Source organism: Aeromicrobium sp. PE09-221 (genome assembly GCF_002174305.1).
In the GTDB taxonomy this organism is placed as follows: domain Bacteria; phylum Actinomycetota; class Actinomycetes; order Propionibacteriales; family Nocardioidaceae; genus Aeromicrobium.
Genome location: NZ_MIJB01000035.1, coordinates 1 through 49918, shown reverse-complemented (window position 1 = coordinate 49918; position 49918 = coordinate 1). Strand labels below are relative to the sequence as shown.

Here is a 49918-nt window from a genome sequence, read left to right as displayed (position 1 = left end):
CGACTCCTTCCCGACGTTCTCCCGCCGGGCGACGGCCTCGGCTGCGGCGGTCAGCGATGGATACTCCGGCAAGTGCTCCAGCACCATCCGGACACAGCGCTCGCGCACCTTCGGATCGATCTTCTTCGGCATGACATGCATCCTTCCAACTCAAAAGGACGCGGCATCAAACCTGGGGCACTTCAGTGAAGCTGCTGTGGCTCGCGATCTGCAACATCGAAGACAAACGAGCTCGAGAACGAGCGAAGGAACGTGGCAAACCCGCCAGCGAGCGCAAAGCCTCACCCCGACTCGTCGAAGGACAAATCACCACGAACTGGAAGAAGGCTCTGGCCCAACTCGCCATCGCCTACCCCGACCGGATCAACCCCTACCTCTGAAACCGAGACGACACCCACTTACACAAACATCTTGACAGGCTCCCGTCTACCCCGTCGGTGGCTGGTGGAAGAACAACAAGAACCGCGAACGCGTCGACCGGAAGATCCGCTACGCCCTCGTCGTATCACTCCAGACTGACGCCACCGACGTCGACCTGTACACACCAGTGGCGAACCTCCTCCACACCCCGATCGAGATTCCGATCGAGTGATGTCCGATTCGCTCCGAATCCCACGGATAACGGATGACACCGCCGGAGTCGCAGCTCAGACGTTCGATGCGACGGCTTTTGCGCGCCGACCACCCGGTCGAATCGTGACGCCCTCTGCGGCCAGCGCGCGTCGGACAGCTTGCTGGCTGACCCCGTACCGCAGCCCGACTTCCATTAGCGTAAGGCCCTCGTCGTACAGCTCGACCGCTTCGGCGAGATGGCACTCATCGAGCCCCCGCTGGCGTATCGGTACCGAGCGGCGGACAAGGTGCGCCGCCGCGGTGCGGCGATGAATGCTGAACCGCTCGCCCAACTCCACGAGTGTCGCGCCCGGCTCATACGAGGCCACCAGCTCATCCACCTGCCCCGGGCTCAGAAAGGTTTGAGTCATCCCAACTGCACGCACCATCCGCCCCCGCTCGTCCACCACAGACGGCTCCAGCGGCCTCCGGTCCCGCCGGTAGACGCCCCGCGACCTGCGAGAAACCACGGTTTTCAAGGCCGGGCAGGGGTTCTCGAACTCTCTACGGAGGTCCACCCCGCGCACAAGGCTCGAACCCTTGCCAATGGAATCGTTGGCTGGGGTTCGGGCCTTGTTGCCGTTCTGGGTCCAGTTGAGGGCGTTGGCGTTGACCTCGGGGTCGAGGAGCATCTCGAAGGGTCGGTTGTTCTCGACGCGGAGTTTGTCGTCTTCGTCGATGTAGACCTTGGTGAAGAAGGCTTGGTTGCACAGGCGCCGGTTGGCGTCGTCGCACCGTTGGTAGATGTCGGCGCAGTTTGCCAGGAGTCCGAGGGCGTCGTCGAGGTGGGCTCGGGCGTCGGCGTAGTCGCCGTGGTGGGCGTCGATACGCCTGTTGATGCGGTCGAGTTCGCCCAGGATGCGGTCTTGTTCTCGTTTGAGGACGGGCAGCGGGATGGCGTCGGCGTAGTGGGCTTGCATGAGCCGGTCTTGTTCGTGTTCGAGCCGGTCTCGGTGAGTGGTGAGGCGTTCGAGTTCGTCGGTCTCGGCGGCCATGAGTCGGTCGAACTCGTGGTGGAGCATCCCGGAGAGGGCGTCGCGCTGGGCGGGGCTGATCTGTACGCGGGTGTAGTAGTCCTCGATCAGCTTCTCGACGTCTTCGATCAGGATCGCGCCGCGGGTGCAGTCGGTGCGTTTGGAGTGCCGGCCGGAGCACACGAAGTAGCAGTAGACGTTGCCGTGTCGGTTCTTGGCGTTGGAGACGATCAGCCGGGACCCGCATTGTCCGCAGTGGATGGTGCCTTTGAGGTAGTGGTCGTGGACCTGGGTGGCTTCGGCGGCGGTCTTGTGAGCGGTGAGCACGGACTGGACCTGGTACCAGACCTCGGGTGGGACGAGGGCACGGTGGGTCCCCTTGTAGCGCGTGCCGCGGTAGACGACATCGCCCTTGTAGTAGGGATTGGTCAGCAGGCGATGTACCGAGGAGACCGCCAGCGGCTTCGACGGCCGCTTCGGGGTGGGCAGACTGGCCAGTCCGCGGGAGGTGAGTTCGTCGTGGAGCTGGCTGACGGTCCAGTTCCCCGAGGCGTAGGCCTTGAACGCCCACTCGATCAGGGGCGCTCGCTCGGGGTCGAGTTCGACGGTGCGGACCTCGCGGCCTTGGTCGTCGCGGGTGCGGACGTTGAGGTAGCCGATGGGGGCCTTGCCGAGGGTACCGCCGCTGATGGCCTTCTGGGTCATGCCCTTGGTGACCTCGGTGGCGAGGTTGCGGGAGTAGAACTCGGCGATGGTGGACATGATCCCGTGTAGCAGCATCCCCGAGGGGGTCTCGTCGATGTTCTCCGTCGCCGAGACGAGCATGACTCCGGCCTGTTGGAGGGCGAGGTGGATGGTCACGTCGTCGGCGCGGTTGCGGGCGAGCCGGTCGACCTTGTGGACGATGCAGTAGGCGACCTTGTTGGTCTTGACGTACTGGATCATCCGCATCAGGTCGGGCCGGTCGGCGGACTTGGCCGAGGCTCCGGCGTCGACGAATTCCTCCACGATCGCCGCGCCGAGCTGGTCGGCTTTGCGGCGCACCGCGTCGCGTTGAGCGGGGATAGAGAAGCCTTCGTCGGTGCCGCCCTTGGAAGCCTGTTCACGGGTGGAGACCCGCAGGTAGGAGATCGCGACCGCGGCGCTGGTGGGCGGGTCGATCAGGCTGCCGGCTGGATCGGTAGCAGTCGTTGTGGTGGTCATCGGGTCCTTGCCTCTCACGCGATTCGACCCTCGCGCTCCCAGACGCCTGGGAGGAGTGTTGATCGTGAGAGCAGCCATCGGTGTGGCTGTAGGACGAGACCCGACCGGGTCACGGTGCGTGTTGCCCACCCGTGCGGGTGAGGTTTGGGACCACAACACCCCGCGTACGCGAGGCTTGCTGGTGTCATTCTACCAACGGGCCTGCGACACTCGCCGCTGAGCGGAGGGCTGCGGCTGGGTCGCGGTAGGTCTCAGGTGGTTCGGCGGCGCGGCGGTCGGCGCGGCTGCGGCCAGTCTCCTGCAAGGTCAACCGGATCAGCACCTCGGCGAGCTTGTGCAGATCGGCCGGGTCTCGGTGCACGGCCCGGACGGAGAAGGAGCGGTCTTCGTAGCGGCGCCGGTCGGTCTTCTTCATGTAGCCGCCCATCACTCCCGCACCTCCCCGGTGACCGGGTCAACATCGAGGTCGTCGTCGAGGCTGGCGTAGAACTCGTCCTCGGCCTCCTGGCGTCTGCGGACCTGAGCGTGGACGAACTCCACGAACTCGGCGTCGCGGTCGGCGATCACCACATCCTCCACCGGCGGTCCGGGTTCTTCGCCCGGCCAGGTGGTCTGCCGGGTGGGCCGGTCACGATCGATCCGGGTGCCCGAGGCGGCCACCCAGTCCCGGAGGCGGGCGCGGGCGTCGGCGAAGTCGCGGTGCCAGCCGATCGCCGCGGAAGCATTCTGCTCGGGGTCGTAGGCACCCAGCCAGTGCAGGTGCAGCGCGGACAGTTCCCAGACCAGTTCGGAGTGGTGGTGCCAGAACGGCGGCAGCACGCTGGCGGGAAGTCCGTAGGTGTGGCGCAACCAGTCCACCCACCGGTTCAGCGCGAGCCATTCGGTTTCCAGGTCATGCGCGGACAGCAGGTTCCAGTTCACCGGGTGCGGCGTCTCGGGCACATCGGCGTCGCTGACGCGCGGCGGACCGTCGAACACATCCGGCTCATCCAACTCCGGCCCCTCACCGTTGGTCGGGTCGGCGCCGGGTGGATCGGCCTCGGGGGTGTCAGTCATGATGCTCGGCTCCCGGCGTTCACAGGCCGATGGCCGTGGATTGCGGTGCCTGGGCGGGCCGGGACGGTAGCTCGAACGCGGCCGCGTCCCGCTCCGCCGCTGCGCGGCGTGGGGTGCGGTCAACCTCATAACGGGTGCGGGCGGTGTCGTGACCGATCTTCTTGGCCACGAACTCCTCGCTCTCGACTGCCTGGCCGTCGCGTTCGTAGTTGACCTCGCGGGTGTAGCCCTCGGCGATGAAGTTGTCGCCCTTGGTGAACCGGTCATGCGCGTGTTCGGCCGACCGGCCGAACATCACCAGATGGTGATAGGTCGTCTCGGTCTGGGTGAACGATCCGTCGTCCTCGCGGCGGAAGTGCTCCTTGCCGACCCGGGCGTAGAACCGAGGATCACCCTTCGAGGTCTGGCTGAGTTGGGGGTCCGAGGCGATGAACCCGGAGAACGACTCCTGGGTGCGGATAGCCATCTGACTCTCCTCCTGACACTCACGCGACCCCGCCGATCGGAGCCGCTGATGTCAGGCAGGTGCACAGGCAACCCCAGGCCCCGACTACGAGCCGGGGCCGCGCAGCAGCGCCTCTACCTCGGCCCGATCGGCCGTCAACTGAGCCGCGTCAGGACGAGAGGGCCAAGGGCGCAGGTCGGTGACGATCGGGGGTGCTGAGCGCAGCAGGGTCACCCCGGTGCCGAACGGCAGTGTCCTGATCCGGTCTGGCGGCAGGATCGGCACCCGGCGCACCGAGCGTTGGTTCGATCGGGTGCCGTGATCGCCGAGGGTCACCGAGTCGGTGTACTCGTCGCGTTCGCCGATGAGGGTGGAGAGGTCTTGGAGGTCGCGGGAGTTGGACGCACCACCGAGAACCATCTTGACGATGGAGGCGTCCCAGATGGCTCCGGCGGCGTTGTCGGACCACTTCTCCCGCGCCTGCGCCAGCGACTGCAACACCGGCAGGCTCGTGATCCCAGTGCCGCCACCCTCCGCCATCAGCGTCGGCAGCGAGGGCAGCGGTGCGAGGTTGCCGATCTCATCGAGTGCCAGCAACAGGGGTGGGTCGAGGCGGGCGCCCGGTGAGCGGGCGGCGATGCGGCGTGCGGTTTCGATGAGGTCTTCGACGAACGCGGCCACGAGCGCGGCGGAGGCGCCTGCGCCGGCCCCGGTGGCGAGTAGATACAGGGTGCCGCGCTGACGGATGAAGGTCTCGGGGTCGAAGTCCTCACCAGCCCGCGGTGAGACCGCATCAAGCACCCGAGGGTCGGCCAGGGCTCCGAGGGCGAGTGCGACGCCTTGCCAGATGGAGTCCCTGGTCTTGGGGTCCGAATCGATCATCGCCCCGAGCGATTCCGCCCATCCCGTCGCCGCTGCCGGTGCGTTCGTGAGGATCGCGACGGCCTCGGCTGCAGCGGTGGGGTCGAGGGTCCAGCGGAACAGCTCAGCCGGTGGCCGGTGATCGAGGGCGGCGGCGTGCAGGAGGGCTTGCAGGGCGGTGCGGGTTTTGCCTTCCCAGAACCCGCCGGACTCCACCCCACCGGCGGAGAGCCCTGTGGCCGAGGCGAGTCCGGTGGCGCGGATCATCGCCGTGAGCGGGTCGTGGCAACCGCGGATCGGTGACCAGCGCATCCCTGCGGGGATGCCCTCGGCGAGATGTTGGGGGTCGAACACTGCCACCGGCCGTCCGTCGCGTTGGCGGGCGCGGAGGGTGGCGGTGAGGTTGTCCGGCCGCGTGGAGGTGGTGACGACGGCGCCGGGTGCGTCGAGGATGGCGTTGATGACCACATGGAGGCCTTTGCCCGATCGGGGCGGGCCGATGAGCAGGATCGAGTCCTCCACGCTCGCCCACACCTGCTTGCCTCGTGAGCGGCCCAGCAGGTAGCCCACATCGGAGGGCGTGGGCTTATCGAGGGAGGGGCGCAGTGTCGAAGCGCGCTTCAAGAGCGCCTTGGCCGAGGCGGTCTGGGTGACCTCGTGGGCGGTGGCGGTGCCGGCCAGGCGTCGCGGGTCGGTCTCGGCTTTCCTGGAATGGCGCTTGAGCCGCACCCATACCCACGCCCCGGCAGCGGTGAGGGCGCCAAGCATGATCCCGGTGACGATCCAGTAGGCGACCGGGCTCAGCCCGTCGGCATCGAGCGCCATCGCGGGGTCGGCGGGATTGAACAGCACACCGAGCCCCGAAGCTGGCCCGGCAGTGGGTTGGGGCGTGCCGGTCAGGAACGCCGCCACGCTTCCGGCGGCACGCAGGACGAGCGCAGCGCCGAACGCACCGATCAGGGCGACGATGGCGGCGTTGGTCAGCTCATCGCCCATGCCACCGGTCTGCCGCTGCCCGCTCATCATGACAGCCGCCGGACGTGCAGGGTTCCGGAGACCCGGCCCAACAGCACGACCTCACCGGTGCCGTTGTCGAGCAGATCAGCGAGGCGAGTGGTGTCGATCAGGGCGCGAGCGTGGCCGGTGCCGGTGGCATCGGTGTGCGCGACGATCAGCGCGACCGCGATGTCCTCCCCGGGCACGAACCCCTCGTCGATGACCTCGACCAGCCGGGAGGCAGACGGGTTCTGGGCGACCTGGTCTTGATCCTCAGCATCCTCGACTTCGGTCGGCTCGGAACGCGCGGGGCGCCGGGCGCGGACGATGTCGGTGAACACGGACCCATCGTTCTCGCGGACCTCGATCCGCACCGCGACGGTGCGGTCGGCGGTGACGGCATCCAACAGTTCACCGAAGGTGCTGCGCGTCCACGCGGACTCCTGTCGCGGCGGCGGGAACGGTGCACCGTCGACGGTGACGTCCAGCGCTCCGTTTTCGACGACCGTGACGACGACGTGTGGCAGCAGCACCGGGGCCTCGGCGGGGTCCTGCCAGGTGATCCGCCGTGGCTTCTTCGGGCCCATCACATGACCCCCTGCGTGAGCCGGGAGCTGGTGTCGAACAGTCCCAGTTCGGCGGGGTGGAGCTGATGCTGGGTCACGAAGGAGCGATCCTTGATCCGCCACAACCCCTGCCCGACACCCAGCGACGGGAGCAGGTTCTGTTCGGTGCCGGTGAGTCCGAGGGCGGTGGCGGTGGGTCCGAGCTGGTCGGACTCTTGGCGGTAGACGATCCTGGTCTCGGCGTTCGCGAGCAGGCTGTTGGCGAGGGAGCGCATGGCTGATCCGGCGTCGCCGACGTTGTCGAGGTCGGAGAGCTTGTGGAAGATCAGCATGTTCGCGATCCCGTAATGACGAGCGAGCCGCCAGTGCGCGTCCATCCGCTTGAGCAGGGCGGGGTGGGACATGAGCCGCCAGGCCTCGTCGTAGATCACCCACCGCTGCCCGCCGTTCGGGTCGAGCAGGGCGGACTCCATCCACGCGCTGGAGCAGGTCATCAACACCGAGATCAGCGTGGAGTTCTCGGTGACCCGCGAGAGGTCGAGGCTGATCATCGGCAGTGACGGGTCGAAAGTGACGGTGGAGGGTCCGTCGAAGAGCCCTTGGAGGTCTCCGGCCACGAGCCTGCGTAGGGCGTGGCCGACGAGCCGGCCGTCCTCAGCGAGACGCCCGTTGTCGTCGTCGTGGGTGGGGTTGAGGATGTGGTCGACGACGGTGGGCAGGATCGGCACGTCGTTCTCCCTCACGGTGGCAGTCAGGGCGAGGTCGATGGCGGTGTGCTCCAACGGCGTGAGCCCGCGCGCCAGCACGGTCTCAGCCAGCGCGCCAATCAAGTCGCGGCGGCGGGAGGCCACGGTCGTCTTCCATTGCTCATCGCTGAGGCCGCCCGGTCGGTGGCCTTCGTCGAGGGGGTTGAGGCGGGTGTTCAGGCCGTGGCCCAGCACGATCGCCCGGCCTCCGACTGCCTCGGCGACCGCGGTGTGTTCGCCTTTGGGGTCACCGGGGACGTAGACGCGGCGACCGAACGGCAGGCTGCGGGTGTACAGGGACTTGGCGAGTGAGGACTTGCCGGAGCCGACGATTCCGGCCAGGACGATGTTGGGTGCGGTGATGATGCCGCGGGCGTAGAGCACCCAGGGGTCATAGACGAAGCTGCCGCCGGAGTAGAGGTCTTGGCCGACGAACACCCCGTCGGAGCCCAGGCCGCCTTCGGCGACGAACGGATACGCCCCGGCGAGGGTCGCGGAGGTGTCCTGATGGCGCGGGAGCCGGAACCGCCCCGGCGATCTGAGAGCGGCGGGGCCGGGTTCACCGGCGGCGGGCAGGTAGCGGGTGGCGCGGCGTTCGGCGCGCTCAGCCTCGGCCTTCGCGCGTGCGGCGGCCTTGTCGGCGGCGTGCTGTTCGGCCTGGAGTCTTGCCGTGGCCTTCCGGCGCTGTTTGCGCAGCTGGCGGTGCTCCTTGGCGGGGGCGACGAGGACCGAGGTGTGCAGCCGCTCCCGCTCGTCTCCTTCGCCGGTCATAGTGACAGTCCTCGCCCGGACTGGCTGATGGTGCCGGCTGGGCTGGCGTACCAGTCGCGGTCCGCGCCGAGGGCGGCGCGCTGGGCAGCCGACGCCTCCCGAGCCGGTGCGGGCGCGTGGTGTGGCTGCTCGTTGACGACCGCCGAGGCTGGCTGCTGGGCCTCGTGCAGTGCGGGATCGGGTGGGGTGTCGAACTCGCGGTACAGGCCCACATGCCCGAGCGCGTGGTTGTAGGTCAGCGCATACCGGCCGTCCTGGACGGTTCGGTCGGTGCTGCCGGTAGGTGGCTGGTCGTCGTAGACGTAGCCGTTCTCCAGGGCCGCCTGAGTGGTCTCGTCGCCATAGTCGTACCCGCTCAGGTGCGCGATGGCGGCTTCGGCGCCGTCGCGGTCGATCAGATCGAGCACCGCATCGGCCTCCTCGCCCTGGAGGAAAGCCACGTTCAGCCAGCGCCGCCCCACCGCCTGTTCGGGCTCGGTGGGGTCGTGTTCGCTCAGCTCGGCCAGGGCATCGGTGTTGGTGCGGGCGGCCTCGGCCACCCACGCGGGGAACAGGCCCTCGTGCTCCGGGCTGCTCCCGGACTGGTCGAGGCCGTGCTGGCGGGCCTGACCGGCGGCGCTCAGGAAGGTCGCGAGGTCGCGGATGGCGCGGTGGGGGTCGACGAGGGTGCCGGCGCCGGTGAACAGGTCCCGGCCCTCCACCGTCTGGCCGGTGGTGGTGTCGGTGATCCGGTAGGCGTAGCGCTGATGCTCACCCACCGGCGCATCGGGCCACACCGTCAACGCGAGCGACCCGGCCTGCACCGTCGTGATCGGGGTGGCGGGGGCGCCGTCCAGGCGGGCCGCCAGCCGTTCCCGCTGGGCGTCTCTGTCGACGACCGGTTCGGGGTGCCAGGCGATCCTCCCCGAGTGCGAGAATGCCGCGTCGAGCCGGTCGTAGGCCTGATCGAGCAGCGTGCCGGCCTGGTGCAGCTCATCGGCGGCTGCCAGCGCGGACGCCGCGCCGGCGGCGGGATTGCCGTCATCGTCGAACGCCCGATCTCGCGCGTTGAAGTGGGTGTCGGCGAGCTGGTCGAGGACGTGGCGCAGCGATCGAACTCCCGCCACGAGGTCCCCGAACACCCGGTAGGTGTCGGCTGGGTCATCGAAGACGCGGGAGGCGTGGGCCAGGCCTCGCAGTGCTTCGGAGGCTTCGGCCGCATCGGCGAGCGGGTCGTGGAACGTGGGCATCACAGCCTCCAAGACGGTGAGCGAACAGAGAGGGCGAGCCCGGTGGTTCGGGCTCACCCCTCAGGTGCACGCCCTGCACCCAACCCCCGGCTGGTCAGCTCAGACGCGGCGGCACAGCGGCAGCGCGGCGGCGGTGAACGCCGCGGCCTGCTGGCCGACCAACAGCCGAGTTTCGCAGGAGGCTTGGATGGCGGCCTGTTCGATCGCCGCGACCCCGGCTTCCAGTTCCTCTACTGTCGGAGCGGAGACGGAGATGAGGCCGGTGTATCTGAGGACGCCGTGGCCTGCGGTGAGGTCGGCTTCCTGCTGGAGCACGTCCTGGTACTCGGCGGTCTGGGCGGCGTCTTCGATCTGCCCGATCTTTGCCCGCTGCGCTTGATCGGAGATGTGCTCGACCTTCTTCTTGCGGATGTCCCGTGCGGCTTGGTCGGAGCGCATCGGGGTGCAGATCAGCGAGAACGACCGCTGAATGCCCGTGGAGAGGAGAACCGGTGACAGGAAGCCGGGATAGACCAGCGACCTGGGCCACTCACTGATCCAGAGCACGGCGTGGTGGGCCGAATCGGTGCGCAGCCGGGTCCAGGACTCGTTGACCGCGACCGGCCCGGCGGTGGCGAGGGATTGTCCGAGTTCGCCGTGACGTTCCAGCGTGGCGGCGATCGCCGGGTCATACGCGCTGCGGAGGATGACGGCGATCTCCCCCGGGCTCAGCCACCCCGACGGGGTGAGGTCGGCCGACCGCAATGCGGCGACGAGGGTGGACATCTCTTGGCGCAGGACCGCGGCGGCACCTCGGATGCCGCCGCCGGCGGTCCTGACCTGGCGGGCGGCGTTCTTCATGTCCAGCGACAGCGACAGGGTGGTGGCGTGGCGTTCGCCGGCAGGCCCGGCGCGGTCGATCAGCTCGGCGTAGGTGGTCGCGGCCCAGGTGTCGTCGGCGGTGCCGTGAGCAGCCCACCATTCCGCCAGGCCGGTCCCCGAATCGGGCAGAGTGCGCTCCAAGACCTGCAAGGTGGCGATGCGTCCGGAGCGGCAGACGGTGGCCAGGACGCGGCCCCAGGAGGTGACCCGGCGTTCCTGCTCGCCGGGGTCGAGGAGCACGAACGCCGGATGGGTCACCTCGCAGACGACGGTGAGGGTCTGGGCGTGGGGGTCGTGGATCATCCCCGCGCCGGTGTCGGGGTCGGTGTATTCGCGCAGCCTGGCCATGTCGCCGGGCAGGGCGAGGGTGCCGACGGGGCGGGGTGTGACGCCCCGCCGCCGGTAGAGGAGTTGTCCGCCGGTGGAGCGCCAGAGCCACCAGAACGCGACCGGCAGCCATTCGACCGCGGGCCGCCCGGCGATGGGTGTCCACGTCAAGGCGGCGGCGATGACCCAGATGGGTGTGGTGTAGGCGAGCAGGATGCCGCCCCCTGCGTAGAGCGCCCCCACGATACTGAGGATGCCGACCGCGAGGGTGATGAGCTGCGACAACGACAGCCCCAACAACACCCCGCGGCGGGTGAGGCGGGAGAACTTCACCGGCACCAACTCCGAAGACGTACCGCGGTCGTTCTGCTTCATGGCCATGACCGGTTCACTCCTTCCCGGTCGGCTTCGGCGCAGGCGGCGGAGGCTGCTTCGGCGGACGCACCTCTGACGGCCCGCCGGTGGGTGTCCTCGGTGCCGGCGTCGATGGCGGGGGTGCCTGCGCGGCCGGCGGGGCGTTGCCGGCCTGTCCAGCGGAGTCGGCGGCGGCCTCGCCCTGCCCGCCGAGCGCCGTGCCGGCCTTGGGCCCGGCGGTCGCGGCGTCCTTGGCGACCTTCGCCGCCACCACGGCCGCAGTCGCGGGACCAGCCGCCGCGGCCCCGGCCCCGGGGCCCGCGCCTGCTCCGGCGGAACCACTTGCTGCGGTCTTGCCGCCAGCGGCGCCGGCCGTCCCGCTGCCTGCGGGCGCGGGGTTCTTCGGCTCCGGTGGCTTCTTCCCACCACCACCGCCGCCACCGCCGCCGGTGTTGTCGTCGAGGATCTTCTTGGGCTCGTTCCCGTTGCTTCCGGGCTTGGCGGGGGTGGGGACGGGCCGGTTGAGGGCGTTCTTGGCGTCCTGTTCGGACCCGATGGCGTGGTACATGTCGAACCCGACGAACGACAGGAACTTATAGGTCAGGTAGGGGGCGAAGGCGGCAATCGCCATGAGCACGATCCCGGCGATCGGGTCCGCCACGGAGGCCAGGTCGCCGTCGATGGGTGCGGAGACTTGGGTGATGGCGACGAGGAACATCACGACCAGGACGAGTTTGGAGACGATGAGGGCGATGACGAACATCGCCCACTTGCTGATCCACCCCTTGGTCGCATCCCACGACGCCCCGGAGAACGCCAGCGGCGCGAGCACGATCGCGACCAGCAACAGCGCCTTGCGCACCAGAAGACTGAGCCAGACGATCGCCGCGGCGCTGATCGCCAGCCCGGCGAGGAAGATCGTGATGATCGCCCCGACCCCGGGTGCGGCGATGTTGATCCCGACCAGCCCGGCGGCCAGCAGCGTGATCTTGTCGCCCATGGACTCGGTGGTCTCCCCGGCGGCTTGGATGATCCCGATGCAGAGCTGGTCGACGATCTCCAACAACAGCGCGGTCAGGGTGATGACCACGAACGACCCCAGCACCGACTTCGCCAACCCGAGGGCGGCGCGGGACAGGGCGGTGGGGTCGCGGCGGATGAGTCCGGTGATGAGTTGGAGGCAGAAGAAGATCAGCATCACGAAGACCGCGATGCCGAACAGGATGTTGTAGACCGCCACATACTCCGGCGACGTGACGTCGACCAGGGTGGTGGTGTCGAAAACCGTCCACACCGCCTCGAACAACCACCCGGCGGCGGCGCCCATCGCGCCGGCGATCCAGTCGAACGGCGCCGAGACCAGGCTGGCGGCGGCTTCGCCGGCGGTGTCGCAGACGGTCGAGACGAGGGGGATATCGCACACACCCACCGCAGACCACTTCCTTACGCAGAATCGAGAAGGTTTGGCGGGTGGGGGTCAGACCTGCTGGCCGACGCCCCAGAAGAAGTTGATCAACGTGACGGACGCACCGCAGATCACGGCGGCGCCGCAGGAGACGAGAACGCCGATCTTCCCCCGACCGGCCAGATGCGGGTTGGAGGAGTTGGCGCCGAAACCCCACACGATCGCCGAGACGATCAACGCCAAGACAGAGAGAATCAGGCCGATGGTCATGACGGCGCCGACGATGGTGCGCAGCTGGGCGATGCCGGGCAGGCCGGAGTCGTTGGGGTCGATGTCGACCTGCATCGGCAGCAGTGGGCCGAGGGCGGTGGCGGTTTCGGCGGCGAGGATCAGGGTGCTCATCGTGGGGGTGCTCCTTCATCGCGAGGCAGAGGGTTCTCGCCGATCAGGTGCACCACCCGCCCCACGCGGTCGGAGCCGATGAGAGGTCCGCTGGTGGGGTGTGGTTCAGAGTTGTTGGCCGAGGTCGATCAGCCAGTTCAGCCAGGCGACCCCGCCGCCGGCCAGGGCCGCGGCGCCCAGGGCGGTCCAGGCGCCGGTCCTTGATTTGGTGGCGGCACCGTGGTGGCCGTTCGCGGTCGACAGCGCCCAGGCGATCGCGCAGACGATCAGCATCAGCACCGCGATGATGAGCACTAAGGTCAGCAGCGCACCGATGACCTCGCGCAGATCACCGATGCCTTCCAGGCTGTCGAAGTCGGGGAACACATCCATGCCGGTCAGCTCAACCGGCGCTAGCGATCGTTCGAGGCGTTCGAGATGTTCATGCTGGCCAGGTGCGCTGGCGGTGTCACTGGTGGGGAGGTCAGCAGCTAGCGTCGATGTGTGGGGCGTGGACCGACGAGCCAGGTGCGGTGGAGCTGCGGCGCATTCGTGACAACGGCACCCGCTAGGCTGCGGGGACGTACCCGCTGCTGAGTTCGCGGTCTATCTCCTCGGCTGCCGCCGGGCACTGACACGGCTATCGCTCTGCTGGCCACATGAGCGAAGTCGCGTCGGCGGATGCGGTGACGTGGGTCCGTCCACTATCACCGGCGTGCTGTCGAGACTCATCGGCGGGTTCCGGGGTCACCCCTCGCCTGGAGCGATGGTCGAACGGATGTCGTGCCGCAAGAGTATGGCCCCGGCCGGTACAGGCCAGGGCCATCTCGGGTCGGACCGCAATGGTCAGGAACTACTGATGGCGATGCGGCGTGGTCTGGCGATTTCGGTCTTGGGGACGCGGATGCTGAGCACCCCCTCCTCCAGCTTGGCCTCCACGCTGTCGGCGTCCACGCTGTCGGGCAGCTGGACACGGTAGTGGAACTGGCCCACGCGGCGAGTGCGGTGCCGTAGCAGCCCTTGGCGTTCCTTCTCCTTGAGCTCTCCGGCGACGACCAGATCGGTGCCGATCAGATCGATGGTGATGTCGTCGCGTTTGACGCCGGGGAGCTCGACCTCGACCAGGTAGGCGTCGTCGGTCTCGGTCACATCGGCCAACGGCGACCAGCCACCAGTGCTCTGGTCCACGCGACCGAAGGCTGAGTCCATCAACCGTCCCATCTGGGTGTAGAGGTCCTCGAACTCACGAAATGGGTCCCACCGATCCGCAGTGCTGTTCGATCGCAGTACGGGCAGTGCCATGACTTCTTCACCTCCACTGTCGTGCCGTTGTGTCTGTGATGACGTCTCGACGGTGCGGTGGTCCGCGCCGTCACCCTCCACAACGCACGAAGGCGCCACACCATTCCGAAGTTGAGTCACATCGGCTCAACTTTCGGGAATGTGGGCTGAGCCGTACGTGTTGTCAGTGGTGAGCGTGGGGCGCGCCGCCCACTCGAACACATCGACAGGACATGAGGAAGAGGGGAACAGGGAGGTAATTCTGCGATGCGCCGCTACTACAACGGACTGAAGACAGCGGTGCTGCTCGGTCTGCTGACCGGTCTGATCCTGGCAGTCGGTTACGGCATCGGTGGCAGCACCGGACTACTCGTAGCGACGGTGCTGTCGCTGGTGATGAACGGCACGGCCTACTTCGCCTCGGACCGGATCGCCCTAGCCGCCATGGCTGCCGAGCCGGTCACCGAACGCCAAGCACCGCAGCTGTACGCAATGGTGCGCGAGTTGGCGGCTGCCGCCCGGCACCCTATGCCACGGCTGTACGTGAGCCGCGTGGCACAGCCGAATGCGTTCGCCACCGGCCGTAACCCCGAGAACGCCGCAGTGTGCGTCACCGAGGGCATTCTGCGGATGCTGAGCCCGCGGGAGCTGCGTGCGGTGCTGGCCCATGAGCTGTCCCACGTCGGCAACCGGGACATCCTGATCTCTAGTGTCGCCGCCGCGTTGGCCGGCATCCTTACCTCGCTGGCGAACCTTGCCCTGCTGCTGCCTTTCGGCTCCGATGAGGAGGAGGCGCCGAACCCGCTGGCCGCGCTGCTGATGCTGCTGCTGGCGCCTATCGCCGCGGGGCTGATCCAGCTCGCGATCAGCCGGAGTCGCGAGTACCAGGCCGACGCCGACGGCGCCCACCTGTCCGGTGACCCGCTCGCCCTGGCCAGCGCCCTGGAGAAGATCGAACACGGCACCCGGGCGATGCCCATGGCGCCGAATGGCTCATCCGCCGCTCAAGCCCACCTCATGATCGCCAACCCGCTGGCCGGTGACGGCATGACCGCGCTGTTCCGCACCCACCCGCCCACCAGCGACCGGGTCCGGCGGCTCCGCGAACTCGCCGGACATCACAGCCGCCGGACGGCGGCGGCGTCGCCGGCGCGGATCTCCCACCTCATGAGGTGACATCGGCAGACCCGCTTCTCAGACACCATGACCCGGCGCCCCCGGTCAGCTCCCAACCGGCGGAGGCAAGTATTCAATGCGTTCGAAATCCATGATGGTGAGGTGCGCAGCGATGCCCGGATGAACGCGGGCGCGTAGGGTTTCTGATGTGGGGAATGTCTTCACCGATGCACAAGTCCGTCCCGAGCAGGGCGCCATCAGCGTCGCCCTGGGTGATGCTTCAAGCGTTTGGGATGAGGCCACCGAGGTGTTCGCTTCTGCTGGCGCGGAGGTGACGTGGCGCCACTATCGCGACGGCGGGTGGCTCGCGAAGGCATCCCGAAACGGAAAGACGTTGGCCTGGCTCTGCGTCACACCTGGCGTGTTGCAGGTGTCGTTCCACTTCGCCGAGAGGCTCCGGGAGACACTCTCGAATGATCGTGCGATCAATGGGCACCTGCGTGAGCGGATCGCACAGATGCCAACGTCGGGGAATCTGTTCTCGATCCCACTGGAAGTTCGGACGCCCGACGAGGTTGGTGATGTGAAGCAACTCGTGGCGTTGAAGCTCTCCACGAAATGAACGCTAGTTGGCCCGGACGGTGACGTGGAGGTGGTCGTCGTGGCGGGTGGTGACGTCGGTGCCGCGTTGGTAGGGGCGCCAGCCCTCGTCGGCGCGTGCGGTGGACCAGATTTGGTTCTGCCAGATCAGGTACTCGATGCCGAGGGTCTGGGCGTGGTCTTTCATCCAGTTCGTGACGTTCCAGCCGAGGTCGAGCGCTGGTCCGGTTGCCGGCTCGCCGATGGTGTTGCCGAAGGTCAGGTCGCAGGCGCGTCCGAGGGGGTGTTCGGAGACGGTGCCGGGGCGGGGTGAGTAGCAGGCCCAGCTCGTGTCGGGGAACGCGGCGATGGTCTGGGTGTAGAGGTGGAGCAGGCGGGCAGTGATCTGCCCGGTGGTGGTCGGGTCCTCGACCATCCTGTCGGGGTCGCCGTCGAGGGGGTCCGGCTCACCACCGGTCGTCCCACCACCGGGGTTGCAGGCGCCGCCTGGTGTGCCGGTCTCGGGTTCGGGGAGGTCGGCGGCGTTGTGGGTGTTGAGCCAGGCGGCGGGGTCGGTGTGCTCACCGTTCGTGCCGCCGGATCGGACCTCGAAGTGCAGATGCGGTCCGGTGGAGTTGCCGGAGGAGCCGACATCGCCGATGTGCTGGCCCGCGGCCACGCGGTCACCGACTGTGGTGTGGATGCCGTGTTCCCACATGTGCGCATACGCCGTCGCCACCGTGGCGCCGTTGATGGTGTGTTCGATGACGATGAGGCCGCCGTAGCCGCCGGAGAACTCCGCCACCGTGACCGTGCCGTCGGCGGCGGCGAGGATCGGGGTCCCGTCGGGGGCGGCGAAGTCGGTGCCGGTGTGGAAGCTGTGCTCGCCGGTGATCGGATGCACGCGTGGGCCGTAGTCGCTGGTGAGCACCCAGGTGTCTGCGGGGAGCGGGAACACCACCCGAGCCGACTGCTGCGCCGGTCCTGCTGCCACGCCGCGGGTGGCGGGGCCGGCCGGGCCGATACCACCGGTGCCGGTGAGGGTGGTGAGGATGGTCTCGGCGACCGGCTGATAGTTGCGGTACCGGTCGGGGTAGGCGGAGACTTCGACGGCTTGGGCGGCCTCGCCCTTGTCCATCTGCTCCCACCCGGGGATGTCCAGCAGACCTCTGGGGCTCGGGTGGTGGGGTCCGGTGGGGCCGCCGAAGAACGCCCGCGCCTGGTAGACGGGGTCCATCAGCTCGGCGACCGTGCCCCACCCGGACTGCGGCCGCATCTGGAACAAGCCCAGGGAGTCGTGGTCGGAGCCGTCCCCGTCGTTCGGATGGTCCGCGGACTCTGGGTAGGCGCTGGTGTTGGCGAGCATCCGCAGCGTCGATTCGGTCAGCGCCGCCATGAGCGCGATCACCAGCCCGTCACGGGTGATCCCGTCGATCTGACTGCCGGTCTCGATGATCGTCGCGGCGTGGGTGAGCTGGGTCCGGTTCAGCGTGAATGTTTCACCATTGGCCGTCGTTACAGTCAGTTCGTCAGGGACGTCGCCGACGGTGACGTTGGAACCGCTGGGGATGGTGCAGGAGGCGGTCGCGGTCAGGGCGGGGTTCATCACCACGCCGATCCCGACCAGTACCAGCGATGGCGCAATGAACACGAGGATTCCGGCGGCGATGGCGAGCTTTCTCAACACGACGACGACCTCCGGTCCTATCGGAGGGGGTTGTCGAGCTGGGACAGCCGCAGCAGGTGACAGGTGTCGTAGGTCGGTGCGCAGACCACGAACACCGTGAACGCCACCGCATGCTCAGAAGTGACCGGTTCGTCGTTCCACAGGCCCTCGCGGTGGCGGGTGCCCTCGATCGTGACCGCGACCGTGCCCTCGGTGAGCTGCCCGGGCTGGGCCTGCTCTTCGGCCGTCTCCCAGGCGTCGGGGATGTAGGTGTTGTCGATGGTGAGGTGCTGGGCGGTGGCGTACTGCCGCAGCTCCAGCCAGGCCTCTCGGGGCGGGAGGTAGGCGGCGATGTCGGAGGCGAGTCCCGCCTGCTCCCTACCGGTGGGGTCGCCGACGTCGAGGATCACGCTGGTGTAGTCCAGGGGCATGAACCCCGAGGCGGTGTCCCACTCGAACAGGGCGGTGGCGACGTTGCGGGCGAAGGTCTGCGGATCGTCCGAGGCCCGCACTACCGGCAGCCGCGGCGTCGTGGTGGGGACTGGATCGGAGGGCGCGGTGACGCCCGGCTCGGGGCGCTCGCCGTCATCGTCCCGGCCCGGGCTGGGTGGTCCGGCCAGGAGGCCGTAGACGCCGACACCGGAGAGCACGAGGACGGAGACCGCCGCGCCGACGGCGGTGATGAGTCGGCGGCGGGTCCGGGGGGCGGAGAGGTTGGGAGTCTTCATGCCCACCAGGTGCACCCCCGCCACCAAGCACTCAGCGGGAAGGCTGCTGTCAGAGGGCGCGCAGGTGGCCTCGCGTCGGCACCAGCTCGTCGCCGGTGGTGTGGTGGTTACGGGCGGTGCGCAGTTCCTTGGCGAACCGGCTGGTGCCTTCGGCGGTGGCGAGGAAGGACTCGATCTGCTCATCGGTCAGCTCGGCGGCGAGCTGTTCGGCGTCGTAATGGGTCCACCACTGCTCCAGTTCGGTCCAGGTGAGCACGAACGCCCGCACCGGATACCGGGCCGGCTCGCCTCCGTCGTCGTCGGGAACCGGGCGGGGTCGAGGCGGGTGCTTACCGGTCTTTGTCTGTTTGGCGCGGGTGAGGGCGTCGGCGGCGAGCTGATGCAGATCGGCCTCCCGCTGCTCTCGGGCGGTCTCGACCGCGGCCCGGACCGTCTCATAGACCGGATGCACCGGAGCTCCGGCGTCGATGCGCGCCAACTCCGCGACTACTTGTGCCCGCAGGGAGGCGGGTTGGGCGGGGTCGTCGGCGATCTTCTGGAGCCAGCCGACCTGTTCGAGTCGCTTGTAGGAGGCGGTGCCGGTGACCATGCGGGCGGCCTGCTCACGCGCCTCACCGAGCGCGCCTGACGGTCCCGGCGATTCGCCGGGACCGTCGTTTCCTGGCTGTCGTTGGCGGCTGAACTGCGTCGCGGCCCTCCTGCGCTCAGCGTCTTCGGCCATCAGCGCCTTCAGCTCCCGATACAGGGCAGCGGCCTCGGTCTGGGTGAGCGGCTTGTGGAGCACGTTGTCGTCCTGCTCGGCCAGCAGGTGCCCGAGCCGGTCAGAGATGCCAGAGCGGACCCACACGTTGACCTTGCGCCAGCCGAGCTGTTTGATCGCCGCCAGCCTCCTGGCCCCGCACACCAGCACACCGTCGGGGGTGATGGTGATGGGCTGCAACAGCCCGTCCCGCTCGATCGAGGCAGCGAGTGCGTCGATGTCGCCCAGGTCGCCGCGATGCCGGCGCCCCACCGAGATTGAGTCCACGGTGCGCTCCAACTCGATGTAGCCGGCTGGTGCGGTCACGACCGATCACCACCAGGGTCGCCGTCGTGGCTACCGGGCGCGGCCAGCGAGATGGTCAGGATGAGGTCGTCGTCGCGTAGCAGCACGTCCAGGGTTTCGCCGATCAGCAGCCGCAGCAGCACACCCCGCCCGGTGCTGGTGGCGGCGTAGGCGGGGTGCGGGTTGCCCAGCAAGGCGCGCAGCAGCGCGGTCCACGAGGAGCGTGGGAGGTCCAGCAGGGCGCGGGCGTGCTTGTCTCGCCGCAACGTCTCGTAGGCGCTCTGGCGGGTGCCGGTCTTGGTCAGCGCGGCGCAGACGTGCTCGACCCCGGAGCGGGCGGTGGCCGGGTCCCAGCCCAGCAGCGTGAACAGCGCGATGGCGTCCTCGGCTGCGGACCCGGCCGTCATGCACGCCCGATCTGACCCGCGCCCGCCCCCATCGGAGCCCGCCCTGTTGGCATCCGTCTCGGCGTCGGCGTGATCGTGGGGGTCGGTGATGTGGAAGGCGGGGTGGTAGTCGGTCAGGGGGTTCTCGCGGTCGGAGAACCGTTCGGGGTCGTGGAACGCCGAGACATGAGGGCGGCGAGCCTGGTGCACCGAGCAGAGCAGTCCTTGGGCGCGTTCTTCGAAGATGCAGGTGATCCGCACCGCATGCGTGATCACCGCCCACGGATCACGCGCCTCACGGGCGGCGCGGGTGATCATCACCTTGAACGCCGCCGACGCGGCCTCCCACGGGTCCAAGCCGTGTTTCCTGGCCAGCGGCTCGTACTTAGCGGCGGTGTAGGCCATCAGCTCCGCGGCGACCGGGTCGTTGCTCCATGCTCCTGGCCCGGCGTCGTGGAGCCGGATTAGCAGCGTCCGCAGCCCGTCGCTGGTCGTGAAGTCCTCACCGCCCTCGCCATCGGTGGTGTGCGGGTGGGTGGGTGTTGTCGTGGTCATGGTCGGGCACCTCCTGGCAGGCAGGTGCACACACGTCCCCACAGCAGCCGGTCCGCCGACAGCGACGGTGACTTGATGATGGGGGCGCGCATGTCAGGTCACCCCAGCCCGATCCCCGAACGAGACACCCACGACTGGTGCCGACTGCCACGGCCGAACTCCGACACATCCGGCAGCCGCCGCGCCCGCTCACTAATCGCTTTGCCGACCTCGCCGGCACCGCGGCCGCCGGCCCGCGTCATCTGGCCGGTGAACTGACGGGCGCGACGAGCGAGTTCGACCTCGAAGTCGATACCCCGCCCCGCCACCGCCGCCGACTGCCGGGCGAGCAGATCGGTCGGCCGCACCCACTCCACACCCCGCATCCGCCGCGCGGCATCCGCCGCCGTCGCTTTGTCGGCACGATCGCGTTGGGCTACACGGGCCGCGCGTACCGCCTCCGGCACCGTCTCCTCAGCCGGGTCGGTGACCCTGCGACCGGTGTGCTGACCGGCCACCTGACGTTGACGCCCGCGAGGATCCTGGCGGTGGGCCTGGTCGGTGGTCATGCTCATGGTGTCCTCACCTCGCTGTCGCTGTCGCTGTCTGTGTGCTTGTCGGGGAGGTGCGCGGGCGTGAACCAGCGGCCTACCGTGGACGGGTGCACGCCGAGGTGGCGGGCGATGCGCTTGTTCGACCAGCCCTGCCCGCGCAGCCCGGCGGCGATTTCACGCCGATCCCGCACGCCCGGCCGGTCCGCGTCGGCCTGGGTCTGTTCCTCATCGCGGGGCGACTCGGCCGGCGTCTGGGGCTCGTCTTCCGCGACGACGAGTGCTGGTGGTCCGGTCGTTTCCGTGACGGGCAGGGTGAGGATCACGGTCAGGTGGGTGATCGCCAGCAGCACCAGCGGTGGGACCGCCGCCACCGACGCGGCCAGCACACCGGGCACGTCAGCGTCCGCGGCCACGACGGCGTGCAGGGCGTTCGCGGTCACCGACACGATCGCCCCGGCCGCCAGCAGCACCCACGGGTACCACGCGGACCGCTGCCCGGCGAGGACGACGACGGAGACGGTCGCGACGACGATGATGCCGTCCACGATCAGCGGCCACGCCCACGCCTGCCCCTCGTCGATACCCGAGCGGCGGGCCAGATCGGCCAACGCGGTGAAGGACAGCCAGAACGCACCCAAGGCGATCAGCACCGTCCCGGCCGCCGCGGTGATCACAGCGAGGCGCCGGCTACGACGCTGCACCACCAGCGTGTTCGTCGCCGTCATGACAGCAACCGTCCTGATGCCTGCTGCATGCTCCGACGTGGTTCCTCGGACGGTGAGCTGGCGGGTGTTCGCGGTGCCGGGCCGGTGGTGCGGTAGGCGGAGCGGATTGTCGCTGACACCTCGCGCATCGTGAGCCCGGCATGCTCAGCGGCCGGGGCGAGTGCGGCGTACGTATCGGCCGGTGGGATGCCGTTCTCGGCCAGCCGACACGCCGCCCAGAACAGACCACGATTCCGCTCACCCTCAGCTCGCCCGGCCACCCAGGCCGCCAGCCGCTCAGCACTCACCTCGCGCACGTGGTCGGTCGGTTGTGACGCTGGTGTGGGACGGGGGTCGAGGAAGTCCCGCAACCGCCGGTCATCCAGCGGCTTGACGCCGTCGGTGCTGACCCGATGCACCCGATAGGGGGCGCGACCTCGCTCACCGGCCACTACCGAGGGCGGGGTGACGATGTAGCCGCCCTCGCCACGGAAGTCGATCCCGGCACGAGGGGCCTGCCACGACCGCTGCCCGCCCCCGGGCGTCGCTGGGTAGTAGGCGTGCATCCCACCCGAGGGCGTGGAGACCAACAGCTGCCAGCCATCCACCAGCCCCGCCTCCCGCGCGCGACCGAACGCAGTGAACCCGTCGATGGGGCCGTGGACATCGACATCGACCACGACCACCCCCGACGCGACGCCGGTTGGGACACCGATGTTGGCCTGCGGATGCTGACGCCACCACGCCGACACCTGCCCGCCGTCGGTGGTGGCGTCGTGGAAGCCATGCCCGGTCAACGGGCGCTTGCCGCCCGGCGCGCAGGGGAAGACCGGCACCCCCGCGTCGGCGAACTCCCGCGCCGCCCCCGACAATGATGACGCCTCCGCAGCCCGTGCCCACACACCTGTCAGCACATCCGGGGCGACCATCACAGCCCCCGCCCCGCCGAAGCCACCGAGACAGTGGCAGGACGCACCCCCGGCTCAGGCACCAACGCCGCCGGACGCCTGGGCGTGTTGCGTTCGTGCGCCGGCTCACCGCGCTGCGGCTCGCTGCGCTGGGGTTTCTCGCGGTCCAGACCTGGTGGGGTGCCGTCACCGACCTGGGGCGTGTCGAGCTGATCCAGGATGGCCAGGGCGGTCTTGCGGACCCGCTCCCCGGTGGCCTTGACCACCTCGACCGGCTCCTTGTCATTCACCCGCGCCGCCCAGGTCGAGACGTACGGGATCGTGTAACCGGACGTGTCCATCCCGTGGGCGGCGCCGACCATCAGCGCCACCGACTCCGCCTCGACCTCACCGATGCCGCGATGCTGACGGGCCTCCTCGGCATCGGGGCCATGCAGGAGCACGTGGCCGAGTTCATGGGCGAGAGTCTTGACCTGCGCGGCCGGGTCCATGTTCTCCCGCACCGCCACGGTGTTCGCGGTGTAGTCGGTCATCCCGTTGGCGCCGCGGATCATGCCCTCGTGCGGCACCCGCACCACCGAGAACCCGGCCGCTTCGACCTGCCCCGCGAGTCCGTCCCACAGCCCGACGGGGGCTTCGCCTTCGAGTAGCTTCGGTGCCGGTGGTTCGGGGATCGGATCACCGGCAGTCTGCGATACGTCCCACACATAGGCGGGCCGGACACCGACCATCCGCGTGCGCACCACCTCACCGGCACGCGGCTTCTCGCCCTTCCCGAGGCGGCGCCAGGAGTCCGCATCCGCGGGGTTGGCCGAGGCGAATCGGCCGGTCACGGGCGCGAGAATCTGGTAGCCGGGCTGGCCCTTCTTCACCTGACGGCCGAGCTGCTGCCACTGCTTGTAGCCGGCCACATAGGACGGGAACGGCTCCGGCACTCGACCCTGCTCATAGGCACCCTGATGCTGCACCCAGATCAACAGGGTGTTGTTGAAGCTCCTCGAACGAAACCGCGCCGCGAACGCCAACGCCCGCGCCCAATCGGGGCCGGACACGAGCCGTTCGACCGCACCGGTGAGCTTTTCGTGCAGCTCGTCGAGCTTCGCCTCGCGTGCTTCGCGGGCTTCCTGCCTCGTTGCCATCTGCTCTGGCCTCCTCCCGGCGTAGGCCGCGCCCAGGAGAGGGCGGCGGTGCGCCAACGAGGTGCGCCAGGAGAACCAGCAGGTATGTCGAGACGGTCAGCGGACTACGAGGTCGGTAGGTTGGCCGTCAGGAGAACTCGTGGTGCGCCTGACGTAGACATACCGGCCTACCGGCAATCTCGTGCTCCGTGGGGGTCGGTGCCGGGATGCTCCCGATATCCCGCTCGTGATGCTCAGATCGGGAGCGGCGTTCAGCTCGCGCGAAGGGTCAGTTGCCGGTACCGGGTGGGGGTGAGTCCGACGTACTTGCGGAACTGCTGTGCGGCGTGGCCGCGGCTGCGCCAGCCGACTTCCCGCATCGCCGTTTCGATCGGCAGATCGGTCTCCCGCAACGACTTGGCAAGGTGCTCGGCGCGCAACATGGTCAGATACGCCAACGGGGTCTTGCCGTAGGCATCGGTGAACACCCGGCTGAGCTGAGAAGGTGACAGATGCACCCTCGCGGCCAGAGCGTCGAGGGTCCACTGCTCCGCCGGAGCGTTACGCAGTAGCTCGGCGGCCTGGCGAGCCTCGGCACGCAACGGCGCGAACTGGCGATGCCGTGGCAGCGTGGGACGGATGTGGGCACGCTGCGACGCCGATATCCGCACCGGGGAGACCTTGACGAACGGTGCGATCACGTGGGCGATACTGAACCACACCGCCTGCATCCGGTAGAAATTCCGGGGGTAGCGATCCTCGATGCTCCGCTCGACCAGCTCATCCAGCCACGGCGTCAGCATCCCCGCGCGCTCCTCACCGAGGCGGAGTATCTGTGCCGGTTCGGTGTAGACGGTCTCGGCCAGCCTCTGGGCTTCGAGCCGGTCCTGCACCAGCCCGGCGTATTGCCAGAACACCTGGTCGATCACGTAGTCGGTGTCCAGGTAGATCGTGGTGACGGTGATATGCCCCTCGGGCTCTGAGCCACACAGCACGTTCGCACCGAGAATCACAGTGTCGCCCACGTTGACGGGCTTCTGCCCGAACTCGCTGAACAGAATCGCGCTCCCGTCTCGCACCACAATGATTTTCACGCAGTCGTAGACGACCGGACCGAGCGGACGATGAACCGTTCGTGTCCGAGCCAGAATCGGCTGATAGTCCCCGACGAGCAGCGACATCCCTGAGACGCGATCAGATCGCTAAGCCCGGCCGGGGCGGCGAGAAATCACCTCGTGTGCTCGGTTCAATTCGGATTCGACTCGCCCGGAAGGTCTCCGGCAGCAGGTCGCCCCGTTTCGCGCGTATGACGACTTTCATGTTCACGACCGGACGGACTCGCTCGCAACGCACTGCGCCGCTGAGAGCAGGAAATCCTCACTGCGTGGCTCCCCGCGCGGAGCCTCAGCAACCACTCGACGCGATGTGGCCACGGGCACTGCGCTGCCTTGCCGCCGGCGCTCGGTGATCGAATGCCCCACCGTGTGGCCCATGCATGTCCGGTGGTGAATCTGTAGTCGTCGAACTCCGTGAGCCGCAGGCAGACAAAGTCGCTCCGCAGTCAATATCCCGAACAGGTCCGCTCGGAGAGGGCGCCAATCAGTTTCATACCCACGTCGAGGTTGCTCCGCGATGAGGCCGTCGTGCCGGCTAGGTTCAGCCGCGCCGGGTTCCATCGGATTAGACGTTGCAATTGCGTCCCATCGATCATCCACTGTCATAGTTGGCAATCGAACGCTACTCGCGGCGGAGAATCGAGCGTCCTAACGGTATTCATGCGATGCGCGGCAAGATCCTAACGCAGATCTGACACTTCATACCTGCACGGACGTTACGCATACGAGGTCCACACAGCGGTGGACTCACGGTGAGAATCCTGTCCTGACGGCGCCGAGCCTGGCAGTCGCAGGTAAGCACGGTTTGTCGGCGCGGGAGCTTCTATGTAGGTTGAGCCTGCCAGGCCTGCGGTGGGATCGGGGCCACGGAGATCGTCACATGGGATGAGGGCAGCGTGTAGCTGCGTCCGTCGAAGGCTGTGCTGCCATCTGCCTCTTGTTGAGGTCAAAGAAGGTCGCGGCCATCGTGAAGTGTGCGCCCGCTGACGATCACGCTGATACCGAGGCCATGAGGATGTACTTTGCTGCGGGTGCGTCCAGAAATCACGTGGTCACGCCTTCCAACCGGTATCCCATTCCAGGCTCCGTCAGTAGGTACATAGGATTTGCAGGATCTTCTTCTAGTTTTCGGCGCAGTTGGGAGATATAGAGGCGAAGGTAGCCGGTGTCCTCGGCGTGTTCGGTGCCCCATATGGTGGTGAGAATGGTTTGACGGGTGACGAGCTTCCCGGCGTTGCGGATGAGAATCTCGATGAATTGCCATTCGGTGGGGGTGAGCCGGATCTGCTTCTGGCCGCCGGGTGTCTCACGGGTGACGCTGTGGGCGGCGAGGTCGATGGTGACGGTGCCGAGGTGCACCACGGGGGCGGCCTCCTCTTGGGGAACTCGACGGGTAAGCGCGCGGATTCGCGCGAGGAGCTCGTCGACGGCGAACGGCTTGGTGATGTAGTCGTCTGCGCCGGCGTCGAGAGCCTCGACTTTGTCGGCGGCGCCGGCGCGCCCCGAGACGACGAGGATGGGCGCCTGCGACCAGCCGCGGATGCCGTGGATAACTTCAATGCCGTCGAGCTTCGGCATGCCGAGGTCGATGAGGAAGATGTCGGGGTGGTGGTCGACGGCTGCGGAGATCGCTTCGGTCCCGTTTGCGGCTGTAAAGATCTGGTAGCCCTTAGCGGTAAGGGTGATGCGTAGAGCGCGGAGGATCTGCGGGTCGTCATCGGCGATCAAGATCTTCATGACTACTCCTGGTTTGTGCTGCTGGTCGCAGCAAGGGAGATGACCATAGTGAGCCCGCCGCCCGGGGTGTCTTCGGGTGAGAGGATGCCGTGCATCGCTTCGATGAATCCGCGCGAGAGGGCGAGGCCGAGGCCCAGGCCGGTCGTGTTATCTGTGTCCCCGACCCGCTGGAACGGCAGGAAGATGTCGTCCTTCTTCTCAGGCGGGACGCCAGGGCCGTGGTCGATAATGCGAATCTCAAGCCGGTCGCCGAAGGTGCTAGTGCTGACATGGATCGGCGTGCTTGCGGGGGTGTAGCGCTGAGCGTTGGTGAGGAGGTTCACCAGGACGCGTTGCAAGAGCACTGGGTCGGCGTGCGCGAGTGCATCACCGTGGGCGAGATTGAGGGTGACATCGGTCGGACCGAGGCGGAGCTCGTCGAGGGCCGACGCGATGGTTTCCGCAGGGTCGGTGGGAATGTCGGCGATCGTGAGGACCCCGGCTTGCAACCGGCTGACGTCGAGCAGGTCGGTGACAAGCGCGGCGAGGGCGGCGAGACTCTCGTCGGCGGTCTCCAGGAGTTCCCTCTTGTCCTCCATAGGTAGAGAGGCACCCGCGGTCTTGAGCCCGCCGACGGCGGCGGCTGCCGCGGCCAGCGGTCGGCGCAGGTCGTGACTGAGCGCCGACAGCAGGGCACCCCGGACCCGGTCGGAGGCGGCGATCGGTTCGATCTGTTTCGCGGTCTGGGCGAGGTGCTGGTGCTCGAGAGCAGCGGCGAGCTGGGCGGTGACGACGGCGAGGAGACGCTGTTCGGCGGCGGCGAGGTCTGGTCCGTGCAGTTCCAGCGTGATGTTGTCAGAGATGCGGATGTTGGTGGGGCGGGTCTCGCCTACAGGTTCGCCCGACTGTGCAAGGACGTCCTCGCCGTGCATCAGGCGGACGCCGGGGAGTTGGAAGGCTTCGCGGGTGCGGTCGATGAGCGCCTGTATCGCGTTGTCGCCGCGCAGCACGCTGCCAGCGATGGTCTGGATGAGTTCGGATTCGGCGGCTGATCGGCGGGCGGCGCGGGTGCGGCGGGCGGCGCGGTCGACGATGAAGCTCACCAAGCTCGCGATCACGACGTACAGGACGAGGGCGAGGAGGTGGCGGGGTTCGTAGATGTGGATCGTGTACAGCGGTTCGATGAAGAGAAAGTTGAGGGTGATCCCGGAGAGCACGGCGGCGAACAAGGCCGGCCAGATGCCGCCGACGAGGGCGACGATGACGACGAGGAGCTGGTAGCTCAGGACGTCAGTGGTGATCGAGTCCTCGCTGCGGAGGAAGGTCAGCAAACCAGTGAGGGCAGGGCCTCCGAGGAGTGCGATGAAGAAACCGAGAATGCGGCGTTCACGGCTGAGCGCGCCGGTGAGAGGGGGGAGGGTGAATGGGCTACCGACGGCGGCATGATTGACCATGTGTACGTCGATGTCGCCGGATTCGCGGACGACTGTTGCCCCGATTCCGGGTCCGGTGAACGCGGCCGTGATACGTCCGCGGCGACTGGCGCCCAGGACGAGCTGGGTGGCGTTGACAGAACGGGCGAACTCCACCAGCGCGGTGGGAATGTCCTCGCCGAGGACCTGATGGTAGGTACCGTTAAGTTTCTCTACGAGCGCCCGCTGCTCCGCGAGGGTGGCAGGGTCTCCCGAGTGGAGCCCGTCCTGGTTTGTGACATGTACAGCGAGCAGCTCGCCGCCCGCGGACCGGGCTGCGATGCGCGCACCGCGTCTCAGTAACGTCTCTCCTTCCGGCCCACCGGTCAGGGCGACGACGACACGCTCGCGGGCCTCCCAGGTGCTGTCGATGCCGTGGTCTTTGCGATATCCCGTGAGCGCCTGGTCAACCTCATCGGCGAGCCAAATGAGGGCCAGTTCGCGCAGTGCGGTGAGATTCCCCAGCCGGAAGTAGTTTGATAGCGCTGCGTCGATGCGTTCGGCGGGATAGACGAACCCTCCGCTGAGACGGTCGCGGAGTGCTTGGGGGGCGAGGTCGACCACCTCAATTTGGTCGGCGCCGCGTAGGAAGCTGTCTGGCACGGTCTCGCGTTGGGGTACGCCGGTGATCTGCTCGACAACGTCGTTGAGGGATTCGATGTGCTGGATGTTGAGGGTGGAGATCACGTCGATCCCTGCTGCGAGGAGTTCTTCGACGTCTTGCCAACGCTTGTCGTTCTGCGAGCCTGGCGTGTTGGTATGCGCGAGCTCATCGACGAGAGCGATATCCGGGTGTCGCTTCAGCACTGCGGCGAGGTCCATCTCATCGAGTGCGACGCCGCGGTGTTCGACATGGGTGCGTGGGACGGCAGGAATCCCCTCGGTCATCGCGGCGGTTGCGGCGCGGCCGTGGGTCTCGACGACCGCCAGGACGACGTCCTTCCCCTCACCGAGCAGGCGTTGTCCTTCCTCCAGCATGCTGAAGGTCTTGCCGACGCCGGGGGCAGCGCCAAGCAGCACCCGAAGTTGCCCCCGTCTCGGCATGATCAGTCCTCCAGCTCGTCCAGGGCGAGGTTCAGTTCCAGAACGTTCACCCTTGGTTCTCCCAAGTATCCAGCGTCCGGGTCCTGGGTGTGCGCCGCGACCAGCTCCCTTACCTGCTCTGCAGCAATCTCGCGGGCCTCGGCGACACGGTCGATCTGAATCGCCGCATAGGCCGGGCTGATGTGCGGGTCGAGCCCTGAGGAGGATGAGGTGACCGCGTCGGCAGGCACCTCTGCCTCGGTGACGCCGTTGAACTCGGCGATCTGTGCCTTCCGCTCCCTGATCGCCGTGATGAGATCTTCGTTCTCGGGGCCTTGATTGGTGCCAGAGGACGAGGTGCCGTCGTAGCCGTCGCCGGCCGCAGAGGGCCTGCTCTGGAAGTACTCGGGCAGAGGGGTGCCGTCCTCATCGGTGAACGATTGCCCGATCAGTGACGAGCCGACGACGTCGCCGTTCTCGGCAGTCAATAGGGTGCCGTTCGCCTGCGCGGGGAATGCAAGTTGTCCGATAGCGGTAATCAGCATGGTGTAGCCGACGCCGAGGACGACGGTGAACAGCAGCAGTGCGCGGGTGGCGACCCATAAGGTGCGTCCGCCATTGCGGGTGGCAGCGTTCATGATGTGTCCTTTCGAAGCTGTCAGAAGCCGGGGATCAGGCGTACGAGCAGGTCGATGAGCCAGATACCGAGGAAGGGGGTGATGATGCCGCCCAGGCCGTAGACGGCGAGGTTGCGGCCCAGGATCTTGGATGCGTTCATCGGTCGGTACTTCACGCCGCGCAGAGCGAGGGGGACGAGGAAGACGATCACGATCGCGTTGAAGATCACCGCGGACAACACTGCGGATGCCGGTGAGTGCAGTCCCATGATGTTCAGCACCGCGAGTTGCGGGAAGACGCCCATGAAGATCGCGGGGATGATCGCGAAGTACTTCGCGATGTCGTTCGCGATCGAGAACGTCGTCAATGCTCCTCGGGTAATCAGCAACTGCTTGCCGATGGCCACGATGTCGATGAGCTTGGTCGGATCGGAGTCGAGGTCGACCATGTTGCCGGCTTCCTTCGCCGCCGACGTTCCCGTGTTCATCGCGACCCCGACGTCTGCCTGGGCGAGGGCGGGGGCGTCGTTCGTGCCGTCGCCGGTCATCGCGACGAGGTTGCCGCCGGCCTGCTCCTTCCGGATGTAGGCCAGTTTCTGCTCCGGGGTTGCTTCGGCGAGGAAATCGTCGACGCCCGCCTCCCTAGCGATCGCCGCGGCGGTGAGCGGGTTGTCACCGGTCACCATCACGGTACGGATGCCCATTGAGCGCAGTTCTGCGAACCTCTCCGTCAGACCCTCCTTCACGATGTCCTTGAGGTGGACGACGCCCAGGACTCGTCGCCCGCCGTTGGCGGATTTCACGGCGACGACGAGGGGGGTTCCGCCGGACTGGGAGATCCGCTCAACGTGCTCGTCGAGTTCGGCCAGTTCGCTGCTGGGCAGCCGCTTTCCCTCCTCTTCGAGCCAGTCGGTGATCGCGCTCCCGGCACCCTTGCGGATCTGTGTCCCATCGGGCAGGTCCAGTCCGGACATGCGGGTCTGGGCGGTGAAGGGCACGATCTCACCGCGAGGCTGTGCCACGACCTCGATCCCCTCGGAACGGGCAAGGTCGACGATCGACTTGCCTTCGGGGGTCGGATCGGCGAGCGAGGACAGGGCTGCGGCTTCGATGAGTTCCTGCTCACGAATGCCGTCGAGACGGACGAATGCGCTGGCGCGGCGGTTTCCGTAGGTGATGGTGCCGGTCTTGTCGAGCAGCAGGGTAGTCACGTCTCCGGCGGCTTCGACCGCCCGCCCGGACATGGCGAGCACATTGCGTTGCACCAGCCGGTCCATTCCTGCGATGCCGATAGCTGACAGCAATGCGCCGATCGTTGTCGGGATGAGACAGACCAGCAGTGCGACCAGAACGGTGATGCTCGCCGGGCTCGCCGGATACGACGCGATCGGGTTGAGAGTGAGCGCGACGACGACGAAGACGATCGACAACGACGCGAGCAGGATGTTCAGCGCGATCTCGTTCGGCGTGCGTTGGCGTGCGGCACCTTCGACGAGTGCGATCATCCGGTCCACGAATGTTTCGCCCGGCTTAGATGTGATGCGCACCACGATGCGGTCCGACAGGACGCGCGTGCCACCGGTGACCGCGGAGTGGTCGCCTCCGGACTCGCGGACGACGGGTGCGGACTCGCCGGTGATCGCGGACTCGTCCACGCTCGCGATGCCCCAGACGATGTCGCCGTCGCCGGGGATCAGCTCCCCGGCCGACACGACAACGATATCTCCCAGCCGCAGATCAGCGGATGACACGTCTTCGATGAGGGCTTCCTCTGCCGAGGCATCCGCGTCTGGGTGATAGCTGACGACACGATGCGCCGTGGTGCTCGTGCGAGTCTTGCGCAGCGTGTCCGCCTGCGCCTTGCCGCGGCCCTCCGCGATCGACTCGGCGAGATTCGCGAACACGACGGTCAGCCAGAGCCAGACCGCGATGATCCAGGTGAACGACCACGGGACGCTGGTGCCACCGGATGGGGCGGGCCCGCCGAGGAACGGCTCTGTGATGGCCAACAGTGTCGTCAGCGCGGCGCCGACCCACACGATGAACATCACCGGGTTGCGCCACTGAGCGCGTGGGTCGAGTTTCCGCAGGGCTCCGGGGAAGGCTGCGCGCACGTGCTCCCAGGCGAGCGTCTTGCGTGGAGCAGCCGCCGCGGGCTGCTTCGACGCTTCGGGGGACGACGGGGTGTGAGTACGAGTGGACATGGTTTACAGCAACCCTTCCGCCAGGGGACCTAGCGTGAGAACGGGGAAGAAGACGAGCGCGGTCACCAGGACCGCGGTGCCGACCGTGAGGCCGACGAACAGCGGGCGGTGCGTCGGCAGCGTGCCAGCCGTGGCAGGGACCTTGTCCTGCGCGGCCAGCGACCCGGCCAAAGCCAGGACCAGAACTATCGGCAAGAACCTGCCCAGCAGCATCGCCACGCCCAGCGCGGCAGTCAGCCACGGAGTGCTGGCCGTCAGGCCGGCGAATGCGGACCCGTTGTTGTTCGCCGCCGACGCGAAGGCGTAGATCACCTCAGACAGACCGTGGGACCCGGTGTTCGCAAGCGACTCGTCGACGACGCTGCCGCGCAGTGCCGGGATCGCGAAGCTGAGTGCCACGCCACCGAGCACGAGGATCGGCATCACGAGGATGTACATGCTCGCGAGCTTCATCTCACGAGGCCCGATCTTCTTCCCGAGGTACTCCGGGGTACGGCCCACGAGAAGACCAGCGACGAACACCGCGATCACCGCGATGATCAGCATTCCGTACAGGCCCGCACCTACACCACCGGGGGCGATCTCACCGAACAGCATGTTCACCATCGGCATCATTCCGCCGAGCGCCGTGTAGGAGTCATGCATCGAGTTCACTGATCCGGTCGAGGTCAGCGTCGTCGTCGATGCGTAGAGGACGGACTGCACCAGCCCGAAGCGCGTTTCCTTGCCCTCCATCGCCGCCCCGGCTAGTTCGGGCGCGGTACCGCGGCCAGCGAACTCAAACGCGGCGAGTGCGAACGTCGAGGCCAGATAGAGGGTGCCCATGACCGCGAGGATCGCGTACCCCTGACGATTGTCGCCGACGATCTTCCCGAACGCACGGGGAAGGGAGAACGGGATCAGGAGGATCAGGAAGATCTGGAAGAGGCTGGTCCACCCGGTCGGGTTTTCGAACGGGTGCGAGGCGTTCGCGTTGTAGAAGCCGCCTCCGTTCGTGCCGATCTCTTTGATCGCTTCCTGGGAAGCAACTGGGCCACCCGGGATTGTCTGGGTGCCTCCGGTGATCGTGTTGACATCGACGTATCCGTTGAAGTTCTGCACGACACCGCCGACGATCAGAACAACAGCCGCGAGGATCGACAGCGGCAGCAGGATGCGGAACGTTCCACGAACGAGGTCGACCCAGAAGTTCCCGATCGTTCCCGATCGTCGATGCGCGAAGCCACGCACCAACGCAATGGCGACAGCGATGCCCGTTGCCGCTGAGACGAAGTTCTGCACCGTCAGGCCGACGAACTGCACTGTGTAAGACAGCGTTTCGCCTGAGTACGCCTGCCAGTTCGTGTTCGTCACGAACGATATCGCCGTGTTGAACGCGACGCCGGGCTCGACATTGTCGTTGCCCAAGGAGTACGGCAACCACTGCTGGGTGCGCTGCAGTAAGAACAACAGCAGCACGCCAACGATGGAGAAATACAGGACCGATCGGAGATACGCTTGCCAGGACTGCTCGTGGTTCGAATCGACGCCGATCACCTTGTATATGCGGCGTTCGATCCTCCAGTCCTTACGTGTCGTGAAGGTCCAGGCGATGTAATCGCCGACGGGGCGATACGAGAGGGCAAGAGCGAGGGCGACGGTGCCGACGCTCGCGATGAGGAGTGCCCATTCCATCAGAAACGCTCCGGCTTCACGAGAGCGAACACGAGATACACGACCGCCGCGACCCCAAGGGCGACGGCGAGAAGCTCAAGCACGATCACAGCTTCTCGACCGCCTTCCCCAGCAGCCCGACGACGACGAACAAGGCGGTAGCGCCGAGAACGTAGACGATGTCAAGCACAACAAAGCTCCATTCGGAGAACAGCGACAGCAGGACCACTAGTCGCGCGACCCGAAATCCGGGCGCAACTCCCGATCAAACTCCCGCCGCGTCCTCGAAAGAAGCGTCCTAACGGAACCCATGCGGGGAAACGTCAGACCCTGACAACCCGCTAACGCGACGCGCTGTCAGAGAGCACTGCCCAGCTTCGAGGCCGGTCGGCCCCAGCTCGGTCCACGCCGTAGCGGGTCATCCATCTGGGTAGAGGAGTTCCGTGAGGGATCGCTCTGGCAGGGCACGCCAAGTAGGACGGAGGCGCGACTCTCAACGTTGTGACAGTTCAAGCGTTTGCTCCTGCTCCGAAGTATGTGAATTCGTGGCTCGAACAGCGAAGCGAAGGCGTCGCCTACCTCGTCTCGGTCGCCATGATGCCGAGGGCTTGAGCCGCTTGCAGCGGGAGGACGCCGTTCCCCAGTGCAGTGAGCTGGTCGTTGTCGCTCAAGCCCTGAACTGGGTCGGTCACCCAACCGTCGGGGAGGCCCATGAGCCATTCCACGAACTCCGGCGACGGTCTCAGTTCTGTGTCCTCGTTCAGCACTGTCGGAGCTGGCGCTGCTCGGCAGGTGATGTGTTCCCAGCGGGCGATGGCGTCGGCATAGCGTCCCCAGCGCCGAAGATGTCGTCGATTAGCGATCACAGCGTCTCCGACTCGTCCGGCTTGCTCGGTAAGCCATCGGGTCCGTGCAGAGCCAGGTCGATGATCTGGTGCGACAGTGCGATCGTGCCCCGTCTGGCCCTCACCTGGTCCAGGGTCTCCCCGCCGCGGGAGGAGTCTGAGGCCAGCGGGGTCCGGAACAGGGCCTTGGGGATGGGCGAGGATGAAGACGCGGAAGCGCTGGTGAGGAGCGCCGACAAGCGAAGCTGGTAGGCCGATCCACCGCGCGTCTCGCCGCAGGTCGACCAGATCGCCGAGAACGGCGCCATGAGCCCTGAGAGGTCGGGCTGCGTCGTTTCCCAAGTGCCACGAGTCGGATTCCAGATCGCAAACGGTTGCGGTCGCATCCTGCTCGCGGTTTGCATCGCCGGGGTTGCAGTGTTCATGGTCGGCTCCTTCCGGGGCGGTGCGCTGGGCAGGGGTGGAGAGCAGCCCGCGGACGTTCTCGATCACGACGAGCCTGGGTTGCAGTGCTTCGATCGCGGCGGCCATGGCGGACCAGAGACCGGACGCGGCACCCGGAGCGAAGCCGGCACGTTTGCCGACGGTCGAGACGGATTGGCAGGGAAACCCGCCGGTGAGGATGTCCACGGGCTCAACCTCGCGCCAGTCGATGGTGGTGATGTCCCCGAGGTTCGGCGCTTCGGGCCAGTGGTCGGTGAAGACGCGGGCAACGGGCTTGTTGGTCTCGGAGTACCAGATGGTCTCGGCGTTGAAGACGTGTTCTACGGCGAGGTCGAGTCCTCCGTATCCGCTGAACAGCGAACCGACCTTTGGTCGAGGGGCTTGGGTCGATGACACATGGGCGTGCATGAGGGCTCCGGCAGTTCGATGACCCCGGCCTCGAACCCCTCGGGGAGTCCACAGCCGGGCTGATCACCTGCCAGGTGCACGAACTCGATCAGCTGCCGCTGATGTCTTGCCTCGGCCACGACGAGTCGCGCCCACTCACGGCCATTAGCCCGGTACCGATCCGTTCTCGTTCAGCCCGCAATCGGAAGTGCCACGCGTCTTGCAGGTCGAGGTTTGTCAACCAGCGTTGACGGCGCGTTCGCGCGGTCAACGCCCGCTCACCTGACCGTCGAAAGGCGGTGGCGTGGTGACGGTCTCGATGCGCGTGATGTCGGCCGGGGACGGCTACAAGTACCTGCTGCGCACCGTCGCGGCCGCAGACGGCGACCGCGAGTTGTCCACGCCTTTGACGAGGTATTACGTGGAGGCGGGAGCACCACCGGGCCAATGGCTCGGCTCTGGCGTCGCCTCACTCGGCAGGGGGCGGCTCGCGGTCGGTGATCGGGTGTCGGAGGCCCAACTCCAACTCTTGATGGGCATGGGCCGCGACCCGATCACCGGCGACCCCGTCGGGCACGCGTTCCCCGCCTACAAGTCCGTGCCGGAGCGGATCGAGGCCCGGATCGCCGACCTCGACCCCGGCCTCAGCCCGGGCGCCAAGGGCGAGGCGGTCGCGCAGATCGAGGCCGAGGAGACCGAGCGCGGCAGACGCCGAGCGGTGGCCGGGTTCGACTTCACCTTCTCGGTCCCGAAGTCCGCCTCGGCGTTGTGGGCAGTCGCCGACGCCGGAACCCAAGCTCTGATTGGTGAGGCGCATCATGCGGCGGTTGCGGAGGTGGTTGCGTTCATGGAGCGCGAGGTTGCAGCCACCCGCACCGGTGCAACCGCCGGCGATGGAGCGGTTGCGCAGGTCGATGTGACCGGGTTGGTGGCGACAGCGTTCGATCACTTCGACTCCCGCGCCGGTGACCCCCATCTGCACACCCATGTGGTCATCTCAAACAAGGTCCAGACCGCGTTCGACGGCAAATGGCGGAGCCTGGATGGTCGGCCGATGCACGCCGCCGTGGTCGCCTTGTCGGAGTTGCACGAGGCGGTGTTCGCCGACCACATGACCCGCACCTTCGGCGTCGAGTGGGAGGCCCGCGACATGGGTCGGGACCGTAACCCGGCATGGGCGATCAGCGCCGTGCCGGAGGAACTGGTGGCCGAGTTCTCCACTCGTGCCCGGCACATCGACACCGAGAAGGACCGATTGATCGCCGAGTACGTCGCCCGGTACGGCCGCCAGCCCTCCACAGCGACGATCATAAAGCTGCGTGCCCAGGCCACCCTCGCCACACGTCCGGAGAAGCAGGTGCGGTCGCTGGCCGACCTGACTGCCGAGTGGCGCACCCGCGCCACCGGGGTACTCGGCCACGACTCCACCACCTGGGCAGGCGCCGTCACCGACAACGACAAGCCGCTGCTGCTGCGCGCCGACGACGTACCACTGGATGCGATCGCCGAACTCGGCCAGGCCGTGGTCGGGGTGGTGGGTGAGAAGCGGTCCACGTGGCGGCGGTGGAACCTGATGGCCGAGGCGTCGCGGCAGACGATGGGCTGGCGCTTCGCCACCATGCACGACCGCGAAGCGGTCGTCGCGATGATCGCCGACGCCGCCGAGCAAGCATCGCTGCGGCTGACGCCGCCCGACCTCGCCACCAGCCCGGCCGCGTTCCGGCGGGTGGATGGCACCAGCGTGTTCCGGCCCAAGCACTCGACGGTGTTCTCCTCCGAGTTGCTGCTGGCCGCCGAGGACCGTCTGCTCGACCGCTCCCGTACCACGACCGGGCCGACCGTGCCGCTGGCGACGGTCGAGAAGGTCACCCCGAAGCCTGACCAAGACGGCCGGATGCTCGGTGAGGACCAGGCCGATGCGCTCACGAAGATCGCGGTCTCTGGCCGGATGCTCGATGTGCTGGTGGGCCCGGCGGGCGCCGGGAAGACCACAGCCATGAACGCCCTACGCCGCGCGTGGGAGAAGGAACACGGCGCCGGGTCCGTGGTCGGACTGGCGCCCTCGGCGGTCGCCGCGCAGGTCCTCGCCGACGACCTGGGGATCGCGACGGAGAACACAGCGAAGTGGTGGACCAACCACCTCGTCCACGGCACCGACTTCGAGGCCGGTCAGCTCGTCATCATCGACGAAGCCTCCCTCGCCGGAACCCTCTCGCTAAACCGCATCACCCACCTGGCCGAACGAGCCGGGGCGAAGGTGCTGCTGGTGGGCGACTACGCCCAGCTCCAGTCCGTGGACGCGGGCGGAGCCTTCGGACTCCTCGTCAACGACCGCGACGATGCACCCGAGCTGCTCGACGTCCACCGGTTCACCAACGCCTGGGAGAAGACCGCCTCCCTCGCCCTCCGCCACGGCCGCACCGAGGTGATCGACACCTACCTCGACCACGACCGCATCCACGACGGCGACGCCGAGGCGATGACCGATACCGCCTACACCGCATGGCGCGCCGACCGGAACCAAGGCTTGGCGTCGGTGCTGGTCGCCGAGACCCGCGACGACGTGAGCGCCCTCAACCAGCGCGCTCGGGCCGATCTGATTCTCGACGGTACGTTGAAGCCTGGTCGGGAGGTCGAGCTGAACGGCGGCGTCACTGCTGGGGTCGGGGACACGATCATCACCCGCCGCAACGACCGCCGCCTGCGCAACGGCAAGGACTGGGTGCGCAACGGCGACACCTGGACCATCACCGGCGTCCGCGACGACGGGTCGGTCACGATCCGCAAGACCGGCCGCAGGTTCGGCGGCTCCATCGTCCTCCCCGCCTCCTATGTGGCCGACCATGTTGATCTGGGTTACGCGGTCACGGCGCACAGGGCGCAAGGTGTCACCGTCGACACCGCACATGTACTGGTGGAGCCGACCACGACAAGGGAGAATTTCTACGTCGCGATGACCCGCGGCAAGCACGCCAACAACGCCTACGTGATCCTCGACCGCGCCGACGAGCACGCCGAGCCACATACAGGCGACACCCCCGACGCCACAGGTCGGTCGGTGCTGTTCGGGGTGCTCCAGCACGTCGGTGCGGAACTGTCCGCGCACGAGACCATCACCGCCGAACACGAGCGCTGGGGGTCGATCGCCCAGCTCGCCGCCGAGTACGAGACCATCGCCGCCGCAGCCCAACGCGACCGCTGGGCCACCCTCATACGTTCCTCCGGCCTCACGACCGAGCAAGCCGAGGCCGCGATCGAGACCGAAGCGTTCGGGGCACTCACCGCAGAACTCCGCCGAGCCGAGGCCAACCACCACAACCTCGACACCCTCCTCCCTCGCCTGGTAGCCGCGCGAAGCTTCGAAGACGCCGACGACATCGCCTCCGTCCTGCGCCATAGGGTCGCCCGCGCCACCTCCAGGCCGGCTGGGTCGGGCCGCACCCGCAAGACGCCACGGCTGATCGCGGGACTGATCCCGTCCGCGGACGGCCCGATGACCGACGATATGCGGCAGGCTCTCGATGAACGGCGCGAGATGATCGAGACCCGCGCGAACGCACTGCTCGATAGGGCTCGGATCGAAGGTGAGGAGTGGATCGCCGCTTTGGGGGCAGAACCGAAACGTGCACGAGCCGCGCAGACCTGGCGGCGGGCAGCGCGCACCGTGGCGGCCTACCGAGGCCGCTACGGAATCACCGGACCGACTCCGCTCGGCGCTGAGGGTGAGAGCGACGCGCAGAAGATCGCGCGAGCGCGCGCCGCAGCAGCCATCCGAACGTACGTCCAGGGCGAGCACGTGCCAGGCGGTGAACGTCGATCCGCCAGCCGAACCTCGCCCGACCTCAGCCTCTGAAGCGGGTCGTGTCCGGCCGCCTTGCTCGCTGTCGAGGGTGAATGTTCATGAACTCGCGATCACGCGTAACTTCATTCCATGCGTTTCGCCGAGGAAGCGATCTGTCGCTCCGAGGAGTGCTCGCATGTCCTCACTTGCTCCCGACTTGGACATTCCAGGCTGGATGATGGCGACGGTGACCTGGAGAACGCGGTAGCGCGCTTCACGGACGATGGTTGCTAGCGTCTCGATATCCCCCACAATGAGGCCACTCCCTCCGGCTGCTTGGCGCTTCTGCTCTCGCCGGAAAAGTCGCTTGGTGAGCAACTCCGGCATCGACTTCGCCCGATTCGTCTTCATCGATTGGCCGCAGACGTCGTACAGGTCCTCGATCCTCGCGCCCGGCTTATCTTTGGACGAGTACTTGCAGTGTGCTAGCAGCACCTCTAGCCCGTCGTCGGTTCGACGTAGAAGAGCAATGTCGGCTAGTTCACCCGTGCCGTCGTCATCGAGTACGATTTCCCACTCTTCCTCGGCCGAGAGCGCTTGGATCGCGCGATGTTGGATGGTGGCCGGGTCACGTTCGGCGCCTTGGGATTCACGTTTGATATTGACACCAGACCAGTCGATCGTCTCGATAGCGTCGGTCGGGAAGAGTCGCCGTTCGCGGTCCGGTTTCAGCAGGAAGCCCTGCTCGACCAGGACGAGCTCGTTCTCGAATGTCACGAGGAGACCGTGGGCCGTGAGGAACGCCGCGAGGCTGCCCGTGCCAGACGGAGTGACTATCTGTCCGTCGTGGGTGACAGGGCGGATCGCCGGCGGATCGTCCTCGTAGAACTCGAACTCGAACTCAAGCGCCCAGGACGGTGTCTTGACCTCGAACCGCACTGGTTGGTCCGCCGTGTGATCGGTGAGGGAAAGCTCCGTGTCGAGAAGCGAGAACGACTGCTCGTTGTAACTCACTTTCCGTCGATCGCTGAACGTTGCAACGAGTTGATACGGCCACTCGATCGACAGGGGAACGTATGGCGGCCGCTCTCGCGCGGGCTCCGGCAGTAGGAATCCCGACATGACGGAGTCGAGCGAGATGGAGGTGTCGGTGATGGTTGGGCCAACCTGGCGCGCCCACCGGACCCAGTCGTGAATGTCGCGAGCTTGCTCGTGACTCCAGACGCGTCCCTTTCGAGATGCTCCGAAGCTGACAGCCCGTTGGTCAGAGAAGCCGTGCGCGAAGATGTTGGTCTTCATCTTCGTGCCGCCTTCGCCGCGCCATGCGTGGAGTACGTCCTGGCCTACATGCATGGAGAAGCGGCGATTGCGGCTGACCGAGTCGAGGAGGCCGACGTTGGTTGGGACTCGGCGCTTGACCTTGGACAGGATGCGGTACACCGTCTCGCCCTTGACCAGCGCCACACTGTCACCGCCGACAGCTTTCGCGATGTCCTCGTGCATTGAGTCGTTGTTCGTGCTGTTGATGTACAGGAATCCTGCCGCGTCATCGACATGAACAACGTGGAGGTGGTGGACCAGTTCGTTGAAGCTGGCGAAATCTCCCCATCTGACAGGTGTGGCCTCGCGCGAGACCCACCACACCACCTTGTCCTTGTTGTTGATGCCGAGCCGAGTGGTCAGCAACCGGTCCTCGAATAGGTCGTAGATGCTCTCCGGATTCCAGGTGAGCGACGTGGCCGCCTGATAGGTGACGGTACTCATCTTCGGATGAATGCTGCGCATGGCGACTTCGCGTGGAACTGACCCGAAAGCTAGCTCGAATTCCGTCCGATCCTTCTCCTGCCCCACTCCGTGTTCGGTGAGATCCCGAATGACCTCATTCCAGTCGGCGTCCTCGCCGTAGAGTTTGCGAAGACGTTCATCGACTCCCGCAACCTGTAGCGGGACGAACGCAGATGCTTCTCCAAGAGAGTCGTCACCAACCCGGGTAAATCGCCCAACAAACTGCAACGTGACCGCAAGACTCTTCTGCGGATCGTGGATCGCCGCGATCTTCAGCGCCGGCAGGTCGAATCCCTCGCCGAGCATGTTGACACACACAACGATGCGACTGTCGCGGTTGAAGAGCTTGTCACGGTGCTTCCGACGGGTCGACTCCGCCATCCCTGTGTCGATGCGAACGGGAGCGAACTCGGAGCCAATCTCCTCGTACAGCTTGATGATCTCCTTCGCCCGTTCGACCGATCGAACGCGTGCCATCAGAAGATGGTCGAGTCCAGATTCGAGGTCCGCCCGCAACTGCTCCACCGCCGCGGTAGCGACCGCCCGGTCGGGGTCAGTCAGGTCGATCACTGAGTGGTAGTTGATTCGGGCGAAGTAGCCATGAACTTGCGCCAGCCGGAGGGGGTAGGCGTATGCGATGCGGCCGCCCAGGTGCCGGCCATCCTCGCGGTAAGGCGTTGCCGTGAACTGCACGACCTCGCGGCCGCCGAAGAGGTCGACCACCTCTTTCCAAGTACGGGCGCCCAGGTGGTGGGCCTCATCGACAAACAAGCGGCGACACGACTGCGCGAGGCGTGTACGCGCCTCATCCGAGCACGCGTTCAGCGCCTGTGCCGTAGCCACGACTACATTCGCAGGCGTCAAAAGGCGCTCCACCTGGTCGACCGTCTGAAGCCCACTCTTGACTACAAGGACGACGGGGCACATGAAGTCGTCAACGACAGCACCGACGGCAGGTAGAACCCCAAGCGTCGCGAACTTCTCCGCGATCTGGGTCCGAAGTGCATCAGACGGCACTACCACCAGCGTCCGAGACGGCGAATGACAGTAAGCGGCAAGCATCGTCTCGGTCTTGCCGGTGCCGGTCGGCATGACCACAGTGATCGGTTCGTCCTCTTCGGTGGAGCGGTAGGCCAAGATCGCATGCAACGCACCGAGTTGAGGGTGCCGAAGACCGGCGCTCGACTCGGACTCCTCAACGAAGCGGAACCGTCCCGCCAACGACGCGGCTACGGTCTCGCTGTCCCGCGGCTCGTCTGCGTGCGCGCCAGGACCCTCGCCAAGCCACCACAACTCGTTATCGTCGATGTCACGTCGCTCGATCACAGCGGGCACCCCTTTGTTCCAGGTCCGCGAAGTGCCTTCGGGCCGTGCCGACGCACAACTCCTCCGTTCCAAGTATGGATGCTGATGGTGATCGGTCGCGGCCCCTGAGGCCGTGTCGCGCAGGGAAAGCCACTTCGTGCGCGGGACCGTCATCGATCCAGCGCAAGTGCGCGACGGTGCCGTGGCGCACTCACGCGTCCGGCCACCCCCGCCACCTGGGTGTGGCCCGGTGAACGGGTGGGTTCCGCGTGTCCGGGCTCGGGCGTACAGTGGACGCCGAGGCAGGTTCTCCTCGATTGCGGGTCCTTCGGGACGGCCCAGCTTGGGCGCTCATACACGTACTGCCTCCTCGACGGAGAGACACGTGTGACGAGAGGCCCGCCATGATCCGCCTGATCTGGACGCTCAGCGCCCACGCCCGCTACTACCTGCGCCGCTACATGCCGACCAACCGGCTGCTCGACACGATCCGACACCGACCCAACTTGAAGTGGGGCGTCCCCGCGATGCTCCTCGCCGCGCCCTACCTACTGATCGCGAGCATCTGCGCCAACGCTCTCGATCAGGGCGCCCCAGGCTCGCTGCATCTGGTAGTGCTGTGGGCAATCTGGAACGCAATGAAGTTCATCACCATGGGACCGGTCAGCCTCACGCTCCTGATCCGCGCCCGAACTCAGGAAGCGATTGTTCGGCGCCGCGAGGCGGCACGCGACCGCTCCGACTCACAGGTATCCGTGCCTGCCTAGGTTTCGAGTACGCGGTGTGCAGCGTTTCGATGGACTGGGCGACGGGCGCGTCCAAGGGGTCAACTGATCCGCCGGGTGCCACACTCGAGAGTGTGAAGTTCTCCGAGATCGTGGCACGTGTCAACGGTGTGAGTACGCCGATCTTCGGTGTCTCGTGGTCGCCGGCGACCGCCGACATCACTGTCGCTCGCGCTGTCATCGCCTTCGTCGAAGTACGACGCGTGCTGTTCTCGACCTACACCAACGAAGTTCCCGAGCAGTGCGTGGCCTCGGTGATCGACATCCGTGACTACCTGACCAAGGTGCTCTCGGCGGGTGGGATCGGCGCGGAGCTGAGCGGTCCGCTCCGGGTGATGCGTCGCTTCTGCGTCCGTTTCCTAGAGCGCGTCGGAGCCGTCGAAGACCCCGCCGACCAGGCAGCGCGCCAACGACACCTATTCCGCGATCAGCGATGGGCTATGCACGACTACTGGTTCGGCGAGGCGCTTGGAGAGCTCCGCACCGGCGTTGGCATGCAGATCGCGGTCATCGCCGCCGCGCACGGTCTCGACGTCGAAGACGACCTTGCGCAGGTCCTGCCCAAGCCCGACGAGGGGTAGTCGCCTGGTGAGCGCCGTGGGCAAATGCGGGTCAGGCGCAAGTATGACCCTGCCAGAGCACGCACGAGCGCTGCTGAACGAGTTCGCGGAGGCGCAGCAGACGCCGATTACCGACGCGGCGCTTGTCGGGCGCATGCGTACGGAAGCAACCACGTGATCAACGCGGCGTACATGCAGCATCGCCGGGTGACACATCCTGTCGTCGATCCCAGCGCTCCCGGCAACGAAGTCTGGCGGCAGGAGATAGACCTCCACTTTCTGTTAGTAGCGCTCACCCGACTACGCCGCGCCATAGGCTTCACGACACGCGTTCAGGAACTTCAGGGAGTGCTCGTCGAACGCCTCACTGCCTTCGATGAAGCAGTGCCTTCGCTCAAGACGCTTCGAAACGTCGCAGAGCACTTTGACGATTACACCATCGGGCGAGGGCGCGCGGCCGGCATCGTGCGCCAACAACTTCAGGCATGGAGCCTTGGCGAGTACAGCAGTCAGGGCCTTGTCTGGCGTTGGCTCGGCATCGAGTTCCCGATCGATGGTTCGCATGACGCCGCGAGAACCCTCTATCGGGCGTTTCTCGCCACCGCCGACGACTACCTGGCTGAACGATCACAGATCGTTGAGTAGCGGATTCTGGCGCCGTCTATAGGCGTAGCGTATGCGGTGTCTTGACGGTCTTGCCGGTGCCCAACTGAGCGGTCATGTACACACCGATGACCGGTTCGCCCAAGGCCTCGCGAGAACTGTGCGCAAGACGGGCGGCGTTGTCCTCGGTCACGTACCAGCTTGCGTTTGTACCAGGTTCGAGACGGTACGGCAATTCGGGACCGAGCACGTCACCGATCGGGACGAACTGCATGACTCCGCCCCGCGTGCACAGCGACACCCGCTCCACTGACAGCGGCGCCCGTCCATGATTGACGACCTGGATACCGACCACCGGTGGCCCATCGATGCCTTGCCGTCGAAGCTTGTCCAAGTCGAATGGACTCCCGCCCTTGCCGACGGGCCCGACGTAGGCACCTGTGCCCTGCATCAGTCCATGCATCAGGGCCGCCTTGGCTCGGCCGGCTGACAGCAGCCACTGAGCGATCTGCCAGCCAAGCGATAGGCCCGCCAACAGCAGCGACACCGCAGAGATTAGTAGCGCTGTGGTAGTTGCATCCATGAGCCATGACGCTATCCGCAGCCACGGACATCGCCGGCGCACCAGCAGCCGGTGTGGCACCGCGCTCCGCACGATGAGGAGCCGACCGACATCGACGAGCCTCGGGGAGGTGACAGCTGCGCACCCGTTGCACGTCGGAACCGTAAGGGAGAATAGAGCTGTGACTGAGCACATCCCTGAGACGGAGGCGTACATCCGGTTCCGCCTGGACGAGCTCTCGTCGCGGAACGAGCATCATCGGTTCGAGGAGATCGCTACGCGGGTTGCTCAGAAGCGGATCAGCTCGAACATCTTGATCGCGACCGGGCCTGTCAGTTCGGGCGGCGATCAGCAGCGAGACGCGGAGACGTTCACAACCCGCCTCCCGAGCGAGCTGCCGCACTCGGCAGGCTTCGCGGCTGCGGCCTCTACGTCGCCGGTGGTGGTGGCCTGCACCGTCCAAAGCGGAAGTCTGAAGCAGAAGGTTCTCAGTGACCTCGCCGGCATCTGCGCCGACGATGCGGCTGACGTTGACCACGTCGCATTCTTCAGCGTGCACCCCATCTCCGAGGGCGTGACCCACGACCTCCAGCGGACCGCCCGCGAGTCCTACGGAGTGACCCTGGACATCTTCTGCGGCGGTGATATTGCGACGTTCCTCGCCGAGGCAGACTTGGTGTGGGTCGCGCGGCACTACCTCGAACTGCCTTCGCATCTGGTCCCCACGCCGGAGGACGAGCCGGCACCGCAGTGGTACGCGGATCTGATCGATGGGTTGCGTCGCAACCATGGGCCAGTAGCCCTGACGCCGGCGGTACAGGGCGAGATCACTCACGGACTTCGACACGCGACCTGGGATGAGCACGCGAATGCCGACTTGCCGGAGTGGTTGGACTTCATGGGGGCGTTCCTGGCTGACTCCGCAGATGGCTTGGACACCGAGTTGGTGTTCCGAGCGTGCTACGAGATGGCTATCGCGCGGTTCCGGGGCATGGGCGTCGCGACCGGAATCGAGGACTTGGTTCGTCGCGCCGTTGACTACGCGTGTACGAGCACCCGGCCGAACATCGTTGACGATGCTGTGACGCTCTGCTCGTACTGGGGGACGATGTGGATGACCGGGGTCGCGAAGGCCGAGGCATCCGAGATCAGTGCTGCGATGCTGCGGCTACGGTCGCACCTCGTCAACCTGCTCGACGCCACCGATTCGGTGACGCATCCGGTGCGGTCGGCGACCTTGACGGGAACACTTGCGTTCGCCCACCTGGTACCGGACTGGGAGGGCATCGAGACGACTGACGGCAAGCCCCCACCTGCCGCGGTTGCCTCCAACGTCGGAGTGAGACTCGACAAGTCCGCCATCGATACCTCGGCATTGCCGGTGTCGCACCTGTTCGACTTCGACGCGGCGATGTCCTATCTGACGCAGCTGGTCGACCTACTGCCGCGGGCTCGCGCCTACTCGTCCAGCGAACTCGCGCGTCTGTTCACGATGTACGCGCCAGCAGCCTCCGGGCACACCAACTACGAAAAGGTCCGTGACGGCTTCGACATCGTACTGGCCCAAGTACAGGGCGACGCCGCCACCGCCGAGCGATGCCGCGATCGCGGGATGGCCTTCGTGAGGGCTGGTCAGCCCCTGAAGGCTCTGGCCGAGCTGCACAACGCGAAAGCAAAGTGGTTCAACGGGGACACCATCTACGGTTCCATCCTCACGATGCGCTACCTGGGCTCGCTATACGCCAGCCTCGGGTTGATGTACGCGGCCAAGATGTACGCGTGCACCGCCGCTGCCCTGGCGATGATGAGCGACGACATCGACGTGCAGGTGCACGTGCCCAAGGCCCTGCTGGAGACAGCCAAGTACGCCCAGCAGGCCGGCACCTGGGTCGACGCTGCCCGACTCACCGAGGTCGCACTCCTGGCGCGCGCCCAGATGCTGACCGATCCATTCGACTACGACAAACACCCCGACCTCGCAGCACACGACACCAACGCCACCTTGGAGCTAGCCGGCATCCGCACATTCTGGCCCGATCTTGAACCACTTATCGAAGCAGCCCACAAGACGACTAACTGGTACGAACAGTTGGTCGAAGTCATCGAGCACGACGACTCGCGGTTCGACATGACCGAGCACGAGTTCCAAGCTCGCGCCGCCGAGCAGCTTGCTGGCCCACTCCTCGGCGATGTCGGCCACAGACGACTCATCGACTTCCAAGCCCTCGGCGTCCGCTGGACCTTCCAGTTCGACAACAACCGAGAGACGGTGCTGACCGCCGAGGGCTTCGTCGCCGCGCTCCAGGTCCTCTTGGCTGACATCGCACCGATGAACCCGGTCCTGATCAAGAGCACAATTCGGGTCACGGTGGACGTGAGACCCGGCGCCAGCCGAGAAGACGACTCGATCGACATCGACGACTCAGCGCCCGAGGTCCTGGCTAACGTTGCCCTATCGAACTCGCTGACGGACCCCGAAGCGCACAACAGGGCGATCCTCGCGATGTGCTACCAACTGCTCCACGCCGTCCATGTCCGCCCACCAGACGAACTCCAGGACCTCCTAGAACCCTTGTTCAGAGGCGGCCTCATGCACAAGGTGTCTATCGGTCGCCCCTACGAGGAGACTGCCGCCCTACTGGACGACGATCACTACGCCCGATGCGCTGACGCAAGCAGGCCGTCGTCCTCCGACGCCTTTCAACCCACCGAGTGTGAGCACTTGCCGGCCTCAACCGTTACAGGTCCGGGCTATGACCGCGATGAGTCGCTTCAGGCCATCCGCGAACGGTATGAAGTGGCCAATGAGGCCCTGCGGTTCACGCTCCCACGACTGTTGTCTGATCAAGCCGGGCGAGCGACCATCGTGAGACTACGCAATGATGGTTGGCTCGACTGGCAAATTCTCGTCGCTCTAGTCAACACCTCCATGAACTGGCGGATGAAGCGAGCGGGACTACGACCCGGTGTAGGCGACCCCCGGCGAGCGTTTGACCTTGCCCGCGAACCGGAGACATCAGCTTCCCCGACGATGCCTTTATCAGAGTTCACCGACGACGTCGTCGACATGCACATCTTCACTCAGACGGTGTCAGTCGCCCGCCGGTGGAACCTCCGCGGACGGCCCGAAGCTCCCGGCGAGAACGCGATGCGTGACCTCCTGACCCGCCGGTTCAGATACGCCATCGATGACATCCCACACCGTGACCTACTCGACTGCATCGACAAGGACGGAAACCTGCTCACACTGCTCGACATCCCCACCGACCACGGCAACAAGGACCACCGAGCCCGCGATGCCAGCGAGTCCGCCTAGATTCTGTCGGCGATCGCAGGACCTGGGGGACGCCCATGAAGAAGCCGCGACTGACAGTGCAGTTATGACTAGCCCAGGGGGGAGAGCATGTCCGTGGATGTGAGTTCGAGCATGTGCTCCGTTGTGATCTGAGGGTCCCGTGCTTCACGTCTACCTCGATCAGTTCGCATGGATCGGTCTCGCCAGAGCAGCGCATGGCCGGACCGGCGGCGAGCGCTACCGCGATGCACTCGAGATGTGCCGGGCCGCAAGGGCGCACGAAGTGGCATCGTTCCCCCTCGATCTGTATCGGTACTGGGAGGCAGCCAAGAACCACAACGACGGCTCCAGGAACCGCCTGGTCGACACGATGATCGAGCTGTCCGACTTCGACGCCATCACCACACCCAAGCAACTTCTTCAGTACGAGATCGACATCGCCCTACGCGCCCATTTCGGACGGCCAAACGATGTGACTGCGCCTCGCGTCTTCGGACGAGGCATCGCTCACCTGACTGCCGGCGGCGTCCACAACTCCATGAGGCGGACCGACCAACGGACGGCCTCCGAAGACAAGAGCAGCGACCTCCGAACTCCGATCGACCGCCCGCTCGAAGAGCTACTGCTGCGCCCAGGTCCAAGCACCCACGCACGCGCGGGCCTACCACTCGACCTATTCCGCTGGGGTGACTTGTTCGTGCGGCACGAAGTCAGCATCGCTGAAGAGATCGCGCGGCGGAAGGTGTCGCGCGCTGAGTTGCTCCCTGCGGTCATCCACTCGGACTTCAACGATATTGCCCCGGCCATCCGTGAGCGGGTCACGGCCGCGGGCATCAGCGCCACGGAAGTGACCGAGACTTTGGGTGGCGTAGGTCTGCTCCAACTCGTTCAGTCCCTCCCCACCCGTCGGGTGACGAACGCTCTGCGGGTGAGCAAGCACCTGCATCCGCCCCAGCATCAAAATTGGAAGGCGAACGACTTCATCGACGTCGTCCAACTTCCCGTCCCCGCGGTCTACTGCGACCTGGTGTTCACCGAGCAACAGTGGGTCCGAGCCCTGACGCGCGATAAGGACGACAAGCTCGATGAGCGGTTCGATACCAAGCTGATCTTCAAACCCGAGCAGCTGGTCGAGGCGCTGGTCGCCGCGAGCCTATGACGGCGGTAGCGATGAACCCAGTCCATCCACGGAAGCGACAGGTGACTACGGCGCCAAGCACGCAGACTGGGTCTGCTGCACGGATAGGTGACATCTGATTTGTGGTGCTGAAGGGCGCCGCTGGAAGGATGTTGCTGTGCCGAAGCCGTACCCCAAGGAGTTCCGCGACGACGTGGTTCGTGTCGCGAGGAACCGTGAGCCGGGCGTTCATCTCAAGCAGATCGCTGCCGACTTCGGCATCAGCGAGTCGTGCCTGACGAACTGGATGAAGACCGCCGACGTCGAGGACGGCGTGAAGCCTGGCGCGACAGCGGCTGAGAACGCCGAGAACCGCGAGCTGAAGAAAAGGATTCGGCTGCTGGAGCAGGAGAACGAGGTCCTGCGTCGCGCGGCCGCCTATCTGTCGCAGGCGAACCTTCCGGGAAAATGACGTACCCGCTCGTCCGCGAGTTGGCCGAGGACGGGATCCCCGTCACGGTGACGTGCCGGGTTCTCAAGATCGCGCGCCAGCCCTACTACCGTTGGCTGCGTCAGCCGGTCACCGATGCCGAACTCGAGCAGGCCTACCGCGCCAACGCCCTGTTCGACGCCCACCGCGACGACCCCGAGTTCGGTTACCGGTTCCTCGTCGACGAAGCCCGTGATGCCGGTGAGCCAATGGCGGAGCGGACCGCGTGGCGGATCTGCTCCGAGCTGGGCTGGTGGTCGGCCTTCGGCAAGCCCAAGCGCGGAAAGGCCAAGAAGCCCGGCCCACCGGTCCACGACGACCTGTGCGCCGTGGTCGACGAGCACGGCGTGATCCGGCACGAGTTCAAGGCCGATGGGCCGAACGAGTTGTGGATCGGCGACATCACCGAACACCGCACCGGCGAAGGGAAGCTCTACCTCTGCGCGTTCAAGGACGTCTACTCCAACCGGATCGTGGGCTACTCGATCGACTCGAGGATGAAGTCCCGGCTCGCGGTCGCGGCGCTCAACAATGCCCTCGCCAGGCGCGGCGACGTGGCCGGGTGCATCGTCCACACGGACAGAGGATCGCAATTTCGAAGCCGGAAGTTCGTCCGTGCGCTCAACCGTCACAACATGGTCGGATCCATGGGACGGGTCGGCGCTGCCGGCGACAACGCGGCCATGGAGAGCTTCTTCGCGGCCTGGCTCTTGCAGACGACATGACCCGAAGTCTCGTGTCCTGGCTCTTGAT

General features: G+C 66.6%; 39 protein-coding genes and 4 pseudogenes. 10 read left to right on the top strand and 33 right to left on the bottom strand.

The window, feature by feature from the left end:
• A pseudogene (locus BHE97_RS19835) lies at positions 1 to 132 on the bottom strand (IS3 family transposase); the annotation flags it as partial.
• Between the two features lie 50 nt (positions 133 to 182).
• Here BHE97_RS19835 and BHE97_RS18140 point away from each other — a divergent pair.
• Positions 183 to 380, top strand: a pseudogene (locus BHE97_RS18140) (IS256 family transposase); the annotation flags it as partial.
• Positions 381 to 647: 267 nt separating this feature from the next.
• On the opposite strand, the gene BHE97_RS18135 reads toward BHE97_RS18140, so the two are convergent.
• The 13 genes from BHE97_RS18135 to BHE97_RS18075 all read right to left on the bottom strand — a co-directional run bounded on the left by BHE97_RS18135 (position 648) and on the right by BHE97_RS18075 (position 14089).
• The gene (locus BHE97_RS18135; protein ID WP_087625449.1) at positions 648 to 2789 is read right to left on the bottom strand and encodes a recombinase family protein; all 2142 of its coding nucleotides are present in this window, start codon (positions 2787 to 2789) and stop codon (positions 648 to 650) included.
• A gap of 184 nt (positions 2790 to 2973) precedes the next feature.
• Positions 2974 to 3216, bottom strand: a complete 243-nt coding sequence (locus tag BHE97_RS18130) for a hypothetical protein (protein ID WP_005053517.1) — start codon at positions 3214 to 3216, stop codon at positions 2974 to 2976.
• Positions 3216 to 3845 carry a hypothetical protein gene (locus tag BHE97_RS18125; RefSeq protein WP_087625448.1) on the bottom strand — a complete coding sequence of 210 codons (630 nt, stop codon included), beginning with the start codon at positions 3843 to 3845 and terminating at the stop codon, positions 3216 to 3218. The genes BHE97_RS18130 and BHE97_RS18125 overlap by 1 nt, the downstream gene beginning before the upstream one ends.
• A gap of 19 nt (positions 3846 to 3864) precedes the next feature.
• On the bottom strand, positions 3865 to 4311 hold the full coding sequence (locus tag BHE97_RS18120; protein ID WP_087625447.1) for a single-stranded DNA-binding protein: 447 nt from the start codon (positions 4309 to 4311) through the stop codon (positions 3865 to 3867).
• 84 nt (positions 4312 to 4395) lie between these two features.
• A complete protein-coding gene (locus BHE97_RS18115) occupies positions 4396 to 6174 on the bottom strand; it encodes a TraM recognition domain-containing protein (protein ID WP_201791518.1) in 1779 nt (592 codons plus the stop codon).
• Positions 6174 to 6734 carry a hypothetical protein gene (locus tag BHE97_RS18110; protein WP_087625445.1) on the bottom strand — a complete coding sequence of 187 codons (561 nt, stop codon included), beginning with the start codon at positions 6732 to 6734 and terminating at the stop codon, positions 6174 to 6176. The genes BHE97_RS18115 and BHE97_RS18110 overlap by 1 nt, the downstream gene beginning before the upstream one ends.
• Positions 6734 to 8230 (bottom strand): ATP-binding protein, encoded by a 1497-nt coding sequence (locus BHE97_RS18105; RefSeq protein WP_087625444.1) that lies wholly within the window; start codon positions 8228 to 8230, stop codon positions 6734 to 6736. The genes BHE97_RS18110 and BHE97_RS18105 overlap by 1 nt, the downstream gene beginning before the upstream one ends.
• Positions 8227 to 9459, bottom strand: coding sequence for a hypothetical protein (locus BHE97_RS20480; protein WP_201791517.1), 1233 nt, complete (start codon positions 9457 to 9459; stop codon positions 8227 to 8229). Before BHE97_RS20480 ends, BHE97_RS18105 begins: the two co-directional genes overlap by 4 nt.
• Before the next feature lie 99 nt (positions 9460 to 9558).
• Positions 9559 to 11028 carry an SCO6880 family protein gene (locus BHE97_RS18095; protein WP_087625443.1) on the bottom strand — a complete coding sequence of 490 codons (1470 nt, stop codon included), beginning with the start codon at positions 11026 to 11028 and terminating at the stop codon, positions 9559 to 9561.
• 7 nt (positions 11029 to 11035) lie between these two features.
• Entirely contained in the window at positions 11036 to 12430 is a 1395-nt protein-coding gene (locus BHE97_RS18090; protein ID WP_087625442.1) for a conjugal transfer protein TrbL, read from the bottom strand.
• Positions 12431 to 12478: 48 nt separating this feature from the next.
• Positions 12479 to 12751 (bottom strand): DUF6112 family protein, encoded by a 273-nt coding sequence (locus BHE97_RS18085; protein ID WP_201791521.1) that lies wholly within the window; start codon positions 12749 to 12751, stop codon positions 12479 to 12481.
• A 162-nt stretch (positions 12752 to 12913) separates the two neighbouring features.
• Entirely contained in the window at positions 12914 to 13180 is a 267-nt protein-coding gene (locus BHE97_RS18080; protein WP_087625440.1) for a DUF6112 family protein, read from the bottom strand.
• A 453-nt stretch (positions 13181 to 13633) separates the two neighbouring features.
• A complete protein-coding gene (locus BHE97_RS18075) occupies positions 13634 to 14089 on the bottom strand; it encodes an Hsp20/alpha crystallin family protein (RefSeq protein ID WP_005053543.1) in 456 nt (151 codons plus the stop codon).
• 246 nt (positions 14090 to 14335) lie between these two features.
• Here BHE97_RS18075 and BHE97_RS18070 point away from each other — a divergent pair, with 246 nt between their 5' ends.
• Together BHE97_RS18070 and BHE97_RS18065 are read left to right on the top strand one after the other, a co-directional pair.
• Entirely contained in the window at positions 14336 to 15244 is a 909-nt protein-coding gene (locus BHE97_RS18070; protein ID WP_087625439.1) for a M48 family metalloprotease, read from the top strand.
• A gap of 148 nt (positions 15245 to 15392) precedes the next feature.
• On the top strand, positions 15393 to 15806 hold the full coding sequence (locus tag BHE97_RS18065) for a DUF3788 family protein (RefSeq protein ID WP_087625438.1): 414 nt from the start codon (positions 15393 to 15395) through the stop codon (positions 15804 to 15806).
• Between the two features lie 3 nt (positions 15807 to 15809).
• On the opposite strand, the gene BHE97_RS18060 is transcribed toward BHE97_RS18065, so the two are convergent.
• The 17 genes and pseudogenes from BHE97_RS18060 to BHE97_RS20815 all read right to left on the bottom strand — a co-directional run.
• Positions 15810 to 17450 carry a M23 family metallopeptidase gene (locus tag BHE97_RS18060; RefSeq protein ID WP_087625437.1) on the bottom strand — a complete coding sequence of 547 codons (1641 nt, stop codon included), beginning with the start codon at positions 17448 to 17450 and terminating at the stop codon, positions 15810 to 15812.
• Between the two features lie 17 nt (positions 17451 to 17467).
• On the bottom strand, positions 17468 to 18157 hold the full coding sequence (locus tag BHE97_RS18055) for a hypothetical protein (RefSeq protein WP_087625453.1): 690 nt from the start codon (positions 18155 to 18157) through the stop codon (positions 17468 to 17470).
• 49 nt (positions 18158 to 18206) lie between these two features.
• Positions 18207 to 19223 (bottom strand): ParB N-terminal domain-containing protein, encoded by a 1017-nt coding sequence (locus tag BHE97_RS18050; protein ID WP_087625436.1) that lies wholly within the window; start codon positions 19221 to 19223, stop codon positions 18207 to 18209.
• The gene (locus BHE97_RS18045) at positions 19220 to 20143 is read right to left on the bottom strand and encodes a hypothetical protein (RefSeq protein WP_087625435.1); all 924 of its coding nucleotides are present in this window, start codon (positions 20141 to 20143) and stop codon (positions 19220 to 19222) included. The genes BHE97_RS18050 and BHE97_RS18045 overlap by 4 nt, the downstream gene beginning before the upstream one ends.
• Positions 20144 to 20241: 98 nt before the next feature.
• Positions 20242 to 20697 (bottom strand): hypothetical protein, encoded by a 456-nt coding sequence (locus BHE97_RS18040; RefSeq protein ID WP_140400249.1) that lies wholly within the window; start codon positions 20695 to 20697, stop codon positions 20242 to 20244.
• Complete coding sequence (locus BHE97_RS18035) at positions 20694 to 21401, bottom strand: DUF2637 domain-containing protein (RefSeq protein ID WP_087625433.1); 708 nt, start codon at positions 21399 to 21401, stop codon at positions 20694 to 20696. The genes BHE97_RS18040 and BHE97_RS18035 overlap by 4 nt, the downstream gene beginning before the upstream one ends.
• On the bottom strand, positions 21398 to 22309 hold the full coding sequence (locus BHE97_RS18030) for a bifunctional DNA primase/polymerase (protein ID WP_087625432.1): 912 nt from the start codon (positions 22307 to 22309) through the stop codon (positions 21398 to 21400). The genes BHE97_RS18035 and BHE97_RS18030 overlap by 4 nt, the downstream gene beginning before the upstream one ends.
• Positions 22309 to 23427, bottom strand: a complete 1119-nt coding sequence (locus tag BHE97_RS18025) for an ArdC-like ssDNA-binding domain-containing protein (protein ID WP_087625431.1) — start codon at positions 23425 to 23427, stop codon at positions 22309 to 22311. The genes BHE97_RS18030 and BHE97_RS18025 overlap by 1 nt, the downstream gene beginning before the upstream one ends.
• Positions 23428 to 23678: 251 nt before the next feature.
• Positions 23679 to 24500: an AraC family transcriptional regulator gene (locus tag BHE97_RS18020; protein ID WP_236757777.1), complete on the bottom strand. Its 822-nt coding sequence runs from the start codon at positions 24498 to 24500 to the stop codon at positions 23679 to 23681.
• Between the two features lie 1065 nt (positions 24501 to 25565).
• Positions 25566 to 26258, bottom strand: a complete 693-nt coding sequence (locus tag BHE97_RS18015) for a response regulator transcription factor (RefSeq protein WP_087625430.1) — start codon at positions 26256 to 26258, stop codon at positions 25566 to 25568.
• Between the two features lie 2 nt (positions 26259 to 26260).
• A complete protein-coding gene (locus BHE97_RS18010; RefSeq protein WP_087625429.1) occupies positions 26261 to 28753 on the bottom strand; it encodes a DUF4118 domain-containing protein in 2493 nt (830 codons plus the stop codon).
• 2 nt (positions 28754 to 28755) lie between these two features.
• Positions 28756 to 29370, bottom strand: coding sequence for a potassium-transporting ATPase subunit KdpC (kdpC, locus tag BHE97_RS18005; RefSeq protein ID WP_087625428.1), 615 nt, complete (start codon positions 29368 to 29370; stop codon positions 28756 to 28758).
• Positions 29371 to 29390: 20 nt separating this feature from the next.
• Complete coding sequence (kdpB, locus tag BHE97_RS18000; protein WP_087625427.1) at positions 29391 to 31553, bottom strand: potassium-transporting ATPase subunit KdpB; 2163 nt, start codon at positions 31551 to 31553, stop codon at positions 29391 to 29393.
• A 3-nt stretch (positions 31554 to 31556) separates the two neighbouring features.
• On the bottom strand, positions 31557 to 33227 hold the full coding sequence (gene kdpA / locus BHE97_RS17995; protein ID WP_087625426.1) for a potassium-transporting ATPase subunit KdpA: 1671 nt from the start codon (positions 33225 to 33227) through the stop codon (positions 31557 to 31559).
• Positions 33228 to 33312: 85 nt separating this feature from the next.
• Positions 33313 to 33435 carry a hypothetical protein gene (locus tag BHE97_RS21035; RefSeq protein ID WP_272896922.1) on the bottom strand — a complete coding sequence of 41 codons (123 nt, stop codon included), beginning with the start codon at positions 33433 to 33435 and terminating at the stop codon, positions 33313 to 33315.
• A 633-nt stretch (positions 33436 to 34068) separates the two neighbouring features.
• Positions 34069 to 34476 (bottom strand): hypothetical protein, encoded by a 408-nt coding sequence (locus tag BHE97_RS20820; RefSeq protein ID WP_236757779.1) that lies wholly within the window; start codon positions 34474 to 34476, stop codon positions 34069 to 34071.
• Positions 34477 to 34507: 31 nt separating this feature from the next.
• Positions 34508 to 34903 (bottom strand): annotated as a pseudogene (locus tag BHE97_RS20815) (DNA cytosine methyltransferase); the annotation flags it as partial.
• A 286-nt stretch (positions 34904 to 35189) separates the two neighbouring features.
• On the opposite strand from BHE97_RS20815, the gene mobF reads away from it, so the two are divergent.
• Positions 35190 to 38735, top strand: coding sequence for a MobF family relaxase (mobF, locus tag BHE97_RS17980; RefSeq protein ID WP_236757776.1), 3546 nt, complete (start codon positions 35190 to 35192; stop codon positions 38733 to 38735).
• 45 nt (positions 38736 to 38780) lie between these two features.
• Here the strand turns inward: mobF and BHE97_RS17975 are convergent, their stop codons facing one another.
• Positions 38781 to 41774: a DEAD/DEAH box helicase family protein gene (locus BHE97_RS17975; protein WP_170931491.1), complete on the bottom strand. Its 2994-nt coding sequence runs from the start codon at positions 41772 to 41774 to the stop codon at positions 38781 to 38783.
• A gap of 383 nt (positions 41775 to 42157) precedes the next feature.
• Here BHE97_RS17975 and BHE97_RS17970 point away from each other — a divergent pair, with 383 nt between their 5' ends.
• The 3 genes from BHE97_RS17970 to BHE97_RS17960 all read left to right on the top strand — a co-directional run bounded on the left by BHE97_RS17970 (position 42158) and on the right by BHE97_RS17960 (position 43743).
• Positions 42158 to 42520 carry a sulfate permease gene (locus BHE97_RS17970; RefSeq protein ID WP_087625422.1) on the top strand — a complete coding sequence of 121 codons (363 nt, stop codon included), beginning with the start codon at positions 42158 to 42160 and terminating at the stop codon, positions 42518 to 42520.
• Between the two features lie 92 nt (positions 42521 to 42612).
• Positions 42613 to 43119, top strand: coding sequence for a DUF6650 family protein (locus tag BHE97_RS17965; RefSeq protein ID WP_087625450.1), 507 nt, complete (start codon positions 42613 to 42615; stop codon positions 43117 to 43119).
• A 153-nt stretch (positions 43120 to 43272) separates the two neighbouring features.
• Positions 43273 to 43743, top strand: a complete 471-nt coding sequence (locus tag BHE97_RS17960; RefSeq protein ID WP_087625421.1) for a hypothetical protein — start codon at positions 43273 to 43275, stop codon at positions 43741 to 43743.
• A 16-nt stretch (positions 43744 to 43759) separates the two neighbouring features.
• Here BHE97_RS17960 and BHE97_RS17955 read toward each other — a convergent pair whose 3' ends face one another.
• Positions 43760 to 44248: a hypothetical protein gene (locus BHE97_RS17955; RefSeq protein WP_201791516.1), complete on the bottom strand. Its 489-nt coding sequence runs from the start codon at positions 44246 to 44248 to the stop codon at positions 43760 to 43762.
• Positions 44249 to 44444: 196 nt separating this feature from the next.
• On the opposite strand from BHE97_RS17955, the gene BHE97_RS17950 reads away from it, so the two are divergent.
• From BHE97_RS17950 to BHE97_RS17935, 3 genes and pseudogenes are all read left to right on the top strand, one after another.
• A complete protein-coding gene (locus BHE97_RS17950) occupies positions 44445 to 47579 on the top strand; it encodes a hypothetical protein (protein WP_087625419.1) in 3135 nt (1044 codons plus the stop codon).
• Positions 47580 to 47928: 349 nt separating this feature from the next.
• Entirely contained in the window at positions 47929 to 48717 is a 789-nt protein-coding gene (locus tag BHE97_RS17945) for a hypothetical protein (protein ID WP_140400248.1), read from the top strand.
• A 136-nt stretch (positions 48718 to 48853) separates the two neighbouring features.
• Positions 48854 to 49866 (top strand): annotated as a pseudogene (locus BHE97_RS17935) (IS3 family transposase); the annotation flags it as partial.
• Positions 49867 to 49918: the final 52 nt, after the last annotated feature.

Coding starts and splice junctions, on each gene's coding strand:
- BHE97_RS18135 (WP_087625449.1), bottom strand. CDS start 2,789: ATGACCACCACAACGACTGCTACCGATCCAGCCGGCAGCCTGATCGAC.
- BHE97_RS18130 (WP_005053517.1), bottom strand. CDS start 3,216: ATGGGCGGCTACATGAAGAAGACCGACCGGCGCCGCTACGAAGACCGC.
- BHE97_RS18125 (WP_087625448.1), bottom strand. CDS start 3,845: ATGACTGACACCCCCGAGGCCGATCCACCCGGCGCCGACCCGACCAAC.
- BHE97_RS18120 (WP_087625447.1), bottom strand. CDS start 4,311: ATGGCTATCCGCACCCAGGAGTCGTTCTCCGGGTTCATCGCCTCGGAC.
- BHE97_RS18115 (WP_201791518.1), bottom strand. CDS start 6,174: ATGAGCGGGCAGCGGCAGACCGGTGGCATGGGCGATGAGCTGACCAAC.
- BHE97_RS18110 (WP_087625445.1), bottom strand. CDS start 6,734: ATGGGCCCGAAGAAGCCACGGCGGATCACCTGGCAGGACCCCGCCGAG.
- BHE97_RS18105 (WP_087625444.1), bottom strand. CDS start 8,230: ATGACCGGCGAAGGAGACGAGCGGGAGCGGCTGCACACCTCGGTCCTC.
- BHE97_RS20480 (WP_201791517.1), bottom strand. CDS start 9,459: ATGCCCACGTTCCACGACCCGCTCGCCGATGCGGCCGAAGCCTCCGAA.
- BHE97_RS18095 (WP_087625443.1), bottom strand. CDS start 11,028: ATGGCCATGAAGCAGAACGACCGCGGTACGTCTTCGGAGTTGGTGCCG.
- BHE97_RS18085 (WP_201791521.1), bottom strand. CDS start 12,751: ATGCAGGTCGACATCGACCCCAACGACTCCGGCCTGCCCGGCATCGCC.
- BHE97_RS18080 (WP_087625440.1), bottom strand. CDS start 13,180: ATGGATGTGTTCCCCGACTTCGACAGCCTGGAAGGCATCGGTGATCTG.
- BHE97_RS18075 (WP_005053543.1), bottom strand. CDS start 14,089: ATGGCACTGCCCGTACTGCGATCGAACAGCACTGCGGATCGGTGGGAC.
- BHE97_RS18070 (WP_087625439.1), top strand. CDS start 14,336: ATGCGCCGCTACTACAACGGACTGAAGACAGCGGTGCTGCTCGGTCTG.
- BHE97_RS18055 (WP_087625453.1), bottom strand. CDS start 18,157: ATGAAGACTCCCAACCTCTCCGCCCCCCGGACCCGCCGCCGACTCATC.
- BHE97_RS18045 (WP_087625435.1), bottom strand. CDS start 20,143: ATGACCACGACAACACCCACCCACCCGCACACCACCGATGGCGAGGGC.
- BHE97_RS18040 (WP_140400249.1), bottom strand. CDS start 20,697: ATGAGCATGACCACCGACCAGGCCCACCGCCAGGATCCTCGCGGGCGT.
- BHE97_RS18035 (WP_087625433.1), bottom strand. CDS start 21,401: ATGACGGCGACGAACACGCTGGTGGTGCAGCGTCGTAGCCGGCGCCTC.
- BHE97_RS18030 (WP_087625432.1), bottom strand. CDS start 22,309: ATGGTCGCCCCGGATGTGCTGACAGGTGTGTGGGCACGGGCTGCGGAG.
- BHE97_RS18025 (WP_087625431.1), bottom strand. CDS start 23,427: ATGGCAACGAGGCAGGAAGCCCGCGAAGCACGCGAGGCGAAGCTCGAC.
- BHE97_RS18015 (WP_087625430.1), bottom strand. CDS start 26,258: ATGAAGATCTTGATCGCCGATGACGACCCGCAGATCCTCCGCGCTCTA.
- BHE97_RS18010 (WP_087625429.1), bottom strand. CDS start 28,753: ATGCCGAGACGGGGGCAACTTCGGGTGCTGCTTGGCGCTGCCCCCGGC.
- kdpC (WP_087625428.1), bottom strand. CDS start 29,370: ATGAACGCTGCCACCCGCAATGGCGGACGCACCTTATGGGTCGCCACC.
- kdpB (WP_087625427.1), bottom strand. CDS start 31,553: ATGTCCACTCGTACTCACACCCCGTCGTCCCCCGAAGCGTCGAAGCAG.
- kdpA (WP_087625426.1), bottom strand. CDS start 33,227: ATGGAATGGGCACTCCTCATCGCGAGCGTCGGCACCGTCGCCCTCGCT.
- BHE97_RS20820 (WP_236757779.1), bottom strand. CDS start 34,476: ATGAACACTGCAACCCCGGCGATGCAAACCGCGAGCAGGATGCGACCG.
- BHE97_RS17970 (WP_087625422.1), top strand. CDS start 42,158: ATGATCCGCCTGATCTGGACGCTCAGCGCCCACGCCCGCTACTACCTG.
- BHE97_RS17945 (WP_140400248.1), top strand. CDS start 47,929: ATGATCGAGCTGTCCGACTTCGACGCCATCACCACACCCAAGCAACTT.